Raw genomic sequence first — 47,923 nt, 5'->3', positions numbered from 1 at the left:
TCGTTCAAGCCGCAAATTCACCAAGTTTTTTTAGCGAATGGCAGAAATGTCCGCGAAACTGCCTTTGGTAGTATGGGGGCAGGCTGCCGCATGTTAGCAACAACTAAACAAACGAGGGTCAATTTCCTATTCGTTCGCAATGTGGCGCCGACGTCTCTCAGTCCTCGACAGTGACATCTTTTAGGATCACCCGTGAGCGCATCTCTCGTGTCGGGTGCTGGCCGACAGCGTGGTATTCGCGCCCGGATACCTTCTCATCGCTCACCACAAAGTGCGCCAGCCCGCCCGAAGGGTGAAGCACCTCAGATCTTTGCCAATCGATCATCAGCTTCGGGTCTCGTGCTGCAAGGGCCTCTATCTTCTCGGGTATTGTGTAGGCGGACAAATACTAACAGGGCACTAGAACCTTTTGGCCACTCGATATCTGGTCGACAATTTCTGAATTCTTCATTTCTGCCTCCACCTGGTTCGGGAGGAAGTCTCAAATCAGATTGTCGATTAACCGATGCACAGCACAGACGCGATATGGGATTGCACCCAACACTTATCTGGTTGTTTGAGATCAAGCGAGCGATTAACAATCTAAATAATAATTTTTTTGGAGGCGCGCGAGTGTGGGAGTGGACACTGCATCTGATCGCGCGAATTTTTGCCCCACCCCCCAAAAAAAACGACCCCCCTGGATACACCATGTGGGGGCAGTTTCTGGTGACTAAGCTCACTCAAATACTTGAATTGCAGATCTAACCGTTTACGAGCCTTGGGCCGTCCTTTGCGGCATTGGACCAATCGACTGACATGTCGAGAGATTCGATTTGGTCAACAAGCGTATCCGTTGTTCTACGGAGCGACTTTGCTATTCCATCGAAAGCTCGTCGTGTTTCCCGATGCAGCCCTGTCAAACCAACGTTGTCGAAGAAGAGAGCGTTATCCATGGCTACAGCCAAGCCCGCTGCTTCCATGGCCAAGCCCAGTATTTCGTCACAGATGTCTTTGGGGGGTTTCGTTCTTCATCTCGTTCCCTTTCCAAATTGGTGTTTGAGGAACCAAGTGGTGGGAAAAACGGCGGGACAATCAGAAGAATACCAAAGATTAGATCGTAAAAACAATAACTTAGCTTTTGTGATTTGGTAGCGGAGGAGGGACTTGAACCCCCGACACGCGGATTATGATTCCGCTGCTCTAACCAACTGAGCTACTCCGCCACGAGTGAAAGGCGATTTACGGGAGGGGGGCGGAGGGGTCAAGAGGGAAAACACGCGCATTCCGCTATTCTTTACTTGCTCAGATGTTTGACACGGCTCAGGCAGAAGAGTGTGCTAGCTCGATTGCTCTGCAACCTCGCGTATAAAGCGGGCGCAGTCGTCGGGTGCGGTGATCAGGATCATATGTCCGCGCCCCTCAAGCGCTTCAAACCTCAGTCCGAATTGGGTCATTGGCGGCCCGTGCATCTCGGATGGCAACACGGGATCATCGGTACCAAACAGGATGCCCCCAGGCACGCTAAGGTCGACATAGCGTCGATTCAGTGCCGCGATGCTTCGCTCAACCCCAAGCACGTCTTGTGACGCAGTTATGAATGCCGAAGGGCGCAGGCCAAGTGCACCCCCGGCGCGGTCCAGAAAGTCAGCAGGCGCAGGTTCTGGGGCGAAGACGTCCTTCAAAACTAAAGGGGCTGTTTTGCGCGCCAGCGGTACGGCGAGTGTATTGCCGATAAAGGTGCGTAGCCAGCCAGTGCGGATCTCAAGAGGTTTGAACACTGCTGGGGTCTCGGGCATTTGTTGCGTCAATGGCGCCAACAGGGCCAGTGCTGTAGTGTTTTCCGGGTAATCCAATGCCATAGCCAAAGATACGGCCCCGCCCAGTGAATGACCTACAAGAATCGCCCGATCGACACCCTTTGCCTGAAGAAAGGCCTGTATCATCCGCGCCTGTTCGGGCAGATCAGCCAAGTCAGCGCTCTCGCGCGTGGAATAGCCACAGCCGGGGCGATCCACAGCCAATATGTGATAATCGTCCGAAAGTTCATCGACCAGCGCATAGGTGAAATGCTGCAGCTGACCGGACAGGCCATGGATCATCACAAGGGTCGGTTTTGACGGGTCACCGCGTTCAACATAGTGGATCGTACCGCCCGGTACTTCAACGATCTGGCCCAGTTGCGGAACAATCGCACGGCCCTGGCGGGTCAACACCCTTGTCCATATGTGCATCGCGACAAAAAAGGCCGCGATCAGGGCAAATGTGGTGAGAAGAATCGTCATCGTGGTCAAGCTCGCAATCTTGAAACTATTCAGTGGAATTCAGCAGGTCGGGCGACGGGTGGTCCAATGTGTCAAGCAGATCGAAGACCGCCGCGCGGCATTCGGGGCCGACCCAGTCGGGCGGAAAGAATCCGTCGGGCAGATCGGGCTGACGCAGAACGATACGCCGCCATCGATGCACCAACAGGGTTCTGAGCGTTGCCGTTTGCGACGGGCTCAAAGCGTGTTTTGAGGGCCGTGATTTCGATGCGGTTTGCACGGCCTCCAGCAGGGCTTGGCAAGCGAGACACAGATCCTTGGGGCAAAGGCGATCCTGCAGCCATTTGGGGACGTGTTGTGCTGTGATGGTCACCGACAGTAGCGCGTCGTCCAAATCGGGCGCAGGGCCAGAGCCCAAAGCAATATTCCGCCCGATCGACGCGTATTCCCGGCTGAGAAGGACATCGTCCAGCAATTGCGTTCCAACGCCATCTTCGGCTATCAGCAGATGCCAGTTTTGGCTGTCATTGCCGGTGCGCGCGTAGATGCGCGGGGTGACAGCAGCAGATTGCGCGCGTCCGAATTCGGTCAGGTAATGGTGCGAGACACGTCCGATCCGGTCGCTTTCGATCCAGCCATCTTTGCGCAGCCGGTGAAGGGCCACGCGAACGGCTTCGGGTTTGATCCCCATGGGTTCGATCACCCGGGTGAGCGCACCGCCCGAGATCTGCGCGCCCGGATCCTGGGCCAGATCTCCAAAAAGCGAAACAATAATGGACCACACCCGCTGATCACGCGTGTCCGTCAGCGCGGTGACGGCTTTCTCGAACCACGAACTCTGGCTGGTCATGAAGGCACAGTAACCTGCGCGCACTCATAAGAAAATCGGTTTCCTTGCGTGCTGCGATCAGCGGGCGCACATGGTCAGCAATTCGTATTCTGCCACCGGTTCGTTATCCTGATTGGTCAGGGTGACATGCCAACGGACCTCGCCATACTCCTCGTTGCGCTTGGTCTTTTGTTTGACCGTCAGGCGTACTTTGATCGCATCGCCGGGCACGACGGGCTTCATGAAACGTAACCCGTCCAGACCGGTGTTTGCGAGCACCGGGCCTTCGTTGGGTTCCACAAACAGACCGGCGGCAAAGCTCAGCAGCAGATAGCCATGGGCCACGCGACCGGGGAAGAACGGATTTCGCGCGGCCGCGGCCTCATCCATATGGGCATAAAAAGTGTCACCGGTGAATCTGGCGAAATGTTCGATGTCATCCAATGTGACGACGCGCGGCGCGGTGTGCAAAGTCTCACCAATTTCCAGCGCATCAAAGCTGCGGGTGAATGGATGCGCGGGGGTGGTGATCTCGCGCGCGCCGGGCACCCATTTGCCGCCAATCGTGGCCAGCATCCGGGGGGAGCCCTGCACAGCTGTGCGCTGCATGTAATGCATCACACCGCGCACACCGCCCATCTCTTCGCCGCCGCCTGCGCGCCCCGGCCCGCCATGAACCATATGAGGTAGAGGTGACCCGTGACCGGTGGATTCGGCCAGGGAGTCGCGGTCGTTGATATAAATCCGCCCGTTATAAGCTCCGGCCTTCAGCACCACATCACGGGCGACCTGCGGGTCATGGGTGATGAGCGAAGTCACCAGCGAGCCTTGCCCGCGATTGGCAATCTCGACTGCGTGGTTCAGATCGCGATAGCCCATAAGGGTTGAGACGGGACCAAAAGCCTCGGTGTCGTGGACGCGCTGGGCAGCGTCGGGGTCGGTACAGTGAAACAGCATCGGCGGCACAAAGGCACCGTTTGGGTCGCCGTTCAACTCGAACGCGTCGGGGTCGCCGAACACGCGTTTGGCCTCTTGCCCGATCAACGCTGCTTTGGCCAACACGTCTGCTTTCTGGGCGCTGGATACCAAAGCGCCCATGCGGGTGTCATCGGCACGGGGATCGCCGATGCTGACTTTGGTCAGGCGGGCAGAGACCTCGTCAATTACGTTTTGAACCTGCGTTTCGGGCACAATAATCCGGCGGATCGCGGTGCACTTCTGCCCGGCCTTTGTGGTCATCTCGCGCGCGACTTCTTTGACAAACAGGTCAAACTCGGGCGCATCCGGTGTCACATCCGGCCCCAGAATGGACGCGTTCAGACTGTCTTGTTCCGCCACGAACCGAACCGAGTTCTGCAGTATGGCAGGCGTCTGCCGCAGTTTCAGCGCGGTATCGGCCGAGCCTGTAAAACTGACCACATCCTGACATTCCAGCCGATCCAGCATGTCGCCAAGCCCGCCGGATACCAGTTGCAGGCTGCCATCGGGCAGCAAGCCGCTCTCCAACATGATCCGCGTCGCCAGCTCGGTTACATAACAGCTGTTGGTGGCAGGTTTCACGATGGCCGGTACGCCAGCCAGTAGGGTAGGGGCGAGTTTTTCCAGCATGCCCCAGACGGGGAAGTTGAAGGCGTTGATATGGATCGCCACGCCTTGCAGCGGTGTGCATACGTGCTGGCCCAGAAATGTGCCATGGCGCGACAGTTGTTCAACGTCACCGTCCAGGTACACATGCGCATCCGGCATCTCTCGCCGCCCTTTCGAGGCGAAAACGAACATCGTGCCAATGCCGCCATCGATATCGATCAGGTGGTCTTTTTGCGTCGCACCGGTTTCGAAACTCAGATCATAGAGCGCCTGTTTCTGCTCAGAAAGCACCTGGGCCAGCGCCTTGAGCATCTTGGCGCGCTGGTGGAAGGTCAGGGCGCGCAAAGCCGGGCCGCCGGTGTCGCGGGCGTGGTCCAACATCGCCTGCACATCAAGATCGGTGTTGCCAGCGCTGGCAAACGGCGCACCGGTGATAGCCGATGCAATCGTGCGCGCGCCGGGACCAGGCGAAACCCACGCGCCATTTGCGAAACTGGATATTTGGTGCAGGGACATGAGGGCTCTCCTGTTCGTTTCGTCAAGCCGCGGCGTTCAAGGCGCGTGCTTGTCAAAGGTTTGGAATTTATTGACCAACCGTTCGGTTTATGCAAGAAATTTGTGAAACCAGCGCAAAAGTGAGCCGGCATGTCGGATACGATTGTAACGCAAGATCACGGCCAATGGGTCGAAATCACCTTGAACCGCCCGGACCGGCTGAACAGTTTCACTGATGAGATGCATTATGCCCTGCGCGCGGCTTTGGAAGACGCCCGAGATCAGCGAAAGCGGGCCATATTGCTGACAGGGGCCGGGCGCGGCTTTTGTGCCGGACAGGATCTTGGGGACAGGAATCCCGCCAAAATGGATGGCCCGCCGGATCTGGGCGAAACGGTACGCACTTTCTATGCGCCGTTGGTACGCTTGATCCGGTCGCTTAACGTTCCCGTCATCTGTGCTGTCAACGGGGTTGCTGCTGGGGCAGGGGCCAACCTGGCGCTGGCCTGCGATGTGGTTCTGGCCGCCGAGTCCGCCAAGTTCAATCAGTCGTTTTCCAAGGTCGGTCTGATCCCCGACACAGGCGGCAGCTGGCACTTGCCGCGTTTGCTGGGCGAGGCGCGGGCCAAGGGGCTGGCGCTGACGGGTCAGCCCTTGCCAGCACAACAAGCTGCAGACTGGGGGTTGATCTGGAAGGCTCTGCCGGATGCAGAACTGATGCCAGAGGCGCGCGCCATGGCCCAGCAGTTTGCCAATGGGCCCACGCTTGGGCTGGGTCTGACCAAGCAGACCATTCAGGCGGCGGCCACCAATACGCTGACGGATCATCTTGAGCTTGAGGCCGACGCTATGCGGACCTGCGGCCGCAGCGCTGATTATGCCGAGGGAGTCACCGCCTTTCTGGAAAAACGCCCGCCGGTCTTCAAGGGAGAATAGGATGACGCCACAGGACCGCGCAGCAAAAGCAGCCGCCACGATGTGGGGGCGGGATCAAGCCTCGCAATGGGCGGGGATGGGCCTGAAACATGTGGATGAAGGCACTGCGACGCTGACGCTTGAGGTGCAGGCGCATCATTGCAATGGCCACGGGATTTGCCATGGCGGCGTGACCTTCATGCTGGCCGATAGCGCCTTTGCCTTTGCGTGCAACAGCCGAAACGCGGCGACCGTGGCACAGCACAACGTTATCAGTTTCATAGCCCCCGCCCGTCGCGGCGATCTGCTGACGGCGCGCGCCACCGAGCAGAACCTGGCAGGGCGCAGCGGTATCTATGACGTGACGGTGACCAATCAGGACAACGTCAAAATCGCCGAGTTTCGCGGGTTTTCCCGGGCCATTGGAGGAGTGGTTTTTGATGAAAGCTAGAACAGGGGGGATGGCATGAAAGATCTTACACCAAACCGCGCGGATCTTGACCCGATCGAGATCGCCTCGATCGACGAAATCCGCGCCCTGCAATTGGACCGGCTGAAATGGTCCCTGCGCCACGCCTATGACAATGTACCGATGTATCGTCAGCGGTTTGATGAGGCGGGCGTGCATCCGGACGACCTGCACAGCCTTAGCGATCTGGCGAAGTTTCCGTTTACCTACAAGAACGACCTGCGTGACAACTACCCGTTTGGTCTGTTCGCTGTTCCGCGTGAGCAGATTATCCGACTGCATGCGTCCTCGGGCACAACCGGCAAGCCGACTGTTGTGGGATACACTCAGCGCGATATCGACAATTGGGCTGATCTCGTCGCCCGCTCGCTGCGTGCCAGCGGGTTGCGCAAGGGCGATACCGTCCACAATGCCTATGGCTATGGGCTGTTCACCGGTGGCCTGGGCGCCCATTACGGCATCGAGAAACTGGGCGCGACGGTGGTGCCGATGGGGGGTGGGCAGACGACCAGGCAGGTTGATCTGATCACCGATTTCAAACCCGATGGGATCATGGTCACGCCGTCTTATATGCTCAACATTCTGGAGCAATTCCACAAGGTCGGCTTGGACCCGCGCGCATGCTCGCTCTCTGTCGGTATCTTTGGGGCCGAACCCTGGACGGATTCGATGCGGGCTGAGGTCGAGCAGGCTTTCGATATGCACGCGGTCGATATTTACGGTCTGTCCGAGATCATGGGGCCTGGGGTCGCCAATGAATGCGTGGAAACCAAAGACGGTCCGGTGATCTGGGAAGATCATTTCCTGCCCGAGATCATAGATCCCGAAACCGGCGACGTGCTGCCGGATGGTGAAATGGGTGAGTTGGTCTTTACCACCTTGACCAAAGAGGGCTTGCCGATGATCCGCTATCGCACGCGGGATCTGACGCGGCTGCTGCCGGGGACAGCGCGGTCGATGCGGCGGATGGAAAAGATCACCGGACGCTCGGACGACATGATCATCCTGCGGGGCGTCAACGTCTTTCCCAGCCAGATCGAAGAGCAGGTTCTGGCCACCGGAGGGCTGGCCCCTTATTACCAGATCGAGCTTTACCGCGCAGGCCATATGGACGCAATGCGGGTGCATGTCGAGGCGCTGCCGGATGCTGCGGACGAACTCAGCAAAACCGCTGCCGCCCGTATGCTGAGCAAACGCATCAAGGACGTCGTTGGCATTTCGACCGAGATCGATGTCGGCGACCCCGGCGCGGTGGAACGCAGCCAGGGCAAAGCACGCCGCGTGATCGACAATCGCAACAGCTGACCCAAAACCGGAGAACAACACTTGGCCCGAACGATTGCCAAAGATCACGACGACAAGCGCAGCCACATCCTGAAATCCGCCGCACGTGTCTTTGCGCGCGAGGGGTTTGACCGGGCCTCGATGTCGCAACTCGCCCGGGAATGCGGGATCTCGAAGGCCAATATCTACCACTATTACGACAGCAAAGACGCGATCCTGTTCGACATGCTGGAAACCTATCTGCATCAGCTGCGCGATGCGATCTGTGGGCTTGATCTGAAAGGGCTGGACGCACAGGCGCGATTGCGGCGTGTAGTGCAAGAGATCCTGGTGGCCTATCAGGGTGCCGACGACGAACACAGGGTGCAGTCGGCGGGGCTGTCTGCCCTACCGGACGAGCAACAGGTATTGCTGCGTGGCTATCAGCGTGAACTGGTTGTTTTCCTCAGTGATATTCTGGCAGAAAACGCGCCGGCATTGCGCGAAGACAAACGCAGGTTGCGGGCTACGACGATGTCCGTCTTTGGCATGTTGAACTGGTTTTATATGTGGAACACCGACGCGGATGAGGCCGCCCGCAAAGACTATGCCGCCCTGGTCAGCGATCTGACGCTGAACGGGCTGAAGGGTCTTTAGCGGTGACGTGATTTGGCAAATCCCGCGCGGTCTGTTTCAATACCCGCCACGGAGGACGGTCATGCACAAGCCAGAACGGTTCGAAAAGTTCTACTTTGCCAAGGTTGGCCTGGGCGAAGCGTGTGGCTGTGCGGAAAAGGTGATCGACGTCTACGAGTTCAATCGAAAAGGCGGATCACAGGCTACAGGCGCTGTGCAAAAAGCCAAGCCTCGACGCCGCTCCCTACGGTCTTTCGCGTTGAAATACGGGTTGATCAGCCGGGCCCGGCGCTAAGGCCCAGTTGGTTCAGAACCCGCGTCGTTTCGGCCTGCCATCTGGCTTTTAATTCGGACCCCGTCATGCGGCGCAATCCCATTGCCTGCAAGGTCTTGAACTTTTCTGCGTCACTGGCCCCAAAGCTGACGGCGACCCGAGGCCACCAATAGTCGACCGAGGCCTGAAGCTGCGCGTCATTCCCTTGTTCGACCAGTTTCACAACCCCTTCAAGCGCCAGTTCGCCATGATGGGCCTCGATCGGTGCGATCGAACGAAACGCCTCGGCCAGAGGTTGATACGAGACGGTTGAAAACTCGGCCAGTTGTTCGGCCACCGCGCGGCTCATCAGCAGGTTCATCACAACCGCATCAACCCAACCGGTCAGAGGGTAGTTGAAGACGGCCAGTCGCATGTCATGTTCGCTGCGGCTGGCACCGATATCGGCATCCCGGTCCAGACGCGCGGTCCAGGGGTGATGCGTGGCATAGCGCTGTGTATCCGCTCCAAACTCTCCCATGATCTTGAGAACACGATCTGCGTTATCGGTCTTTTCCAGCACGATTTTGGCTGCGGCAATGCGTTCCTTGATCCCCGGACCCTGATTTATGATGTCCGCAAAACCTGCGGCCCCGGCCAGTTCGCTGTCGACAAAAGTTGCCATCAACTTCATCAGCTCGGCCCGGTAGCGCGGAGGCACGTTGGTCGGGTTGGTCAGAACCCCGCCTGCGGCCAGATAGCTGTCGAGGTTCATGCTGTCTGTCATTGGGCCGTCTCCCTATTGGTCGTAATCCACAACAACGCGGTCCGTGACCGGATAGGCCTGGCAGCTTAGGACATATCCTTTTTCGACCTCGTAATCCTCAAGCGCATGATTAGCGAGCATCTCGACCTCGCCCTCGATGACCCGGCAGCGACAGGTCGAACAGACCCCGGCCTTGCACGCAAAGGGCGCGTCCATCGCGTTGTCCAAAGCTGCCTCGAGTATAGATTGATCCTTGGGCATCGTGATCGTTTGCGTTGACCCGTCCAGCGTGACCGAGGCGCTGGTCTGGTTGGCTTGCGACGCCGCATCGCCATTGGTGACTCTGCGTTTGGCCCGCCCGGGTTGCGCACTGGCAAACAGTTCGAACTTGATCTGCCCGTCCACTAGCCCATGGTCTTTCAGCGCGGCCGCAATGCCCAGCATCATTGGTTCGGGCCCGCAGATGAAGGCCGTATCGACAGTCTTGATGTCGATCCAATGCTCAAAAAGCTGGGCGCATTTCTCTTGCGTGACCAACCCCGTGAACAAGTCGATATCCTGCGCATCGGTTTCCAGAATATGGATGACGTTCAAACGCCCCATATGAAGGTTCTTGAGATCCTCAAGCTCTTCCCGAAACATGATCGTGTTCACGCCCTTATTGGCATAGACCAACGTGAAACGAGAATGGGGCTCTTGCGCCAGCGTGGTCTTCAGGATCGACAGGACCGGTGTGATCCCGGACCCACCGGCAAAACCCAGGTAGTGCTTTTCAGCAGTGGGATCGATCGCGGTGAAAAAGCTGCCCATGGGCGGCATCGCCTGAACCCTGTCACCTACCTGCAAATCGGTGTTGGCCCAGGTCGAAAACGCACCGCCCTCTACCCGTTTGATCCCCACCTGCAATACGCCCTCATCTTTACCTGCACAGATCGAGTAGGACCGACGCAGCTCCTCGCCGTCAAAATCGCGCCGAAAGGTCAGGTATTGCCCCTGCGTGAAGTCAAAAGCATCTGCCGCACCATTCACGGGCTTTAACGTCACCACCACGGCATCGCGGATAGTCTTGTGTATGTCGGTGACTTCCAGATCATGAAAGCGTGCCATCCGGTGATCCTCCGTCAGATGCACTTGAAATAGTCAAAAGGTTCCAGGCAGTCGGTGCAGCGCCAGTGGGCCTTGCATGGGGTCGATCCGAACTGACTGACCTTCTCAACGGCAGTGCTGCCGCAATGGGGACAGCGCTCGGGCCCACCTGCGGGTTGGGGTGGAGCGATGCCATAGGCCTCAAGCTTGGCGCGGCCCTTGTCGCTTAGCCAGTCGGTGGTCCAGGCCGGGGCAATGCTTGTCTTGATCCGCAGATTGTCGATCCCGTGGTCGCGCAGCGCTGTTTCGATGTCCATGCTGATCACCGATGTGGCCGGGCAGCCGGAATAGGTTGGCGTCACCGTCACCTGCAACATATCGCCTTGCCACTGCACATCGCGCACAATGCCCAGATCAACGACCGAGATTACCGGGATCTCGGGGTCGGGAACCGCGTCCAGCCAGTCCCAGACCTGATCGGTTGAGGCCCGCATGTGCCTACCACTTTGCGCCGGGATAGGCGCGTTGCAGCCATTGCATCTGTGTCAGCAGATGGCCCAGATGTTCGGTATGCATCCGCCCGTCGCGCCCACCTTTATGGGCAAACCGGCTTTCGGGGATCGTCAGAGTCGCGGTGCTCAAAACGCGTTCGACCAGAGTGTCATACTCAGCGCGCAGATCGGCAGAGTCAGGGGCAATCCCTGCGGCAACCATCTGCGCATCAACGTCATCGCTTGCAAACATCTCGCCCACGTAAGGCCAGAGATAGTCCAGCGCCTCTTGCATCCGGGCGTGGCTTTCTTCGGTGCCGTCGCCCAGCCCGACCACCGTGTCGCCCGAGCGTTCGAGGTGATAGGCGACCTCTTTACTGGCCTTGGCAGCAATCGCCGCGACCTGTTCGTCTGCGGATTTGATCAAACGCCCCAACATGATCGAGTGCCAGGCATCGAACAGAAACTGCCGCATCAGGGTGCGGCCGAAATCCGCGTTTGGAACCTCGACCAGCAGCACGTTGCGGAAATCCCAGGCGTCGCGCAGAAAGGCCAGATCATCGGCGCTTTTGCCACCGTCAATCTCTCCGGCAAGACCCAGCCACATCTGCGTCTGTCCGATCAGATCCAAAGCCGTATTGGCCAGCGCGATATCTTCCTCCAACACCGGTGCGACACCACACCATTCGCTGACGCGATGCCCTAGGATCAGGGTGTTGTCGCCCATGCGCAGCAGAAATTGCAGGAACGCCTCGTCACGGGTCATCACATCGCCCCCACTTCGTCGGGAATGTCGAAGAAGGTGGGGTGACGATATACCTTGCTTTCGCTGGGCTCATACATCGGCCCTTTGTCGCTGGGCGATGAGGCGGTGATCGCGTTGGCCTCGACGACCCAGATCGAGACCCCTTCATTACGTCGCGTATAGACATCGCGCGCGTTCTTGATCGCCATTTCCGCATCCGGCGCATGCAGCGAGCCGACATGGCGGTGGCTCATCCCATGCTGCCCGCGAATGAAGATTTCCCACAGGGGCCATTCGTTGTTCATGTGGTGCTCTCCCAAAGCTTTACTCTGCCGCCAGATCGCGTGCGCGTTTCTTGCGCGCGTGGGCCAGCAACCCGTCGCGCACCCATTGGCCGTCATCCCAGGCTTTGTTGCGGGCGGCCAGACGGTCCACGTTGCAGGGGCCGTTGCCTTTGATCACGTCAAAAAATTCGGACCAGTCCGGTTCCGAGAAATCATAGTGCCCCCGGTCCTCGTTCCACTTCAGATCAGGGTCGGGGATCGTCAGGCCCAGATATTCAGCCTGCGGCACTGTCTGGTCGACGAATTTCTGGCGCAGCTCGTCATTGGTATTGATCTTGATCTTCCAGGCCATGGATTGCGCGGAATGGACCGAGTCCTTGTCCGATGGTCCAAACATCATCAGCGACGGGAACCAGAACCGATTCAGCGCGTCCTGCGCCATCCTCTTCTGTTCCGGCGTGCCCTCGGCCATCTTGCGGATCGCGTCATAGCCCTGACGCTGGTGAAAGCTTTCTTCCTTGCAGATGCGGACCATGGCGCGGGCATACGGTCCGTAGGACGTCCGCTGCAGCGGAACCTGGTTCATGATCGCGGCCCCGTCGACCAGCCAACCAACCGCGCCGATATCGGCCCAGTTCAGGGTCGGGTAATTGAAGATCGACGAATACTTCATGCGCCCGTCCAACAACATTTGCGTCAACTCGTCCCGGCTGACACCCAGTGTTTCGGCGGCACAATACAGATAGAGCCCATGCCCGGCCTCATCCTGTACCTTGGCCAGTAAGATCGCCTTGCGTTCCAGCGTGGGCGCTCGGGTGATCCAGTTGCCCTCGGGCAGTTGGCCGACAATCTCGGAATGGGCATGCTGACCGATCTGGCGGATCAGGGTCTTGCGGTAATCATCAGGCATCCAGTCTTTGGGTTCAATTTTGATATCCGCGTCGATCTTGTCTTGAAAGTCGCGTTCCTGCTCGGTCATCTCTTCACGGGATTTCAGGCCCGTACCTGCGGTCTTAACCATCTGAGCGTACATGTCGGGTCTCCTCCCTTACACGCGTTCAAGAATAAGTGCGGCACCCTGTCCGACACCCACACACATTGTACACAGCCCATAGCGCCCGCCCGTCCGGCGCAGGTGATAGGCGGCGGTCATCACCAGCCGCGCGCCGGACATACCCAGCGGGTGTCCAATCGCGATGGCCCCACCATTGGGGTTCACATGCGGTGCGTCATCCGCAAGGCCAAGCACGCGCAATGTCGCCAGTCCCTGCGAGGCAAAGGCCTCGTTCAACTCTATCACATCCATCTGTTCGATGCTTAGTCCTGCTCGGACCAACACTTTGCGCGTTGCCGGAACCGGGCCGATGCCCATCACCCGGGGCTCAACCCCGGCGACCGACATGCCCACCACGCGGGCGATGGGTGTTAGGCCGTTCTTCGCGGCTGCGGTCTCGTTCGCCAGCAAAATGGCTGCTGCACCGTCATTGACGCCCGAGGCATTGCCAGCGGTTACCGTCTTGTCCGGCCCGTTGATCCCTTTAAGACCGGCCAGCATATCCGCAGTTGTTCCGGGGCGCGGGTGCTCGTCGCTGTCGACTACGATGGGATCGCCTTTGCGCTGAGCGATTGTGACCGGGGTGATCTCCTCCTGAAACACCCCGGCCTGGTGCGCCTTCGCCCATCGGGCTTGGCTGCGTTCCGCAAACGCGTCTTGATCGACGCGGTTGATACCGTAATCTTCCGCTACGTTATCCGCTGTTTCGGGCATCGAGTCGATACCAAACTCACTTTGCATCTTCGGGTTCACAAAACGCCAGCCTATCGTGGTGTCATAGATCACAGCATTTCTGCTGAAGGCCGCGCCGGCTTTGGGCATCACAAACGGCGCCCGCGACATGCTTTCCACGCCACCCGCGATGGCCATGTCATAATCTCCGGCCCGGATCGCCCGAGCGGCCATGCCAACGGCATCCATGCCGCTGGCGCAAAGACGGTTGATTGTCGTGCCGGGCACATCCACAGGCAACCCGGCCAAAAGCGCCGCCATACGCGCCACGTTGCGGTTGCTTTCACCGGCCTGGTTGGCATCCCCAAAGATCACATCATCCAGCGCAGCCCAATCCACTTGCGGATTGCGCGCCATAAGCGCCGTGATCGGAACCGCTGCCAAATCATCCGGACGCACCTGGCTTAGGCTGCCACCATAGCGCCCGATGGGGGTGCGCTGTGCGTCGCAGATAAAAGCGTCCATTGGATGATCTCTCCGTATTTCAAATCCGCTAATAAGCGACCGATGGGTCGATTAATAAGTGCGTGCGCGATTCGAGGCAAGAGATATGTAACGTGATTTCGCGAATACTAATAATCTTGTAACGTTATTGTGCGACCGGTATACGAGGTGAAAAGATGCACATGATTGGTGCCAGCGGCGTGCAGGTACCAACAACAGGTGCGGCGATGCAGGCTTGTGAACGGCCAGACCGCAGGTCAGTCTTGGACAGACCACACAGCCGGCGCGCGGACGTACCAAGGAGGAGCGCAATGACTCATGCCATCCGATACGAAAAGCACGGGGATATAGCGGTACTCGCCGCACAAAACCCGCCAGTGAATGCATTGGGCGTAGATGTTCGACGTGGCTTGCTGGACGGGCTGGAACGCGCGGAAGCCGAAGGTGCAAAGGCTGTGCTGATCTATGGCGAGGGGCGCACCTATTTCGCGGGGGCTGACATTCGTGAGTTTGGCAAGCCGCTGCAAGAACCTGGGTTGCCCGCACTGTGTGACCGGATCGAAGCGTCGCCTTTGCTGATCGTGTCCGCCCTGCATGGTACCGCGCTGGGCGGCGGGCTCGAGGTGGCTTTGGCCAGCCATTATCGCATCGCCGTCCCAAACGCCAAGATCGGGTTGCCAGAGGTCAATCTGGGAATCCTCCCGGGGGCGGGTGGGACCCAACGCCTGCCGCGTGTTGCGGGGGTCGAGGCCGCGCTCGGCATGATCACCACCGGACGCCACGTACGAGCTGCCGAAGCATTGGATCTTGGCATCCTCGACCGCGTGCAAGACGGCGCGCCACGCGAAATTGGCCTGTCCTACGCGCAGGAACTGCTCGAAGAAGGGGCGCAACGTCGTCCGGTTTGCGACATGCCTGCACCCGACCCCATCGACTTTGATGCCGCTTATGACGCGGTGTTGAAGAAGGGCAGGGGCCAGCTTTCTCCTGCAGTGGCAGTACGCGCGGTTCAAGCCGCTTGTGAGGCCGAGAGTTTTGCAGCCGGCAAAGCCCGCGAGCGTGAACTGTTTCTGGACCTGATGGAAACAGACCAGCGAAAAGGTCTGATCCATGCGTTTTTCGCCGAGCGCGCGGTGGCCAAGCTGCCAGAGCTTGAGGACATAGAGCCGCGCGAATTGCACCATATCGGCATAGTGGGCGGCGGTACAATGGGGGCAGGCATTGCAACGGCGATGCTTTTGGCCGGGTTACAGGTCACTCTGCTTGAGATGTCCGCCGAAGCGGCACATGCAGCGAAAGAGCGTATCGCAACAAACCTGGCCGGAGCGGTCAAACGCGGCAAGCTTAGCCAGAGCGCGCATGATGACCTGCTGCGTAACCAACTTGCGCTGGCCACGGAATACGACGCATTGGCCACCGTGGACCTGGTGGTTGAGGCCGTGTTTGAAGATATGGAGGTCAAAAAACAGGTTTTTGCCCAATTGAACTCGGTCTCCAAGCCGGGCGCCGTGTTGGCGACCAATACATCCTATCTCGATATCAACCAGATTGCGGCGTCCACCAGCCGTGCTTCAGATGTGATCGGGCTGCACTTCTTTTCCCCCGCGCATGTGATGAAACTGCTCGAGGTCGTGGTGACCGACAAAACCGCGCCAGATGTCGTCGCGACAGGCTTTGCGTTGGGGCGGCGGTTGAAGAAGATCTCGGTGCGCGCCGGGGTTTGTGACGGCTTTATCGGCAATCGAATTTTGTCCCAATACCGGGCTTGCGCCGATCACATGGTGCTGGATGGGGCCAGCCCGTTTCAGATCGATAAGGCGCTGACTGGTTTTGGTTTTGCCATGGGGCCATTCGCAGTGTCCGATCTGGCGGGGCTCGATATCGGCTGGGCGACGCGGAAACGCAAACGGGCGCTGGGAATGGACCCGCGGGCGCGGGACAGCACCTTTGCTGATGCGCTGTGCGGAGCAGGGCATTTCGGTCAGAAAACAGGACGAGGCTTCTATGTCTATGAATCGGGTCAGCGCAGCGGCACACCGAACCCTGATGTCATGCCTCTGATCGAGGCGGATCGCGCGGCACAGGGCATCACATCGCGAGAATTTTCCGACGAAGAAATTGTTCAGCGCTATATGACGGCCATGGTCAACGAAGCGGCTAAGATTGTGGGCGAAGGTATCGCGCGCCGCCCGTTGGATGTGGATGTCACTTTGCTTTATGGCTACGGGTTTCCGAGGTTTTGGGGCGGGCCGATGAAATGGGCAGATCTGACGGGCTTGCCAGAGGTTCTGGGCAACATTCAAAACTGGGCCACGGAAGATGCTTATTTTTGGCACCCTGCGCCCTTGCTTGAGCAGTTGGTCGCCGAGGGCCGATCTTTTGACGACCTGAACGCATAGGTCGGACCGTAGAACCAAAAAAGGAAATGCTCCCGCGCCCGCGCAAAACTGGCTGTGCCAGTTCCGCGAACGGGCTTGGGCCGGGCATCGCGCGCAGCGCGATGCCCGGCCCAACAAGAGGAGATGTTCCGTTAGGAACGTCGACGATTGACGGGAGCCGTTCGGCTTAGATGCTAGCCGTTGGTGGACTCGGCCGCGGCCCGCACGGCGCGGATATTTGCACCATAGACCTCCGGTGTGTGCACGGATCCGCCTTTGAACACTGCCGATCCCGCAACCAGCACATCGGCCCCGGCTGCGGCCACCAGAGGAGCGGTTTGCGGATCGACGCCGCCGTCGATTTCGATATGGATCGGGCGGTCTCCGATCATCTGGCGCAGCTTGCGGACCTTGCCGGTCATGTCGATGAATTTCTGGCCGCCAAAGCCCGGGTTAACCGTCATGACACAAACCAGATCAGCCAGATCCAGCAGGTGTTCCACCGTCTCGGCCGGAGTTCCGGGGTTCAAGGCGACACCGGCTTTCATGCCAGCTGCCCGGATGGCTTGCAGCGTGCGATGGGGGTGCGCACCGGCCTCGACATGAGCGGTCAGGATGTCGGCGCCCGCGTCCGCATAGGCCTGAATATAAGGATCAACTGGCGCGATCATCAGGTGCACATCCATCACTGTTTTCACATGCGGGCGAAAGGCTTTCACAGCAGGCGGGCCAAAGGTCAGGTTGGGAACAAAATGCCCGTCCATGACATCGACATGCACCCAATCGGCGCCTTGTGCCTCGATAGCCTGAATCTCGGCGCCGAAATTGGCGAAATCGGCAGACAGGATCGACGGGGCGATCTTGATGGTGCGGTCAAAGCTCATGGAGGCCTCGTGTCAGCAAAGGAGTCGCGGACGCATATACCCGGGCCGTGGGGCAAAGGACAGCCCCAGCGCAATATGCGCCGTTACAAAACTTTCACCTCATTGACACACAGGTTTTGAACAGCCCCGATAGCAGACCGCCCAACAAGAACAGGGGGCATCGCGTGCTGCGTATCACGAAACTGACCAAACGCTTCGGCGATACCAAAGCCGTAGACGCGGCCTCGCTGGATGTCGACAAGCCCTGCATGATCGGGATCATCGGACGCTCGGGCGCTGGTAAATCGACCCTTCTGCGCATGGTCAACCGGCTGACGGATGCCACTGACGGTCAGATCCTGTTCGAAGATCGCGACGTCACGCAGCTGAAGGGCCGGGGTAAACGCGCCTGGCAGGCTGACTGCGCGATGATCTTTCAGCAGTTCAATCTGGTTCCCCGCATGGATGTGGTCTCGAACGTTTTGCATGGCACGCTGAACCGCCATTCGACGCTTGCGACGATGTTCAACCTGTTCCCGATGGCCGAGATCAACCGGGCCATTGATATCCTTGACCGTTTGGGCATTGCCGAGCATGCCCCGAAACGCGCTGAGGCGCTTTCCGGTGGTCAGCAGCAGCGCGTCGCCATCGCGCGTGCGTTGATGCAGGATCCCAAGATCATTCTGGCCGATGAACCGATTGCTTCGCTTGACCCGATGAACGCTCAGGTCGTGATGCAAGCGCTGCGCCGCATCCACGAAGAGGATGGCCGTACAGTTATCGCCAACCTGCACACTCTGGACACGGCGCGCCGCTATTGTGACCGCGTGGTCGGCATGCGCGACGGGCGCATCGTGTTTGACGGGTTGCCCGAACAACTGACGACCGGCGTCGCCCGCGAGATCTATGGCGCGGATGCCAGCTTCTCGGAAGAGGCGACCTCGACCGAGATCGAAACGCTCGACGCCAACCGCGCGGCCCTGATGGAAGCTGAGGCCACCATCTGAGCCACCCCAACCCTTTCATCGCCCGGCCCGATGAGAGGTCGGGGACATCAACCTGGAGAGAGACAGATGAAAAAACTATTGGCTGCCCTTGTTGCGACCACTGCCATGGCCGCGCCGGTTCTGGCTGACGATATCAGCGAGTTCCGCATCGGAATCCTGGGTGGTGAAAACGCCCAAGACCGTCTGAACAACAACGAATGCCTGCGTCAGTACACCGAAGAGACGCTGGGCGTTGAAACCAAGCTGTTTGCGCCTGCGGATTACAACGGTGTGATCCAGGGCCTTCTGGGCGGCACCATCGATATGGCCTGGCTGGGGGCCTCTGGCTATGCGAAAACCTATCTGTCTGATCCCGAAGCGGTTGAGCCGGTTCTGGTCAAAGTGAACCTGGATGGCGGTTTCGGCTATTATTCGATCGGTTTTGCTCGCAAAGACAGCGGCATCACCTCGCTGGAAGACATGCAGGGCAAGACCTTTGGCTTCGGTGATCCGAACTCGACCTCGGGCTATCTGATCCCGTCGATCGAAATCCCGCAGGCCACTGGCGCGACCATGGACTCGGGCGACTATTTTGGTGAAGTGAAATTCACCGGCGGCCACGAGCAGACCATTGTGGCGGTAAACAACGGTGACGTTGACGGCGGTGTGACCTGGGCTGATGGCCTCGGCAACTGGGAAGATGGCTTCAACTCGGGCGCCCTGCGTCGTGCCGTGGATGCCGGTCTGGTCGATATGAATGACATGGTCATGATTTGGCAGTCCAAGCCGATCCCGGAAGGCCCGGTTGTTCTGCGCACGGCGCTGCCTGCAGACGTCAAAGAAAAGATGACCGCCCTGATGGCAGGTCTTCACGAAAAAGACCGCGATTGTTTCTATGGTGTTGCGGCTGGTGAGGCCAAAGCGTTCGAGCCGATCACCCATGACGCCTACGAAGTCATCATCGAAGCCCGCAAGCTGAAGTCCAACTAAGTTTGCAGATCAAGTACTCGGGGTCTGGTGGTGCACCAGGCCCCGTTTTTCCTCGCAGGAGTACTCTATGGCAGACCTGACCGCAACGGCCGAAAGCGTCGATCAGATACGCGACGAATATACGGCAATGACACGGCGCAAGCGGGTCTATGGTGGTATCCTTCTGATCCTGTTTGTGGCGCTGATGGTGGCGGGATTCCGCACCGCTGACAACCGCAATGCAGGCAGTTTTGTCGATGGTTGGCACCGCATTCTGGATTACCCGGCCGAGGTTCTGTCGGAAGCTTGGGAGAAGATCGCGGAACTGCCAGCCAATCTGGTGACCTTCTTTCCGGCCCTGATCGAGACCATCAACATCGCGGCGGCCTCGACCCTGATCGGCACATTGGCGGGAACCTTTCTGGCGCTGATGTCCACGCGTGGTATGGCGCTGTGGCCCAGACTGATCCCTTTGTTCCGCCGCATCTCGGACGTGTTTCGTGCGATCCCCGAGATCGTGATCGCGCTGGTGCTGATCTTTATTCTGGGCGGTGGCCCGGTTCCGGCGATGATTGCCATTGCCATCCATACCGCTGGTGCGCTGGGCAAGTTGTTCTCGGAAGTGAACGAAAACGCCTCGCTCAAACCGGTGGAAGGCTTGCAATCGGTCGGAGCGAACTGGTCGCAGCGCATGTATCTGGGCGTGATCCCGCAGGTGGGGCCGAACTATGTGAGCTATGCGCTCTTGCGGTTCGAAATCAACATCCGCGCCTCGGCCATCCTGGGTTTTGTCGGCGCGGGCGGGCTGGGATACGAGCTGCGCAATGCGATGTCCTGGGGGCAGGGGCGCTATGATGAGGCTGGAGCAATCTTCCTGTTGCTCTTTATCACCATCGTGATTGTCGATCAGCTATCGGGTGCCCTGCGGGATCGCTTGACCCATGGTGCCGAAAAAGGAGCCACAGCATGAGCAGCCTGTCGACGGATCTGACAACACAAGCGCTCAAGGCCGATGCCGAGCGTCTGTTCAACCGCAAACGGATGGTGAATTTCGGATTGCCGGGGCTGGTGCTGGTCTATCTGATCTATGTTTTCTTCGCCTTTGACGTCCCGGGCCTGGCAGAGCGTGCCAATTGGGAAAACGGCAAAACGCTGGTGTCTGACAGCTATAGCTACAAAACCCATGTGGAGCGGGACAATCGCAATGGCGAGATCTCGGTGGCCATAGAAGGTGAGCGCAAAGGAGCCTATCCCGATGGCAGCGCGCCTGATTGGGTGGCGCTGGGCGACACGACGGTGATCGATCTGGAAGACGGTCACGTGGTGCGATTTGGCCCCGAGACCGTGGAATATGACATCCCCGGTTATGGCACTGTGCGTGCAACCCCCAGCCGGTCGGCAGGCGTGCAGGCCGAATTACCCGCCGGTGAGGTGCCAGATTGGATCAACGTCTCGAAAAACCGTCTGGCGGTGAAGACCGATGCGGGGCGTCTGACCGTCACGCGCAACCGCTCCGAAGTGTTTCGCTATTTCACCGGGTGGGAGCTGTTCTGGTTCACGCTCGACAGCCCGTATTATGGCAAGGCATTCCCAGAGCTCGCATCGCGGGCCGCCTCGGGTGAGGCCGGAGCAATTTTCAACGATTTCTGGACCAACAAGATGTGGCGGCATCAGGATGTGGCCTGGGCCATTTTCGAAACCATCCTGATGGCGTTTCTGGGCACATTGGGTGCTGGCATGATTGCGCTTCCGCTGGCCTTTTTGGCAACCCGGAACTTCAACCCGCTACGGTCGCTGCGCTTTGCGACACGCCGGGTTTTCGATTTCGTGCGCGGTGTCGACGCTTTGATCTGGACCGTGGTTCTGGCCCGCGCCTTTGGGCCGGGTCCTTTGACCGGAGCGCTGGCGATCTTGGTCACGGATACGGGTACGTTTGGTAAGATTTTCTCGGAAGCGCTTGAGAATGTGGATGAAAAGCAGATCGAGGGCGTACAGTCGACCGGTGCCAACGCGCCCCAGCGCTATCGGTTTGGCGTAATCCCGCAGATCACCCCGATCCTGCTGAGCCAGCTTTTGTATTTCCTGGAATCAAACACCCGCAGCGCGACCGTGATTGGCGCGATTACCGGCGGGGGGATCGGGCTGTTGCTGACCCAGGCGATTATTACGCAGAAAGACTGGGAAGAGGTCGCCTATTACATCGTCCTGATCATTCTTATGGTTATGCTGATGGATTGGTTCTCGGGCTGGCTGCGCAGGCGTCTGATCCAGGGCGACACCGGCAAGCCGCGAAAGCCTCGTGGCGTGAAAGTCTGAAGCGGGGGCACGAAAGCCATGGCCCGATTGCATCGCGACAAGCCCTTCATCCACCCCGATTGCCAGATCACCGACAGCCAGTTCGGCGAATATGTGGAAATCGGTGCCGGGTCGCGGATCGCGAACAGCACCTTCGGAGATTATTCCTATTGCGACCGCACCTGCGATATCGCCAATGCGCAGATCGGCAAATTCTCGAACATCGCCAGTTTCACCCGCATCGGCGCGACGGATCACCCGATGGAGAAAGCCTCGTTGCATCACTTCCATTACCGATCGGCGGATTATTGGGACGATGCCGAGCATGACGCGGATTGGTTTGCCCATCGTGCCAGTCGAATGGCTTTTGTCGGGCATGACACCTGGATCGGACATGGGGCCATCATCAAGCCAGAGGTGACAATAGGACATGGCGCGGTCGTGGCGTCCGGCGCAATCGTCACCAAGGACGTGGCGCCTTATACGATTGTGGCGGGCGTGACGGCACTGCCGATCCGGCGCAGGTTCTCGGAGCCGGTTGCGGAACGAATGATGGCGCTTGCCTGGTGGGACTGGGACAATGGCAAACTGCGCGCGGCCTTACCGGATTTCCGGGCGCTGTCTGCGGAAGCCTTTCTTGAGAAGTATTCCGGTTGAGCACTTGCGCGACCCGAAATGCTCCCGCACCCGCAGGTGCATCGGCTGCGCCGATCCCCCTTGGCGGCGCTGGGCCCAACGGGATGAGGCCTCCGACAGGAGGTCGAAGACGGGCGGGAGCCTTTGCGGGTCAGGTCTCGTTCAAGGTCAGTGTCAGGCGCTCACCAACGAAAAAGGTCTTGCCATATTCAACCGGGCGGCCATCAGGATCGGCGTTGATCCCCAGCGAATGCAACACCGGTGCACCTTCGGTCACTTGCAGATGCAGCGCTTGGGTTGCGCTTGCGGCACGGGCGGTCAGGCGGGTTGAGATACGCGTGTAATCGGCGACCCCACAGGATTGTAGCGCGTGGGTGACGGATGCGTTCTGCGACAAGCTTTCCAACAGGTCGGGAAAACGCTCTGCCGGGAAAACGCTTTGAAACAGCCCGATGGGTTGGCCATTGGCCAGTGACAGTCCGTCATAGACATGAACCGGATCGCCGGGATTGAGGCCAAGCGCCGCGGCTTCGGCCTCATCTGCCGCTCGAGTGTTCAAAGCCAACACCCGTTTCCCAGGGATTTTGCCGCTGGCAGATATACTCTGATGATAACGCACGCGTTTGCCGATGGGGTAATCCGTGGCATGGGCCGATACAAACACGCCCGCGCCGCGTCTGGCATGAACCAGCCCGCGTTCGGCCAGATCCGACAGCGCGCGCCGCACGGTGTGGCGGTTCACTCCGTGGGTCGCCGAAAGTTGCGCCTCGGTCGGCAGGCGATCACCGGCACGGTATCTGCCTTCGGCGATATCCGCAGTCAGGCTCAGCGCGATGGATTTCCAGATCGGTGTCTTGCTCATGTCATCAAAGTTTCACAGGAAGCGGGATTGCGATGGGTTCCGAGTAGGGGTATTATTTGTCTAGTTGTATAGTTGTTGTAGACAACCAAGACAAGAGGCCGCGATGACGGATCAACAGCATTCTGACACAGCCGCACGGCAGGAATGGATGGGCCTTATGGCACGTGCGCCCGAGCCGGCCGTCATGGAACTCTGGGATGCGGTCGCCGAGCGTCCTGCCTTTGACTGGTTGCGCAAGCCCGAGATCGGCGGTGTCATGGTGCGCGGGCGGACGGGTGCCACGGGTGCGCCCTTTAATCTGGGCGAAGTTACGGTCACTCGGTGTTCGGTTGTCTTGCAGGATGGGGCGGTTGGTCATGGTTATGTTCAGGGCCGCTCCAAAGCCAAGGCCGAGGTCGCGGCTCTGATTGATGCGATGATGCAGACCCCTGCGGCCGAGGTGATCCACGCAGCCATTATCGATCCGCTCAAGCGCCGGGAGCAAACGGCTCGCACTGCCCGCGCAGCCAAGGCGGCCGCCACGAAGGTCGAGTTCTTCACCATGGCACGGGGAGCGGATTGATGCAGGACCATCACCAATTTGCAGGCGGGTTCAACGATGCCCCACGCGACGCGGCCTATGCCTTTCGTGCGGCGATGACCGCTATGGCGCGTCCGGGTGATATACGAGAAATCGCGGGTGCCGAGCCGCCAGCACCTCTGTCTGTAGCAGCGGGTACTCTGCTGTTGACCCTTTGTGACCCGGACACAGGGATCTATCTGGCGGGTGACACTGACAACCCAGCGGTGCGCCAATGGCTGACCTTTCACACCGGCGCGCCGTTCGTGCGTGCAGCCGATGCCGATTTCGCCATTGGCCGGTGGGCGGATCTTATGCCACTGAATGCCTACCGCATCGGAACACCGGAATACCCGGACCGGTCTGCAACCTTGATCGTCGAATGTGACCAGCTGGAGCCGCGCGGCGCGGTGCTCAGCGGCCCCGGCATCCGGTCCACGGCGCATATGTCCCTGCCGGACATCGGAGCACTGCAGGGCAATGCGATGCTCTACCCGCTGGGATGCGATTTTTTCTTCACTGCCGGGGACAAAGTTGCAGCCCTGCCGCGCAGTACCCAGATCAGGGCGGAGGCATAAGCGATGTATGTAGCAGTAAAGGGCGGTGAAAAGGCCATCGACAACGCCCATGCCTGGCTGGCCGAAGAGCGGCGCGGCGATACAGATGTGGGCGAGCTGAGCTTCGCACAGATCCGCGAACAGTTAAGCTTGGCGGTGAACCGGGTCATGGCCGAGGGCTCTTTGTACGACCCTGATCTGGCGGCGCTGGCGATCAAACAGGCGCGCGGGGATCTGATCGAGGCGATCTTTCTGATCCGGGCCTATCGCACCACCTTGCCGCGCTTTGGCTATTCCAACCCGGTCGATACCGGCGCCATGCGGTGTGACCGCCGAATCTCGGCAACGTTCAAAGACGCACCGGGCGGGCAGGTTCTGGGGCCGACCTTCGACTATACGCACCGTCTTTTGGATTTCAAACTGGCCGCTGACGGCGACGCGCCCCATGCGCCGGTCGCAGCGCCTCGACAGGAAGACACGCCGCATATCACCGAGTTCCTCAAAGGCGAAGACATCATCCAGGATGAGGTGTTCAGCGACGACACCCCGGGTGATCTGACGCGCGAGCCGATGACCTTCCCTTCGAACCGTCCGCTGCGCCTGCAATCGCTGACCCGGGGTGATGAAGGCTTTGTTCTGGGCATGGCCTACTCGACCCAGCGCGGTTATGCGCGCAACCACGCTTTTGTGGGCGAACTGCGCATTGGCAAGGTTTCGGTGGAAATGGACATCCCCGAACTGGGCTTTGCCATTGATATCGGTGAGGTTGAGCTGACCGAATGTGAGACCGTGAACCAGTTTCAGGGATCAAAGACCGAACCGCCACAATTTACGCGCGGTTACGGCCTGGTCTTTGGTCAGTCCGAGCGCAAATCCATCGCCATGGCTCTGGTGGATCGCGCCTTGCGTTGGGAGGAACTGGGCGAGGATAATCTGGGGGCTCCGGCGCAGGATGAGGAATTTGTGCTGAGCCATGCCGACAACATTCAGGCCACGGGCTTTCTCGAACATATAAAACTGCCGCATTACGTGGATTTCCAGTCCGAGTTGGAACTGGTTCGCAAACTGCGCCGCGAGGCCGAAGCGCGTATGGCACCCAAGGAGGCCGCAGAATGAAGGCTGTTGTATTCGATATTGGTGGCGTTTTGGTCGATTGGAAACCGCATCTGGCCTGGGTCGAGGCGCTGGGTTCGGAAGAGGCGGCGCATGCGTTTATCGAACGTACAGGTTTCTTGGAAAAGAACGCGCGCGGAGACAATGGGGCCCTGTTTGCGGACATGGCGCTGGAACTGGAAGACCCTGAAGACCAACGCCTGTTTGCAGATTATGTACCGCTGTATTCCCGCACGGTTGAGGAGCCGATCCACGGCACCTGGGCCATTCTGGACCGGCTGAAGGCGCAGGGCACACCTGTGCACGCGATCACCAATTGGTCGGCTGAGACTTGGCCGGAGGGGCTGAAGGTGCAACCGCGTTTGGGCGAAGTGTTCGAAACACTCGTCGTGTCCGGACAAGAGGGCATCATGAAACCTGACGCGCGCATATTCCACCTGCTCTGCGAGCGGGCAGATATCGCGCCTGAACACTGCGTGTTCATCGATGACGGGCTGCACAATGTCAAAGGCGCACAGGCCGTTGGTATGGATGGCATCCACTTTACCTCTCCGCAGGCTTTGGAAGTTGCTTTGGCAGAACGGGGGTTCTTATGAGCGCGTATAATTTCGCCTATCTGGATGAACAAACCAAACGGATGATCCGCCGCGCCATTCTGAAAGGGCTGGCGGTGCCGGGCTATCAGGTGCCCTTTGCCAGCCGCGAGATGCCGATGCCCTATGGCTGGGGCACGGGCGGGGTGCAGGTTTCAGCCGCGACGCTCACGCCCGAGGATCGATTGAAGGTGATAGATCAGGGCGCGGATGACACCACCAATGCGGTTTCGATCCGTAAGTTCTTTGAAAACACCGCCGGGGTGGAAACCACCGAGGACACCTCGCAGGCGACGATCATCCAGACCCGCCACCGCATCCCTGAGGCCAAGCTGACCGAGGATCAGATCCTTGTCTATCAGGTGCCGATCCCCGAACCCCTGCGATTTCTGGAGCCGCGCGAGACGGAAACGCGCAAGATGCACAGTCTGGAAGAATACGGGCTGATGCATGTGAAGCTTTACGAAGACATCAGCCAGCATGGGGCGATTTCGACCTCATATGCCTATCCGGTCCGCGTATCGGGGCGCTATGTGATGGACCCGTCTCCGATCCCCAAGTTTGACAACCCAAAGCTTGAGATGGACGCGATCCAGCTGTTTGGGGCCGGGCGCGAACAGCGGATCTATGCAGTACCGCCGCACACCAAAGTGGTGAGCCTAGATTTCGAAGACTACCCGTTCGAAGCTACAAAGGCGGACCATTGCTGCGATCTGTGTGGGGCCGAAGACAGTTATCTGGACGAGGTGATCATGGATGACGCGGGCAATCGGATGTTTGTCTGCTCTGACACTGATTACTGCCGGTCGCGTCGTGAAGCAGGGCATATTGGGCCGATGGGTGCGGAGGACGCAGCATGACAGCGTTGTTGCAAGTCAAAGGGATCAAGAAGCATTACGGCATGCGCATCGGTTGCGCCGATGTGAGCTTTGACCTTTACCCTGGCGAGGTGATGGGGATCGTCGGCGAAAGCGGGTCGGGCAAATCGACCCTGTTGAACTGTCTGGCTGGTCATCTGCCACCAGATGCCGGGCAGGTCATCTTTGACACGCGGGTCGACGGTCCGGTGGATACGGTCACCATGTCCGAACCTGAACGCCGCATGCTGGGGCGCACCGATTGGGCCTTTGTGCATCAGCATGCGCGCGACGGGTTGCGCATGTCGGTCAGCGCTGGCGGCAATATCGGGGAACGTCTGATGGCCGTTGGCGACCGCCATTATGGCCAGATCCGCGATCGGGCCATTGACTGGCTGGGCCGGGTCGAAATTGATGAAAGCCGCGTCGATGACCGCCCGACCGCTTTTTCCGGTGGGATGCAGCAGCGGTTGCAGATTGCCCGCAATCTGGTCACTGGTCCTCGGCTGGTCTTTATGGATGAACCCACGGGCGGGCTGGATGTTTCGGTTCAGGCGCGGCTGCTGGACCTGCTGCGCGGGCTGGTCCGCGAAATGGGGCTGAGCGCCATCATCGTCACCCATGATCTGGCCGTGGTACGCCTGCTGGCAGACCGTTTGATGGTGATGAAAGACGGGTATGTGGTCGAGGGCGGGTTGACCGATCAGGTGCTGGACGATCCGCAGCATGCCTATACGCAATTGCTTGTGTCCAGCGTGTTGCAGGTTTGAGTATTTGGAAAAAGATGAAGCCATGATTGAACTGAGCGATGTCAGCAAGAGCTTTACCCTGCACAATCAGGGGGGCGCGGTGCTTCCGGTGATGGAAGGTGCGGCGCTAAAGGTTGCGCCCGGTGAATGCGTTGCCCTGACCGGCGCGTCGGGGGCGGGGAAATCCACGCTGATGCGGGTGATCTACGGCAATTATCTGGCGGCTTCGGGCCGGGTTCTGGTCGGCGGGTTGGATGTGGCGCAGGCCGAGCCCCGCCAAATCCTGGCTTTGCGGCGCGAGACCTTGGGATATGTCAGCCAGTTCCTGCGCGTGGTGCCCCGGGTGCCGACCCTGGATGTGGTGGCAGAGCCTTTGCTGGCCTTGGGCCGGGACAGGGCCGCATCGCTGGACAAAGCGGGCGCGCTGTTGCGGCGGCTGAACATCCCTGAACGCCTTTGGGGGCTCAGCCCTACGACCTTTTCTGGCGGTGAACAGCAACGGGTCAACATCGCGCGCGGCTTTGCGCATGATTATCCGGCGCTGTTGCTGGATGAACCGACCGCCTCGCTGGACGTGCAAAACCGCGAGACGGTATTGGCGCTGATTGAAGAGGCCAAGGCGCGCGGTGCGGCGATCATTGGTATTTTCCACGACACGGGCGCACGCAATCAGGTCTGTGATCGTGAGATCGACGTTTCTGGATTTACTCCGGGTCGGGCGGCGTGACACTGGCGCCTGTCATAGCGGTGGTAGGCCCCTCGGGTGTGGGCAAAGACACAGTGATGGACGGGATGGTTGCCCAATCTCCGGGGATCCACCGCCTGCGCCGGGTGATCACCCGCCCCGAAGGCGAAGACGGTGAAGATTTTGATCGGGTTTCGGACGCGCAGTTTCAGCGCATGGTCGATGACGGTGCCTTTGCCTTGCATTGGTCCGCCCACGGGCTGCGCTATGGCGTCCCCGCTACGATCGATGACAACCGTCGCAAGGCGGATGCCGTGCTGGTGAACCTGTCCCGTTCGGTTCTGTTGCAGGCGCAAGAGGCATTCACCGAGCTGATCGTGATTTCCCTGACGACTAAGCCGGAGGTTCTGGCCCAACGCCTGTCCGCTCGCGGGCGTGAGACGGTGGTGGAACAGACCAGGCGTTTGGGACGTGCGAAACTGCCGCTGCCAGAAGGCCTGAACCGGGTGATCGAGATCGACAATTCCGGCCCGTTGCAAGACACTCTGGCCACGATCCAGATGCGGCTTCAGGCTGAAAGGGCATAGCGTTGGATCAGGTGAAATCGTCCATCTTCTGCCTCACCCATCAGCGCCAGATCCTGGATCGTGAATGGCGTGGGCAGCAAAGGTACAAGCTGCTGCCCCAGCGCCGTTTCAACGCCTGTCAGAGTGGATTTGTCCAGCCTGCCGGTCAGCGTGATGTGAAATCGGAACTGGTCCAGCACGTAAGGATAACCCCATTGGAGCAGGTTGCTCTCTTGCGCCGGGGACAGGCCCGCAGCACGGCGGCGGGCCAGTTCGGCTTCGGCAGCCGGGGAGCGAAACGCGTCCAGATCCTGTACGCAGGCCGCCGCCAGATTGTTCAGCGCTTGGGTGTCGCCCAAAGGGCGCAGAGCCAGAAACCGACCCAGACGCGCAATTTCCAACCCATCCAGCACCACCGTCTTTTGGCGCGCGGCCAATTGCGCGCAGGCGGCTTGCAGCGCCTCGAAACTCTGTCCCTCAGCCAGGCGAAACGGGGGCTTCATCGTCCCGTGCAGCCCGTATTTGCGCGGTGTGTCCGTCACCGAGCGTACATCCACATCCGGGACTACGGGATGCGGCGTTTCGGCCCCGGTTTCCATGTCCCAACCCAGCCAGCGGGTTGCGAAAGCCGTCCACTCTGCCCCTGCTGGCGGAGCATAATAAAGCGCATATCGCGTGAATGTCACATTGGCCTCCTACTGCTTGGCCGTTCCTATAGCTCAAACCCTATGAAGTTCAGATGACAGAAGAATTGATCCTTGCCAATGCAACGCTCATCCTGCCCGATGAGATGGTGACCGGCAGCCTTCGTATTTCGGGCGAGACCATTGCAGAAGTGAACACAGGCGCTGCGGTGCCGCCCGATGCGGTGGATTGCGAGGGCGATTTCCTATGCCCCGGTCTGGTTGAGCTACACACGGACAATCTGGAGCGTCATATTCAACCGCGCCCGGGCGTCGATTGGCCTCATGCCTCGGCGATCATTGCTCATGACGCTGAACTGGCCAGCACCGGTATCACCACCGTGTTTGATGCAATGCGCGTAGGTTCCATTCCCTCTGGCGCGAGAAAATACCTGAAATACGCGCGCGGTCTGTCGCAAGAGCTTTGGCAACTGCGCGAGCAGGATGCGCTGAAGATCAGCCATTTCCTTCATCTTCGAGCCGAGGTCTGTTCGGAAACACTGATCGAAGAGTTGGAAGAGTTCGACCAACACGACCGGGTCGGGCTTGTCTCCATCATGGATCACACGCCGGGGCAGCGGCAATTCCGGGATTTGACCAAGCTCGAGGCCTATATGAAGGGCAAATATGCGATGGATGACGACACATTCATGCAGCATGTTGCCCAGTTGAAAACCTTGCGCGACCGGCATGGAGACGCACATGAGGTCGAAACCGTCAAAGCTGCTCGGCGCTTTGGCGCTGTTCTGGCCAGCCATGATGACACGACTGAAGATCAGGTGCGCGTGTCGGCAGGCCACGGCATTCGTCTGGCCGAATTTCCCACTACGGTCGAGGCCGCTAAGGCCTGCCACACCCATGGGATCAAAGTGATGATGGGCGCACCAAATGTGATCCGCGGCGGGTCACATTCGGGCAATGTCTCGGCCCGCGAATTGGCCGAGCTGGATCATCTGGATATCATGTCCTCCGACTACGTGCCCTCTGCGCTGCTGCTCTCGGCTGTCATGCTCGGACAGCTTTGGGGGGACATGCCGCGCGGGATCCGAACCGTGACCCAAACGCCAGCGCAAGCTGTGGGTCTCGAGGATCGCGGAGCTTTGCAGGCCGGAGCACGCGCCGATCTGTTGCGCTTCCGTCTGCGGTCGGATGTGCCAGCGCTCAGCGCGGTTTGGGCACGCGGCCAGCGCGTTGCCTGATCAGGCGCGGTAGAACAGATAGCGGTCCGGCGCGATTGTGTCCGGGCCTTTGATCTGTTCGAACCCCACCAGCGGCTGACCCGAAATCAGCAATCCGCCGGGTTTCATGATCGCCGCGATCATAGGGCTGAGCCGGGCTGCTTCGGCCACATCTTCCGATTTGATGCCGCGACCAAAATCGTAATGGGCCATGACAAAGCTTTGGCCGGTCTCGGCCAGCTTTTGCAGCACAGGTTCTGCATCACCTTGCAGGAAATCCTCGGCGGGTGGGGTGCTGTCGGGGTGACATTGCAACACCCGGTCCATCACCCAGATACGCCGCTCGGGCAGGATCTCGCGCAGGTGATGATAGGTGCGGCCATTGCCTAGCCCCATGTCTAGAACATCTCCGTCCAGGTCACGGATCTGTTCAGCAGCCCAGTTCAGACCATCACGCTGGGCGGTCAGTCGGCGCAGCATGGAATCGAGTCGGCTCATGCGGGGTCTCCTTGAAGTTCGGATGTGTCATGTGCGGTCCAGAGATGGCCGGGCCCCTCCAGAAGCTGCGTAATCAGATCGTGGGTAAAGGCCCAGATATCAGGGTCATGGACCAGATGGTGGGTCAGGATACCGAAAGGTTCGCTGTCGTCGCTGCGCCCGTTGCGGCGGTCTTGTAGCAAGCAAACGGTTTGTTCAATCAACGCACCGGGATGCTTCAGGCTACGTGTGCCACGCCAGTCGATCGGGTCCAGATGGGTGTTGACCTGGGCAAGCCCGTCGGCCGGATAGGCACTTTTGCGCGGGGTCGCAGTGGACAGAAACCGGTAACCCAGCTTGGGCAGTTCGGCGATCACCTCGCCGGCAATTCGGTTCCAAGGCGGCACAAACATCGGCGCGAGGCTTTGGCCGAACAGGTCCTGCAACCGGTTCAACCCGGCCTCGGCCTCGGTGCTAAGTGCCTCAAGCGGGCGGTGCAGGCGAAACTCGGCCTTTTTCTCGTCGGCTGGCGCGTGATTGGTATGGGCCCACCCATGGACTACGGGGATCAGCTGAGGATTAACTCTCAGAAAATCCGCCAAGTCAGTTTGGGCCGTCTGGGGGATAACCGCCAGATGAACCGGCAGGCCAAGCGTGTTCGACAACTCGGTAAGCTGTTCCAGTTGCGGGGTGACGGTGACAGCATCATCATCGCGCCACCAAAGCGGCAATGTCAGCCCAGCTTGCCGCCACAGCGCCAGTTCCGCGCGCAAAGGGGTCCAGTCGGGTTTCATCGTCGTGCCTCCACCAGGGTGGTCGCAATCTCGACCGTGCGCCGGGCCCCGTCAAACCCCTGCGCGGTGACGGGTCTGGAACCTTGCGTGATCACCCGGTCCAAAGCTGCGGCCAGCGTGTCACCGTTCAGCTGGGCGCTGGGAATGACCTCGAAGGCATCAAGTCGGGAAAGGTTCTGCGCACGCAAGCTTTGTTCAACCTCGTTGCCTGCATCAAAGGGAACAACAACAGCCGGACAACCGCTTTGGAGCAGATCCATCGCAGTGTTATAGCCGCACATGCTGACCGAAGCGGCTGCGTGGTTCAGCATGTGCCGGAAATCCGGGCGCAGCGGCTCGACGATTACGGGTGCGCCCCGTGCCAGCCCCGACAGTTCGGTGCGCCGTTCCGCGCCGTCCGTGCCACCAACCAACAGGCGCCAGCGCCTGATGGTCATCTTCCGGGCAGCCTCGATGGCGGCGCGGAAGATCGGCTGCCCCACCGCGCCGCCGCCTGCGCTGACTACTATCTCGCCTGCGCCGACCCGGTCGGGGTGCAGCTCAGCAGGGATCGGGGCAACAAAGCCGGTATAGTGCAGCTTGCGTGCCAATTCCGGTGAAACTGGCCAGCTGCTTTGCAAAGGGATGACCTCAGGATCCGAATGCACCAACACACCGTCATAGAACCGGGTGAGTACTGTATTTGCCTGTTCAACCTTCGCAGGTTTTGAAGGCGGGGCCAATATATCCCGGATCGAGCTCAGGACGACCGGTCGTCGCGTCAACCCTTCCGCGGTAGACAACAGCGCCAAAAACTCATCCGCAAGAACGCGGCGACCAAAAGGATAAAGCTCGGTGATCAGCAGATCGGGGGCAAAGCTGTGCAAGGCCTGAACAAGAGCAGTTTGGCGAGCGGTCAAATAGGTCTTGTCGACCTCACTGCCGCTTTGATCCAGCAGACGCGTGAAATTCACGCCGTCCGATTGCAACGGTGGCAGGTTGAGTATGCTCAACCCGTTGGTATCGAACTGAGGCGCCGGCATCCCACCTGAAATCACAAAAACCTCGTGCCCTGCTTCAGAAAAGGAACGACCCAAGGTCAAGGCACGGCTCAGATGTCCGGTGCCAAGCAAATGGGTCACCACGATCATCACCTTCATGACGTGGTCTCTTTTGGTAGCAGGCGAACCGGCTCGGACTCAGGTTCCATAGTGGCCAGATCGACGATGAACAGCCGGTTGCGTTTGATTTTGAACGGGGCAGGGCGGTCAAAGTTCCAACCCCAGGCCTTGGCCAGAATGACCCGCATGATCCCGATATGGCATACTGCCACGGCATCCTCCTCAAGTCCGCTCAGCCAGGGCTGAAGTCGCGCCCAGAGCTCGGCGGGGCTTTCCCCGTTCTCCGGGCGATAATCCCAGCCCCATTCTTCAATATGGCGATAGCCGCTTTCGGGATCGGCGATCAGGTCCGCGCCGCGCTGGCCCTCCCAATCGCCCCAATTCATCTCGGTCAGCGCGTCATCCTGCCGAGGATCCCGTCCCGAGATCAGCTTTGCCGTCTCGACTGCCCGTGCCAAGGGGCTGGACCAAAGCTGCGCGCTGTCCCAAGGAGGTGGCAGAGCATAGCCAGACAGTTCCGCCCGTGCGTCCTCGTCCAGCGGGATGTCGCTGCGTCCCTGAATACGACCGGCCCGATTCCAGGCGGTGTGACCGTGGCGTATCAGGGCCAGCCGCGTCATGCGCGTGCCTCAAGCATCGGGCGCAGAACCGACCAGATCGCTTGCGATGCGGCGGGCATCAGATGGCGGGTGCCGACATAGTCGCGCACCCGCGCACCTTCGCTACGGCGCAAGTCGGGCGCGTCCAACAGGGCCTGCATTCGGTGCGCTAGACCTTCGGGCCCGTCCTCAGGCCGTGGATAATTGGCTGGGGCCAGTACGTCACGCACTCCGGGTCGATCCTGTGCGACGACGGGCAAACCTGCGGCCTGCGCTTCCAGATAGACCATACCATAGGCTTCGTTCACGCCCGGCCACACAAATAGTGACGCAGACCCATAAGCGTTTTGCAGCGCATCGCGCTCCAACTGGCCTAGGAACCGGACCCTTGCGCCATGGGGTGCCATCAACCGCTCGACCTCGGCGCGCGCGGCGCCATCGCCTGCAATCTCAAGCGACCAGTCGCCGCGCAGATGGCGTAACGCATCTACAAGGATCCGGTATGAGGCCAGTTTGTCCCCGTGGCGCATCATGCCGACACTCAGCATCGGCCCGCTAAGGTCAGAGGCTCGGGGCAAGTGTCGGCTGGGTAGAAAAGGTGGAAGTTCGGCCAGGACCTGTGCCTCCCGCTTGTCCCGAGACAACGCAATCAGATCATTGGCCGTGTGATAAAAAATCACATCCGCTGCGTCGCAGGCGTCGTGGGCGGCGCGGGCAAAACGATCCCATTCTCCGTCCAGTCGCGACTGCGCCCTAGTGCTTTCCATCTGCACATAAGGAATGCCGCGCGCCGCGCACACCTTCGGCCCCAGCAGGTCAGGGGCTTTGTAATAGTTGTGATAGGTGACCCAGAGATCGGTTTCCGGGTTCAAATCGTGGATCAGCCTGTCTGCCTCAAGCTCGGCCTTTCCAAACAAATCATCCTGCAGACCGGCATCTCCGGATTTGTCGAAAACCCGCAGATCCGAGACAAGATCAACTTTATCCCCATACGCCCCGATGGCCGACATAAGGTTGCGCGCCATTTCCCGGTCACCCGACGGCTTTGCGCTGTGGGGTGGCTTCATCGGGGCATAGAACGCCACGCGTGCCATTATACGCCACCGCAACAAAGCGCATGCAGCCGCGCTGACAAACGCGCGATGCCCGGGCCCATGCGAAACTCGGCGAGCAAACGGTCGTGCGCAGCCTGGGCCATGGCGGTGGTCATTTCCGGTGTCGCAGCCAGGTCGGTAATGGCCTTGGCTAGAGCCTTGGGCTGATCCTCCGACAACATGCCATGGGTGCCGTTTTCGATGAATTCGGGGATGGCCGAAACCGGGGTCGACAGGATCGGCAGCAATTGCGAGGCTGCCTCCATCAGCACATTGGGCAGCCCGTCGCGGTCGCCGTCCGCTGCAATCCTGCTGGGCAGCACAAACAGATCCGACTGGCGCATATCCGCAATCACCTCGGGCTGATCACAGGCGCCTTTCCAGGTGATCCTCTCTGAGAGCCCCAAAGCATCTGCTTGCTGTTGCAACGCATCGGCCAGCGTACCACCACCAATATGTGTCCAGCGCCAGTTCAGGTCTTCGGGCAACAAAGCGAAAGCCTCAAGCAAACGGTCGAACCCCTTTTTCTCAACCAATCGACCAACGGACAGCATTTGAAACGGGTCAGTGGATCGGCGTATGGCTTTCCGAGGTGCGTCTGGAAAGCGGGACAGATCAAGCCCGTGATAGATCAGATCAATGCGTGCCGGATCATCCGCCAATGCGCGCAGATGTTGGGCCCCAATGGCGGTGCAGGTCGCGCCGAAGGTAGCGCCATAGGTAATGGAGTGCAGCTTTTCGCGCTTTTCCCAATCAGGCGAGGTCCAGATGTCCTTGGCGTGGGCAGAAAAGCTCCAGGGGATATCGCGCATGATGGCAGCATATCGCGCGACCGAAGAGGGCGTGTGCATGAAATGCGCATACAATGCCCTCGTGTCGTCGGGCAACTCAGTGGCCAGAACACAGGCCTGGCCAAAGCGGCGGATGCGGTTGTGTGACAGATCGCGGCGCAGGTCTTTGCGCCAGATGTCATAGGCGCGCGCATAGCCCGGCAAGCGGCGCGCGTAGGCGCGCGCGTGGATCAGGCGTTCAGGTTCATCATGCAGATATTCCGGCAGGTAATGCACCTTGCCCTGAAACCGGTCGTGCAAGGGATGACGTTTGGTATCCGTTGGGTGGCGCAGTGACCAGATATCGAAGTGGTGACCGGCCTCTTGCAGCGCCACCAGCTCTTGCGCGATGAACGTCTCGGACAGGCGCGGCCAGCCTTTGACCAGCACCGCCAGCTTAGGGCTTGTTGATGTCATCCTGCGGCGCGCTCTTTTTCCTGGCCCAGTAATGCGCCCACACGCCGCGAGACATAGTCCAACCCTTCCAGCAACCCGGCGCCGATGGCCTGAGACGGGACAGGCTGATTGGGCAGGTTTCGGATCGCGCGGATCATCGCGTCAGGCGTCAGCCCGTCACGAGTTTCGTCCAGCATCCGCACCAGCCCCAACTCTTCTGCGCGCGACGCCCGGATCCACTGTTCCAGCCGCGGTGTGGTTCTGGGCACGATCACGGCGGGTTTGTCGAAGGATAGAACTTCGCAGAATGTGTTGTATCCCCCCATGCAGACCACCCCCGAGGCACCCGCGAAAAGCGTTTCGATCTCGGATTCGAAGCCAACAGCGGTCACCCGCCCGTTCAGGGCCGCGACGCGGGTTTCGAACTCTTCGCGCAATTCGCCTGAAAGGAATGGACCATAGACCAGCACAGCGCGCGGCGACAGATCGGGGTCTTGCTCATAGGCCGAAAGCACAAGGTTGACCATTGCCTTGCCGTCGCCACCACCGCCGGGCGTGATCAGAATATAGGGCTGTTCAGGGGGCTCTCCGACCGGGCCCAGATCACGGCGCAGATACCCCGTCCAGTGGATCCGGTTTTGCGTGGCGGGGGACAACGGCAGGCCGATCGTCGGGTCATAAACCGAACGCAATCCATAGACCCAGATTTCGTGATAGAACCGCTCGGTGGCTGCTACCGCCTCTTTCCGGGCCCATTCGGCAGCCAGAACGTCCGGTTCGTCCAGAACATCGCGCAGCCCCAGAACCAGCTTGGTATCACAGGATCCTTCAAGGTATTCCAGAGTTTGTATCAGTTCGCCCCGAAATCCGGTGGGCTCTTTGTCGACGATCAGCACGTCTGGTTCGAACTGTTTGACCGAAGTCTTGATCAGGCTGGCGCGAAGCTCTGTGACCTCGTCAATGCTCATCCCCATAGTTTGTGCCGCGTAAGACCCGTCCGAACGCTTGGTTACACCAGGTAAGCGAACATGGTCCACGCGCCGTGGAAAGGTAAAGCGTCCGGCAACGGGTGACCCGGTCAGGATCAATGCCGATGATTTTGGGTTGGCCTTGGTGATCGAAGCCGCCAAGGCACGAGACCTGCGCAGATGGCCCAGACCGAACGTATCGTGGCTGTAGAACAGTATGCGCGGTGCGCGGCAGGGGTTTTCGTATTTCTTCTTTAGGCTCATGTTTTCGCCTGCTTCACTTCAACATGCAAAGTCCGCGCGTTTGCACCTGCTACCCTATATGGTTTGGCGCCGCTTGCCAAAAGGCCATTTTCGATCCGCAAAAGAGTGTTTGTTTGCTGAATGATCACAGTGTTGACGCGCATCGAACCATTATGGCCCGAGTTGCGGACCAGCCAGCCAGGCCAAAGCACCGCAAGCCGACCCTTTCCTGCGCGGTCATATTCAATTTCCCTTAGTTTGAAAACACTTTATCCGGTCGATCAGCATTGGCGCGCCAAGGCAACAGGTTCAGGCCGCCCAGACCGGGCAGATTTGAACAGATGCCGTGGCTTATGTAGTCTGGCCGCTATCTGCGAACTGGGTGATATCGGACAATGAGCAAAGACGTTTTTTCAGGGCTTTTCTTGACCCTTTGGCTGGCCTGTTTTGCGGCTTTGTCCGGTGCAAATGCTCAGGTTCCGCTGATACCGGGCTATTCGACGGGCGTGTCCGAAACTGAGGAACCTGAAAGCGATCTTGCAGGCGCAATCCGATCCGCAACCGAGGCAGGGGCCAGCGTCATCGTCATCGACAGCGCGGGACAGATCGTCAGCACGTCAGGCACAGCGACCGCTGCAGCCAGCGAGACCGAGACCAATCCGATAGAGGAGGGGTCTCAGCTGATGCGGGCGCAGAAGCGCTTTTCGACATTCCGGGATTCGCTCAACTCGCGATTAGAGGCGTTGCCCTATTCGAAATTCGAGGTCGAATACGTTTTGCGACAGACCAGCCCGGATGGCCGCATTCTAACCTATGTCGAGGTTCTGGGCTGGAACATTCTGTTCCTCTTGGTCGGGCGCTGGCTGTCTATTGAAATCTACGGGAAGCGGATCGCACGCCGGTGGGTTGTCGGAAAAATAAAAGAAAACCCGCAAGGTTATCGTGAGAAGATGCCCTTCCTGGTGTTCCGGTTCGTGATGGGTGTTGGCGGTACAATCTTTGCCATGGTGATGGCATTGATCGTAGGCTTTTTGTTCTTTGGTGAAGCAGAAGACATTTCGATCCAGTTCACAGTGACCGCCATATTCACGGCTTTCTTTTTATCACGAACGGTCTCTGACCTGTGGCGCATGGTTCTTTCGCCTTATCTTAGCCAGTACCGTTTGCCCCCATTCTCTGATCGCGACGCAAAGCGATTGTATATTTGGGCATCCGCCCTGGCGACCTATGATATCTCGGCAGTGATGTTCTCGACTTGGGTCGCGGATTTCGGGTTGAACTACAACATCTATGCACTGGTTTATGGCGGACTGACCTTGATCGGAATGGTCGGTAACGTGCTGATGATCCTGTTCAACGCCAGAGCCATTTCGAACGCGATCCGCGGTGGCCGCGCGGCGGCTCAAGTGTCTTGGATTTTACGTTTCATCTCATATGCCTGGGCGCCTGTATTGATGCTTTACATGATTTTCAGCTGGTTCAAACTGGCGGTGGATCTGGTGCTGGAAGTCGAAGACTCGCTGCCGATTGTGGCCAGCAGCTATGCCATCTTCATGTCGGTTGTCGTGGCCTATGGGGCAATGAACTACCTGTTGGAGCGCTATTTCGACCGCAATCGAAAAATGGCCGAACTGAGCGCGTCTGACGTTCAGGTTCAGGCTGACCCTGAGGACAACGCACAAGCAACGCCTCAGGCGGAAATGCGACGCCATGCGATTGTGACCTACGAAGACCTGGCGCGTCGCGTCGCAGGCATTTTGGCCTTTGTCGTCGGTCTCTACGCACTGGTGGTCATCTGGTACCCGCAGGCAAGTTGGAGCGAGGATCTGCCGATTGAGCGGGCGCTGGATGTGATGGTGATCCTGTTCATCGGCTATATTCTCTTTCATTTCTTCCGGATCTGGATCGACAGCAAGATCGCCGAAGAGGCCGAAGATAATGCCGCCGAGACCGAATTGGGCGATGAGGGTGGCGAAGGTGGACAGAGCCGTCTGGCCACGTTGCTGCCACTGTTCCGGGGTGCGATCCTGGCGGTGGTAGTCGTCACCATTGCGCTGATTGCTCTGATGGAGTTGGGCATCAATGTCAGCCCGCTTTTTGCGGGTGCCGGTGTCGTGGGTCTGGCGGTTGGCTTTGGCTCGCAAACACTGGTGCGCGATATCTTTTCGGGTGCGTTTTTCCTGATGGATGATGCGTTCCGCAAAGGCGAATATATCGACATTGGCGATGTGAAAGGGACGGTCGAAAAGATCTCGGTCCGGTCTTTCCAGCTGCGGCACCACCTGGGGGCGCTGAACACCATTCCCTTTGGTGAGATCAAGGTGCTGACCAACTATTCCCGCGACTGGGTGATCATGAAGCTGCCCTTGCGGGTGACGTATGACACCGATGTCGAGAAAGTGCGCAAGCTGATCAAGAAGCTGGGGCAGGAGCTGCTGAGCGATCCGGTGATCGGCGAAAACTTTATCCAACCGCTGAAATCACAGGGTGTGATCGAGATGCAGGATTCGGCGATGATCATTCGGGTGAAGTTCATGACCAAACCGGGGGATCAGTGGCTGGTGCGCAAGAAGGTCTATCAGGAAATCCGCGAGTTATTTGCCCGTGAAGGCATTCGCTTTGCCCACCGTGAGGTCACCGTGCGGTTGGCGGATGACAAAGAGGCAGAGGATCTGACCCCAAAACAGCGCGAGGCGGTGACGGGCGCTGTTCAGGCGGCCATTGATGAAGATTATCTGGACGATATCGGCCCCGGCGGGGATGACCGGTAACGGGTGCTCCCGCCCCTTTGACCTGCATCTCTGAAGAGATGCCGTCCAAAGCGTTGGGCCGGGCCGCGCGTACCTCGCGGCGGGCGGGTTACGCGGCCAACATGGGCCAGTTGGCGGGCGCGGTGCCGAGCTTTGGCGCTGGCAGGTCCCAGACCATCTTTGCGGTGCCAACTGTCAGGGCCGAAGCCAGCCTGTGTCCGGGACCCCAGCCCGAGGCCTCGGTTTCAGGCGCGTAGTCTGACGCAGTGGCCGAAATTTTCGGACCTTCCGCCCCTTTGGACAAGGTGGCCAACAATTCTGCCGTGCGCGCCAGAGACAGCTGGGCGTCCATGACCGACTGATCCGAGGCCGCCGCAGACAGAGCGGATAGCACAGCGGCGGCCAAGAGATAGCCTGTGGCATGGTCCAGCGCCTGAACCGGCAGGGGAGTGGGTTTGTCGGCATTGGCCCAAACGCGCCCGGCATCCGCGATGCCGGCACTCATCTGCACAAGGCTGTCAAAGCCACGACGCCCGGCCCAGGGCCCTTGCCACCCATAGGCATCCAACGTGACTTCGATCCGGTCGGGTGCCAACTCGTCGCGTTTGGCCTTGGTCAGGCCCAAAGCGTCCAGCGCTCCGGGGCGATACCCATGCACAAACACATCCGCCTCGCGCAGCAAATCGTGCAGCTTTTGCATGCCTGCTTCGGTTTTGAGATCCAGATAGGCGCAGGTTTTGCCCAGAGAAATGTCCGGGATCACTCCGGGCTCGTCCCAACCCGCGGGGTCTATCCGTAGAACGTCGGCTCCGAACCCCGCAAGCGTACGGGTCGAGACCGGACCGGCCAGAATGCGCGTCATGTCCAACACGCGCAACCCGGCAAGCGGACGCGACTGTGTGGCCTGAGGGCGGTCGCGCAGATGGACCTTGCGTGGGCTGTTCCATCCGATCAGCGGCTCGCGCGCCACGGCTCGGCCCTGCGGATGGTCTTGCCAGTCTGACCGGCTGCGCATAGTGGCAGCCGCTCCACCCTGAGCAACGATGGCAGCCTCCAACGCGCTGGCGTTCCAGGTTTTGAGCGCCTCGGCCACACGATCACGTTCCGGCGCGACCTCAAGGACTTTCAATGCGGCAGCGCGGTGGTGATCCAGATTGGTATGCAGCCGAATCCAACCATCGGCGGTTCTGTAATCCCCGGCAATCGCATCCCACAGGCTGGGCATTTCCCATCCCTCGGGCTTGAATGAAAAACCAAACCACAAAGAAGCAAGCCGATGGTCTACGGAGACCTCCGGCGTCTGAGCCGTAAGATTTAGCGATGTGGTCAACCAGGCAAGCTCTTGCCCTACGGCGGCAAAGCTGGCTGTCGCCAGTTCGGACACCGCAAAGGCGCTGGGCAAACATCCCTCACCGGTGACAGTATAGGCGTCAGGCGCGGGTAGGGAGGACAGCAGTGTCATTGCTGATAGGGGTCCAGACTGTCGCGCAGCCCGTCGCCCAGGAAGTTGAAAGCCAGAACAATCACAATGATCGGAAGCATCGGGATCGCCGTCCAGGGATAGATTTCGATCGAGGCGAGGTTCTGGGCGTCGTTCAGCATCACGCCCCAACTAACCGCCGGTGCGCGCAGGCCCAGCCCAAGGAAGCTGAGTGCGGTCTCGCCGAGGATCATGGCAGGGATCGATAGCGTGGCCGAGGCAATGAGGTGCGACATGAAGTTTGGCAACAGGTGCTTGCGGATCACACGACCGGAACTGGCCCCCATCATCTCGGCAGCGCGTACGTATTCTTCTTCGCGCAAAGACAGGAATTTGGCGCGGACGGATCGCGCCAGACCGGGCCAATCGAGGATGCCCAGAATGATCGAGATGATGAAGAAGACCGCCACGGGGCTCCAATTTGAAGGGACAGCAGCAGATAGGGCCAGCCAGAGGGGCAGTTCGGGCAAGGACCGCAGGATTTCGATCACTCGGTTGATCACCCAGTCAATCCTGCCCCCAAAATACCCGGCAATCGAACCGAAGAGGATGCCGAGGAAGAACGAGACCGAAATGCCGATCAAGCCCACTGTCAATGAAAGCTGTGCCCCGTACAGGATACGGCTGAACACGTCGCGTCCCAGCCTGTCAGAGCCCCACAGGAACAGTGTCGCGCCTTCGGGCGGGCAGAACAGATGTGTGTCTGAGGTGATCAAACCTGCCAGCTTGTATTCGGTGCCTTCACAGAAAAACTTGATCTTACGCGGGTCCTCAAGATCGGGCGTGAATGTCCATTGAAAGGTCTCAAGATCTGCTTCGGCCACAATCGGATAGACATGCGGGCCGATGAATTCTCCGTCATGGAACCAGTGGATCGATTGCGGCGGTGCATAAAGATGCTCGCCATTGCGCTCGTTTGGTCCATAGGGTGCGATGAAGCCGGCAAAGGGCAGCATCAGATAGCACAGCAGCAGGAAAACACCCGAAATCAAACCCAGTTTGTGGGTTTTGAACTTGCGCCAGACCAGCACCCAATTGGGCGCGTCCAGGTCTGCGCGCTCGACCTGTTGCAGTGAGGCATCGGGATCAAAAGGCGCATCGTCGACATAGCGACCGTCGGGGCGTTTGGTCATGCTTCACGCCCCTCATATCGAATGCGCGGGTCGAGCATGACCAGCAGAATGTCAGAAATCATGGTGCCGATCAGGGTCAGCAGCGCGACAAACATCAGGATGAAAGCCGACAGGAACTGATCTTGCGTCTTGAGCGCGGTCAGCAGTGTCGGGCCGATGGTTTGAAGCCCCAGCACAACCGAAACCAGAACCGAGCCGGAGACCATCGATGGCAACAGGTTGCCGATGTCGGCCACAAAAGGGTTAAAGGCGATGCGCAGGGGGTATTTCGTCAACATGCGCGACGGCGCCATGCCTTTGGCCACAGCGGTTTCCACGTAAGGTTTACCCAGCTCGTCCAGCATGTTGGCCCGAAGGCGTTGCATCATCGCCGACGCGCCCGAGGTGCCGATCACAAAGGTGGGCACGATCAGGTGCAGTAGGATGGATTTCATCTTGTCCCAGCTCATCGGCTGGCCTTCGTAGATCGGGTCCATGAGGCCACCGATTGGCAGGTTGAAATATTGATGGCCATAGTAAAACAGGATCAACGCCAGCAAGAAGTTCGGCGTGGCCAGGCCCAGATAACCGACAAAGGCCGAGGTGTAGTCGATCCATGTGCGCGACTTGGCGGCTGCCAGCACGCCTAAGGGAAGGGCCACCGCGTAAACAAACAGGATCGCGGCTAGATTGACCACCGCGGTCAGCCACAGCGAGTCACCCACGATCTCGGCCACCGGGCGGTCAAATTCGAAGGACCATCCGTAATTGCCCTGGATCAGCCCGTCAAACCCGTTTGGCCCGGACCAGAACCCCATCCAGATCAGGTATTGTTCCCACAAGGGACGGTCCAGCGCATATTCCTGACGCAGAAATTCAGCTTTCGCCACACCTGCGGACTGGCCCGAGGCCTGAAGCTCGGTGATCTGGTTGCTGAGGTAATCGCCGGGCGGCAGGTTGATGATGATGAAGATCAGCACCGACACCACCAGCAGTGTCAGCAGCATCGTGAAAAAGCGATACACCGCATAGCGCAGCATGACCATTTTGTGGCTCCTGCTCAGTCGGCGAAGAAGAATTCGTCCGGCCGATGGATGCCGAAATGCGCGCCAGGCTCCCAGGCCCACATGGCTTGCTCGGGTACATTGCGCAGGCGATTCGAAACCACAATCGGCTGCGGTGCGCCGTTCAGAATGCCGATGCCATAAAGCTGGTCGGCATGAATTTTCAACATCTCGGTCCAGACGGCCTTACGCTCTTCATCCGAGGTCGCGACTTCCCAATCATGCGCAAGCGCCATCAGACGTTCTGCCTCGGGCATGTCGGGTGCTTCGCCTGCGCTGCCGCCGGTTTGATAGAACTGACCCCATTTCGGCCAGGCGAGAAACACCTGGTCGGTCGGCGCCAGATAGGCCGGTGATGTGTGCATTTGCGGGATGCCGTCATCCCAGCCGAACCAGACAGAGGCCATCGTGGTGCCCGCAAAGACTCGATTGCGAAGGATGTCCCGATCCAGCGGGCGCATGACCAACTTGACGCCAATGTCGCGCCAATTGTCGGTGACGATCTGCAAAGCGTTTTCAACCTCTTGCCGTTCACCGGCGGTTTCGACGATCAATTCCATCGGGCGGCCATCTGGCAGCAGCCGAATGCCGCTGCCATCACGCTCGGTTAGCCCCGCCTCGTCCAGAAGGGCATTGGCCTGATCCATATCGTACTGTGCCCAGGCCTGCGCATTGGCTTCGTCATAGAAGGGCGAAGCGGGCAGAACAGACATTGCCCCCGGTTTTGCCAGCTTGAAATACAGCGCCTGATTGATCGTCTTGCGATCGATTGCCAGCGACAGGGCGCGGCGCACACGCACGTCACGCAACACGTCACGCCAGACCTCATCTTCATAGTTCAGGTTCGGATAGATCGCGACCTGAGACGCCACACCGGTTTTCCAGAGCAGCGTCTTGTAATCCCCTTGTGCTTCGCCCTTTTTCAGGATCGAGGCATCCCTGAATGACAAGCCACGGCCCTGAAGATCGCTTTCACCAGCGTTGGTCTTGGCGGCCACCAGACCGGGGGCCACAATCTCCATCTCAACCACGTCGATATAGGGCAGTTGAACACCGTTGGTATCGACTCGGTGGTAGAAGGGATTGCGTACGAAATTATGCCGGATCTTCTTGCCCGAGCTGGCGTTCAGCCAGGGCTGCAGCGTTGGCAATTCGTGATTGTCGAACTTATAGAGGTTATCCAGCTTGTTGTGCAGTGCGGCCCAACTGGTCACACGCGCGTCTTCGACCTCGAACTCCAGATCCTCGGTATTGGCATAGTTTTCGTGGTACTTCTTCAGAAACGCCGATGGCCGGTAGATGAAAGGTGGCCGGGCTTGCGCCAGAGATTGCAGAAAGTTCGGGTTTGGATCGTCCCACTCGAAAACAACGGTTGTTTCATCGGGGAAGGTGACAGTGGGTGGTTTGCCTTCAACCAGCAAAAAGTCTGGCGGGCCCGAGGGGCTGAGTGCCTCGTGATTGGCGACATCTTCCCACCAATAGCGGAAATCTTCAGAGGTAAACGGCGACCCGTCCGACCATTTGTGGCCTTCGCGCAGGTTCAGAGTGAACTTACGATTGTTCTCGTTCTCAAACGACTCCAGAATATCTGGTGCCAGTTCATAGTTTTGGTCAAAACCTACAAGCCGCGCATAGCCATAAACGACCATCTGCCGGACGTCCTTGTTGCGCGTCACCATCGTGCGCAGCGTTCCACCCGGTTTGCCAATCTCGCGCCCTTTTGCCGCCAAGTCTACGATCAGCGGCTCTGCTGGGATACGTTCGGCCACGGGCGGTAGATTGCCAGCGGCGACTTCGCTTTGCCAGAACTGGCTTTCCTGCAGGTCAGGCGGGGACGCAGCCCAGCCAGGCAATACTCCGGCCAGGGCCAGGGTCAGGCCCAAAAGTGATGTGCGAGTGGTCTTAAACATGGCAGCGTACCTTATGACCGGGCTCCAATTCTACCAATGAAGGTACCACGGAGTCCGTGAAACGGAAGGCTTCTTCCCAACTGTCCGGCGAACCCGCCCCCAATGCAACCATTTCCAGGTTGATTGGGCGGTTGATATCGGGTTCTGGCTGGGCAGCGATCAATGCCTTGGTGTACGGATGACGGGGGTTGTAGAAAAGAGTTTCGGGGGGCGCCTGTTCGACAACCATCCCCCGCCGCATGACCGCCACTTCGTCAGCGATCCGGGCGACAACCGCAAGATCGTGAGAAATGAACAGGTAGGACAGGTTCAACTCGGTCTGTAGTTTCTCTAGCAGCGTCAGGATCTGTTCCTGCACCGAGACGTCCAGCGCCGATGTGGGTTCATCACAAACGATCAGGGTCGGGTCCAGCATCAGCGCGCGGGCGATCGACAAACGCTGTCTTTGCCCTCCGGAAAACGCATGTGGATAGCGTTTCAACATATCCGGGTTCATACCGACCCAGCGCAACATCTCGGCCGCTTTTTCACGGTGTTCGGCGGCTGAGCCCAGTCTGTGGATTTCCAGCGGTTCTGTCAGCGCGTCCTGAATGCGCATACGAGGGCTGAGCGAGCTGTAGGGGTCTTGAAATACCATTTGCGCTTTGCGCTGAAACGCGGTGCGCTCGGCTTTGGTCATTTGGTGAACCGTGATCGGCTCGGCTTCGGCGGTTGTTCGGAAAAGAACTTGACCACCGGGATCGGGCAGCTCTGCCCCAAGTGCGATCCGGGCAGCCGTGGTCTTGCCCGAGCCACTTTCCCCGACGATTGCCAGAGTTTTCCCACGCCCCAACTTAAGATCCACACCACGACAGGCATGTATCAACCGGTCTGCTTTCCAGCCCTTCGTTGCACGCATCTGATAGGTTTTGCTGACATCTTTCATTTCGAGGATAAGATCCTCGTGTGGCATTGGCGTTGCGCCTTCATTGTGTTCCGGAATCTCCGGTGCCGCATCGAAAAGCTGCCTTGTGTAGGGATGCGCGGGATCCGACAGGATCAACTCGGCGGGACCGGATTCCATGATCCGGCCCTTGTGCATCACCACGACCTTTTCGGCCATGTTGGCGACGACACCCAGATCGTGGGTCACAAGGATCAATGCCATACCGGTCTCACGCTGCAATTCCTTGATCAGGCCCAGAACCTGAGCTTGCGTCGTGACGTCCAATGCCGTTGTCGGTTCATCCGCAATCAGCAGATCAGGCTTGGCCACCATCGCCATCGCGATCATAGCACGTTGTCGCATGCCGCCGGACAGCTCAAACGGGTACGAGTCAAAGGCCCGTTCGGGATCGGGAAACCCAACCCGTTCAAACTGAGTCAGAACCTTTTTGCGGGCTTCGGCTTCGGATATTTTTCCGTGCAGCCAAAGCACTTCGCTTACCTGATTGCCGATCTTGTGCAGGGGCGAAAGCGAGCGCATAGGCTCCTGAAAGATCATTGATACGCGATTGCCTCGAATATCGCGCATCTCGCGTTCACTGATCTTTGTCAAATCCGCTTGCCCATACGAGTCATTCAGCGTAATCGACCCGGACCGGATCTGGGCAGTACGTGGCAGAATACGCAACGCCGCACGGCACGAGATGGTCTTCCCCGAGCCGGATTCACCAACCAAAGCAAGCGTTTGGCCGGGGTCCACTTCAAAACTGACATCTTGGACAACATCAGCGCCCGCGCCGAACCCGATGCTCAGGTTCTTTACGGACAGCAATGCCGTCATGCGGGCGTCCCACCCGTTTGGCCGTGTTTTCCCATCGGCTGATTGTTCTCCCTGACTTTTTTCACCAGTTTCGCGCGGTTAGGGCAGACTAGTCAAACACCTTCTTTAGCAGAATTGTCGCGGTTTCGTGAAATCAAGGCAGATTGCCTACACAAGTTGTTTATTTTTTGCCATCTAGGCGCAGTCTGACACCAAATTGGTGTCGGTTACTCAAGCAAGAGGGTTATTCGTGTCCGATCATCAAAGCCGCCTTGATCTTTTTATCGACCGTATGGTGTCGCAACGCGCGTGTCTTGATTTTGCGATTGCTCAGACTGCGAACATGACGGGCCCGGTCTTTGAGCTGGGATTGGGGAACGGGCGCACCTATCATCACATGGTTCGCCACATTCAAGGACGGCCGATCTATGTGTTCGAGCGTGCTGTAGCTTCACATCCTGATTCGACACCACCCGAGGATCTGGTGATCCTTGGTGACGTGCGCGACACGCTGCCAGCGTCTGTTGCGCGTTTCGGTGCG

48 protein-coding genes and 1 tRNA gene (1 of these 49 cut by a window edge) are annotated in these 47,923 nt (G+C 59.1%); 22 read left to right on the top strand and 27 right to left on the bottom strand.

The features are described 5' to 3' along the window. Positions 1 to 157: 157 nt before the first annotated feature. The 5 genes from GOV38_RS15580 to paaZ form a co-directional block, all read right to left on the bottom strand. On the bottom strand, positions 158 to 325 hold the full coding sequence (locus GOV38_RS15580) for a hypothetical protein (protein WP_171209381.1): 168 nt from the start codon (positions 323 to 325) through the stop codon (positions 158 to 160). Positions 326 to 1,128: 803 nt separating this feature from the next. Beyond that, positions 1,129 to 1,205 (bottom strand) — tRNA-Met (locus GOV38_RS15575). A gap of 114 nt (positions 1,206 to 1,319) precedes the next feature. Further along, positions 1,320 to 2,264: an alpha/beta fold hydrolase gene (locus GOV38_RS15570; protein ID WP_171209382.1), complete on the bottom strand. Its 945-nt coding sequence runs from the start codon at positions 2,262 to 2,264 to the stop codon at positions 1,320 to 1,322. Positions 2,265 to 2,289: 25 nt separating this feature from the next. Next, on the bottom strand, positions 2,290 to 3,093 hold the full coding sequence (locus GOV38_RS15565; protein ID WP_171209383.1) for a PaaX family transcriptional regulator C-terminal domain-containing protein: 804 nt from the start codon (positions 3,091 to 3,093) through the stop codon (positions 2,290 to 2,292). Between the two features lie 57 nt (positions 3,094 to 3,150). Beyond that, positions 3,151 to 5,175, bottom strand: coding sequence for a phenylacetic acid degradation bifunctional protein PaaZ (paaZ, locus tag GOV38_RS15560; RefSeq protein WP_171209384.1), 2,025 nt, complete (start codon positions 5,173 to 5,175; stop codon positions 3,151 to 3,153). Positions 5,176 to 5,304: 129 nt separating this feature from the next. On the opposite strand from paaZ, the gene paaG reads away from it, so the two are divergent. The 5 genes from paaG (at position 5,305) to GOV38_RS15535 (ending at position 8,732) form a co-directional block, all read left to right on the top strand. Continuing rightward, the gene (gene paaG, locus GOV38_RS15555) at positions 5,305 to 6,090 is read left to right on the top strand and encodes a 2-(1,2-epoxy-1,2-dihydrophenyl)acetyl-CoA isomerase PaaG (RefSeq protein WP_171209385.1); all 786 of its coding nucleotides are present in this window, start codon (positions 5,305 to 5,307) and stop codon (positions 6,088 to 6,090) included. A 1-nt stretch (position 6,091) separates the two neighbouring features. Then, positions 6,092 to 6,520, top strand: a complete 429-nt coding sequence (gene paaI / locus GOV38_RS15550) for a hydroxyphenylacetyl-CoA thioesterase PaaI (protein WP_171209386.1) — start codon at positions 6,092 to 6,094, stop codon at positions 6,518 to 6,520. 15 nt (positions 6,521 to 6,535) lie between these two features. Beyond that, a complete protein-coding gene (paaK, locus tag GOV38_RS15545; RefSeq protein WP_171209387.1) occupies positions 6,536 to 7,843 on the top strand; it encodes a phenylacetate--CoA ligase PaaK in 1,308 nt (435 codons plus the stop codon). A 21-nt stretch (positions 7,844 to 7,864) separates the two neighbouring features. After that, complete coding sequence (locus GOV38_RS15540; RefSeq protein ID WP_171209388.1) at positions 7,865 to 8,458, top strand: TetR/AcrR family transcriptional regulator; 594 nt, start codon at positions 7,865 to 7,867, stop codon at positions 8,456 to 8,458. 61 nt (positions 8,459 to 8,519) lie between these two features. After that, positions 8,520 to 8,732 (top strand): hypothetical protein, encoded by a 213-nt coding sequence (locus GOV38_RS15535; RefSeq protein ID WP_171100681.1) that lies wholly within the window; start codon positions 8,520 to 8,522, stop codon positions 8,730 to 8,732. Here GOV38_RS15535 and GOV38_RS15530 read toward each other — a convergent pair. The 7 genes from GOV38_RS15530 to pcaF are packed head-to-tail and all read right to left on the bottom strand — an operon-like array spanning position 8,713 to position 14,313. Continuing rightward, the gene (locus GOV38_RS15530; protein ID WP_171209389.1) at positions 8,713 to 9,477 is read right to left on the bottom strand and encodes a Phenylacetic acid catabolic protein; all 765 of its coding nucleotides are present in this window, start codon (positions 9,475 to 9,477) and stop codon (positions 8,713 to 8,715) included. The two genes, GOV38_RS15535 and GOV38_RS15530, sit on opposite strands and share 20 nt — an antisense overlap. 12 nt (positions 9,478 to 9,489) lie before the next feature. After that, complete coding sequence (locus tag GOV38_RS15525; protein WP_171209390.1) at positions 9,490 to 10,563, bottom strand: 2Fe-2S iron-sulfur cluster-binding protein; 1,074 nt, start codon at positions 10,561 to 10,563, stop codon at positions 9,490 to 9,492. A 14-nt stretch (positions 10,564 to 10,577) separates the two neighbouring features. Next, the gene (paaD, locus tag GOV38_RS15520) at positions 10,578 to 11,036 is read right to left on the bottom strand and encodes a 1,2-phenylacetyl-CoA epoxidase subunit PaaD (protein WP_171209391.1); all 459 of its coding nucleotides are present in this window, start codon (positions 11,034 to 11,036) and stop codon (positions 10,578 to 10,580) included. Positions 11,037 to 11,040: 4 nt separating this feature from the next. Beyond that, on the bottom strand, positions 11,041 to 11,799 hold the full coding sequence (paaC, locus tag GOV38_RS15515) for a 1,2-phenylacetyl-CoA epoxidase subunit PaaC (RefSeq protein WP_171209392.1): 759 nt from the start codon (positions 11,797 to 11,799) through the stop codon (positions 11,041 to 11,043). Next, a complete protein-coding gene (paaB, locus tag GOV38_RS15510) occupies positions 11,799 to 12,083 on the bottom strand; it encodes a 1,2-phenylacetyl-CoA epoxidase subunit PaaB (protein WP_171100670.1) in 285 nt (94 codons plus the stop codon). Before paaB ends, paaC begins: the two co-directional genes overlap by 1 nt. A gap of 19 nt (positions 12,084 to 12,102) precedes the next feature. Then, on the bottom strand, positions 12,103 to 13,095 hold the full coding sequence (paaA, locus tag GOV38_RS15505) for a 1,2-phenylacetyl-CoA epoxidase subunit PaaA (RefSeq protein WP_171100668.1): 993 nt from the start codon (positions 13,093 to 13,095) through the stop codon (positions 12,103 to 12,105). Positions 13,096 to 13,110: 15 nt separating this feature from the next. Continuing rightward, positions 13,111 to 14,313, bottom strand: a complete 1,203-nt coding sequence (gene pcaF / locus GOV38_RS15500; RefSeq protein ID WP_171209393.1) for a 3-oxoadipyl-CoA thiolase — start codon at positions 14,311 to 14,313, stop codon at positions 13,111 to 13,113. Between the two features lie 290 nt (positions 14,314 to 14,603). Between pcaF and GOV38_RS15495 the strand changes: the two genes are divergently transcribed. Beyond that, the gene (locus tag GOV38_RS15495) at positions 14,604 to 16,691 is read left to right on the top strand and encodes a 3-hydroxyacyl-CoA dehydrogenase NAD-binding domain-containing protein (RefSeq protein ID WP_171209394.1); all 2,088 of its coding nucleotides are present in this window, start codon (positions 14,604 to 14,606) and stop codon (positions 16,689 to 16,691) included. A gap of 173 nt (positions 16,692 to 16,864) precedes the next feature. On the opposite strand, the gene rpe is transcribed toward GOV38_RS15495, so the two are convergent. After that, entirely contained in the window at positions 16,865 to 17,554 is a 690-nt protein-coding gene (rpe, locus tag GOV38_RS15490) for a ribulose-phosphate 3-epimerase (protein ID WP_171209395.1), read from the bottom strand. A 164-nt stretch (positions 17,555 to 17,718) separates the two neighbouring features. Here rpe and phnC point away from each other — a divergent pair, with 164 nt between their 5' ends. From phnC to GOV38_RS15465, 5 genes are all read left to right on the top strand, one after another. Continuing rightward, entirely contained in the window at positions 17,719 to 18,540 is an 822-nt protein-coding gene (phnC, locus tag GOV38_RS15485) for a phosphonate ABC transporter ATP-binding protein (RefSeq protein WP_171209396.1), read from the top strand. A 66-nt stretch (positions 18,541 to 18,606) separates the two neighbouring features. Then, positions 18,607 to 19,509 carry a phosphonate ABC transporter substrate-binding protein gene (phnD, locus tag GOV38_RS15480; RefSeq protein ID WP_171209397.1) on the top strand — a complete coding sequence of 301 codons (903 nt, stop codon included), beginning with the start codon at positions 18,607 to 18,609 and terminating at the stop codon, positions 19,507 to 19,509. Positions 19,510 to 19,576: 67 nt separating this feature from the next. Then, positions 19,577 to 20,458, top strand: coding sequence for a phosphonate ABC transporter, permease protein PhnE (phnE, locus tag GOV38_RS15475; RefSeq protein ID WP_171209398.1), 882 nt, complete (start codon positions 19,577 to 19,579; stop codon positions 20,456 to 20,458). Then, on the top strand, positions 20,455 to 21,804 hold the full coding sequence (phnE, locus tag GOV38_RS15470) for a phosphonate ABC transporter, permease protein PhnE (protein WP_171209399.1): 1,350 nt from the start codon (positions 20,455 to 20,457) through the stop codon (positions 21,802 to 21,804). Before phnE (GOV38_RS15475) ends, phnE (GOV38_RS15470) begins: the two co-directional genes overlap by 4 nt. Positions 21,805 to 21,822: 18 nt before the next feature. Further along, entirely contained in the window at positions 21,823 to 22,440 is a 618-nt protein-coding gene (locus tag GOV38_RS15465) for a chloramphenicol acetyltransferase (protein WP_171209400.1), read from the top strand. Between the two features lie 130 nt (positions 22,441 to 22,570). Here the strand turns inward: GOV38_RS15465 and phnF are convergent, their stop codons facing one another. Continuing rightward, the gene (gene phnF, locus GOV38_RS15460) at positions 22,571 to 23,281 is read right to left on the bottom strand and encodes a phosphonate metabolism transcriptional regulator PhnF (protein ID WP_171209401.1); all 711 of its coding nucleotides are present in this window, start codon (positions 23,279 to 23,281) and stop codon (positions 22,571 to 22,573) included. 103 nt (positions 23,282 to 23,384) lie between these two features. Here phnF and phnG point away from each other — a divergent pair, with 103 nt between their 5' ends. The 8 genes from phnG to phnN are packed head-to-tail and all read left to right on the top strand — an operon-like array spanning position 23,385 to position 28,981. Continuing rightward, positions 23,385 to 23,843, top strand: coding sequence for a phosphonate C-P lyase system protein PhnG (phnG, locus tag GOV38_RS15455; RefSeq protein ID WP_171209402.1), 459 nt, complete (start codon positions 23,385 to 23,387; stop codon positions 23,841 to 23,843). Then, positions 23,843 to 24,418, top strand: a complete 576-nt coding sequence (phnH, locus tag GOV38_RS15450) for a phosphonate C-P lyase system protein PhnH (RefSeq protein WP_171209403.1) — start codon at positions 23,843 to 23,845, stop codon at positions 24,416 to 24,418. The genes phnG and phnH overlap by 1 nt, the downstream gene beginning before the upstream one ends. A 3-nt stretch (positions 24,419 to 24,421) precedes the next feature. After that, positions 24,422 to 25,513, top strand: a complete 1,092-nt coding sequence (locus GOV38_RS15445; RefSeq protein ID WP_171209404.1) for a carbon-phosphorus lyase complex subunit PhnI — start codon at positions 24,422 to 24,424, stop codon at positions 25,511 to 25,513. Continuing rightward, complete coding sequence (locus GOV38_RS15440; RefSeq protein ID WP_171100644.1) at positions 25,510 to 26,106, top strand: HAD family phosphatase; 597 nt, start codon at positions 25,510 to 25,512, stop codon at positions 26,104 to 26,106. The genes GOV38_RS15445 and GOV38_RS15440 overlap by 4 nt, the downstream gene beginning before the upstream one ends. Then, entirely contained in the window at positions 26,103 to 26,963 is an 861-nt protein-coding gene (locus GOV38_RS15435) for an alpha-D-ribose 1-methylphosphonate 5-phosphate C-P-lyase PhnJ (RefSeq protein ID WP_171131695.1), read from the top strand. The genes GOV38_RS15440 and GOV38_RS15435 overlap by 4 nt, the downstream gene beginning before the upstream one ends. Then, on the top strand, positions 26,960 to 27,730 hold the full coding sequence (gene phnK, locus GOV38_RS15430) for a phosphonate C-P lyase system protein PhnK (protein ID WP_171209405.1): 771 nt from the start codon (positions 26,960 to 26,962) through the stop codon (positions 27,728 to 27,730). Before GOV38_RS15435 ends, phnK begins: the two co-directional genes overlap by 4 nt. Positions 27,731 to 27,752: 22 nt before the next feature. Beyond that, the gene (phnL, locus tag GOV38_RS15425; RefSeq protein WP_171209406.1) at positions 27,753 to 28,436 is read left to right on the top strand and encodes a phosphonate C-P lyase system protein PhnL; all 684 of its coding nucleotides are present in this window, start codon (positions 27,753 to 27,755) and stop codon (positions 28,434 to 28,436) included. Then, entirely contained in the window at positions 28,433 to 28,981 is a 549-nt protein-coding gene (gene phnN / locus GOV38_RS15420) for a phosphonate metabolism protein/1,5-bisphosphokinase (PRPP-forming) PhnN (protein ID WP_171209407.1), read from the top strand. The genes phnL and phnN overlap by 4 nt, the downstream gene beginning before the upstream one ends. On the opposite strand, the gene GOV38_RS15415 is transcribed toward phnN, so the two are convergent. Beyond that, positions 28,963 to 29,646: a DUF1045 domain-containing protein gene (locus GOV38_RS15415; RefSeq protein WP_171209408.1), complete on the bottom strand. Its 684-nt coding sequence runs from the start codon at positions 29,644 to 29,646 to the stop codon at positions 28,963 to 28,965. The two genes, phnN and GOV38_RS15415, sit on opposite strands and share 19 nt — an antisense overlap. Positions 29,647 to 29,699: 53 nt before the next feature. Between GOV38_RS15415 and GOV38_RS15410 the strand changes: the two genes are divergently transcribed. Then, on the top strand, positions 29,700 to 30,842 hold the full coding sequence (locus GOV38_RS15410; RefSeq protein WP_171209409.1) for an alpha-D-ribose 1-methylphosphonate 5-triphosphate diphosphatase: 1,143 nt from the start codon (positions 29,700 to 29,702) through the stop codon (positions 30,840 to 30,842). Here the strand turns inward: GOV38_RS15410 and GOV38_RS15405 are convergent, their stop codons facing one another. The 7 genes from GOV38_RS15405 to GOV38_RS15375 are packed head-to-tail and all read right to left on the bottom strand — an operon-like array spanning position 30,843 to position 37,343. After that, complete coding sequence (locus GOV38_RS15405) at positions 30,843 to 31,319, bottom strand: class I SAM-dependent methyltransferase (RefSeq protein ID WP_171209410.1); 477 nt, start codon at positions 31,317 to 31,319, stop codon at positions 30,843 to 30,845. Continuing rightward, complete coding sequence (locus GOV38_RS15400) at positions 31,316 to 32,092, bottom strand: polysaccharide deacetylase family protein (protein ID WP_171209411.1); 777 nt, start codon at positions 32,090 to 32,092, stop codon at positions 31,316 to 31,318. Before GOV38_RS15400 ends, GOV38_RS15405 begins: the two co-directional genes overlap by 4 nt. Next, positions 32,089 to 33,231 carry a glycosyltransferase family protein gene (locus tag GOV38_RS15395; protein WP_171209412.1) on the bottom strand — a complete coding sequence of 381 codons (1,143 nt, stop codon included), beginning with the start codon at positions 33,229 to 33,231 and terminating at the stop codon, positions 32,089 to 32,091. Before GOV38_RS15395 ends, GOV38_RS15400 begins: the two co-directional genes overlap by 4 nt. Then, on the bottom strand, positions 33,228 to 33,812 hold the full coding sequence (locus GOV38_RS15390) for a histidine phosphatase family protein (RefSeq protein ID WP_171209413.1): 585 nt from the start codon (positions 33,810 to 33,812) through the stop codon (positions 33,228 to 33,230). Before GOV38_RS15390 ends, GOV38_RS15395 begins: the two co-directional genes overlap by 4 nt. Further along, the gene (locus GOV38_RS15385) at positions 33,809 to 34,885 is read right to left on the bottom strand and encodes a glycosyltransferase family 4 protein (protein WP_171209414.1); all 1,077 of its coding nucleotides are present in this window, start codon (positions 34,883 to 34,885) and stop codon (positions 33,809 to 33,811) included. The genes GOV38_RS15390 and GOV38_RS15385 overlap by 4 nt, the downstream gene beginning before the upstream one ends. Then, on the bottom strand, positions 34,885 to 36,132 hold the full coding sequence (locus GOV38_RS15380) for a glycosyltransferase family 4 protein (protein ID WP_171209415.1): 1,248 nt from the start codon (positions 36,130 to 36,132) through the stop codon (positions 34,885 to 34,887). The genes GOV38_RS15385 and GOV38_RS15380 overlap by 1 nt, the downstream gene beginning before the upstream one ends. Beyond that, complete coding sequence (locus GOV38_RS15375; protein ID WP_171131672.1) at positions 36,129 to 37,343, bottom strand: glycosyltransferase family protein; 1,215 nt, start codon at positions 37,341 to 37,343, stop codon at positions 36,129 to 36,131. Before GOV38_RS15375 ends, GOV38_RS15380 begins: the two co-directional genes overlap by 4 nt. Positions 37,344 to 37,717: 374 nt before the next feature. Between GOV38_RS15375 and GOV38_RS15370 the strand changes: the two genes are divergently transcribed. Further along, positions 37,718 to 40,093, top strand: a complete 2,376-nt coding sequence (locus tag GOV38_RS15370; protein ID WP_171209416.1) for a mechanosensitive ion channel family protein — start codon at positions 37,718 to 37,720, stop codon at positions 40,091 to 40,093. Between the two features lie 88 nt (positions 40,094 to 40,181). Here the strand turns inward: GOV38_RS15370 and GOV38_RS15365 are convergent, their stop codons facing one another. The 5 genes from GOV38_RS15365 to GOV38_RS15345 are packed head-to-tail and all read right to left on the bottom strand — an operon-like array spanning position 40,182 to position 47,403. Further along, positions 40,182 to 41,534, bottom strand: a complete 1,353-nt coding sequence (locus GOV38_RS15365; RefSeq protein ID WP_171209417.1) for a CoA transferase — start codon at positions 41,532 to 41,534, stop codon at positions 40,182 to 40,184. Further along, the gene (locus tag GOV38_RS15360) at positions 41,531 to 42,685 is read right to left on the bottom strand and encodes an ABC transporter permease (protein ID WP_171209418.1); all 1,155 of its coding nucleotides are present in this window, start codon (positions 42,683 to 42,685) and stop codon (positions 41,531 to 41,533) included. Before GOV38_RS15360 ends, GOV38_RS15365 begins: the two co-directional genes overlap by 4 nt. Next, positions 42,682 to 43,710 carry an ABC transporter permease gene (locus GOV38_RS15355; RefSeq protein ID WP_171100612.1) on the bottom strand — a complete coding sequence of 343 codons (1,029 nt, stop codon included), beginning with the start codon at positions 43,708 to 43,710 and terminating at the stop codon, positions 42,682 to 42,684. Before GOV38_RS15355 ends, GOV38_RS15360 begins: the two co-directional genes overlap by 4 nt. A 14-nt stretch (positions 43,711 to 43,724) precedes the next feature. Continuing rightward, complete coding sequence (locus GOV38_RS15350; protein WP_171209419.1) at positions 43,725 to 45,638, bottom strand: ABC transporter substrate-binding protein; 1,914 nt, start codon at positions 45,636 to 45,638, stop codon at positions 43,725 to 43,727. Then, positions 45,631 to 47,403, bottom strand: a complete 1,773-nt coding sequence (locus GOV38_RS15345; RefSeq protein WP_171209420.1) for an ABC transporter ATP-binding protein — start codon at positions 47,401 to 47,403, stop codon at positions 45,631 to 45,633. Before GOV38_RS15345 ends, GOV38_RS15350 begins: the two co-directional genes overlap by 8 nt. Before the next feature lie 229 nt (positions 47,404 to 47,632). Between GOV38_RS15345 and GOV38_RS15340 the strand changes: the two genes are divergently transcribed. Next, positions 47,633 to 47,923 carry the 5' portion of a class I SAM-dependent methyltransferase gene (locus GOV38_RS15340; RefSeq protein ID WP_171131662.1) on the top strand. It continues 207 nt past the right edge of the window, so 291 of the gene's 498 nt are visible here — the first part of the coding sequence; its start codon is at positions 47,633 to 47,635; the stop codon falls past the right edge of the window.

This window comes from Ruegeria sp. HKCCA5839 (genome assembly GCF_013035585.1).
GTDB lineage: Bacteria > Pseudomonadota > Alphaproteobacteria > Rhodobacterales > Rhodobacteraceae > Ruegeria.
This window is presented reverse-complemented; position numbering and strand designations above follow the sequence as displayed.

Excerpts from the sequence above, each read along its gene's own strand:
- paaZ (WP_171209384.1), bottom strand. The coding sequence starts at position 5,175 with ATGTCCCTGCACCAAATATCCAGTTTCGCAAATGGCGCGTGGGTTTCG.
- GOV38_RS15375 (WP_171131672.1), bottom strand. The coding sequence starts at position 37,343 with ATGAGCCTAAAGAAGAAATACGAAAACCCCTGCCGCGCACCGCGCATA.
- GOV38_RS15400 (WP_171209411.1), bottom strand. The coding sequence starts at position 32,092 with ATGAAACCCGACTGGACCCCTTTGCGCGCGGAACTGGCGCTGTGGCGG.
- paaA (WP_171100668.1), bottom strand. The coding sequence starts at position 13,095 with ATGTACGCTCAGATGGTTAAGACCGCAGGTACGGGCCTGAAATCCCGT.
- phnF (WP_171209401.1), bottom strand. The coding sequence starts at position 23,281 with ATGAGCAAGACACCGATCTGGAAATCCATCGCGCTGAGCCTGACTGCG.
- GOV38_RS15570 (WP_171209382.1), bottom strand. The coding sequence starts at position 2,264 with ATGACGATTCTTCTCACCACATTTGCCCTGATCGCGGCCTTTTTTGTC.
- GOV38_RS15445 (WP_171209404.1), top strand. The coding sequence starts at position 24,422 with ATGTATGTAGCAGTAAAGGGCGGTGAAAAGGCCATCGACAACGCCCAT.
- GOV38_RS15380 (WP_171209415.1), bottom strand. The coding sequence starts at position 36,132 with ATGACATCAACAAGCCCTAAGCTGGCGGTGCTGGTCAAAGGCTGGCCG.
- phnE (WP_171209398.1), top strand. The coding sequence starts at position 19,577 with ATGGCAGACCTGACCGCAACGGCCGAAAGCGTCGATCAGATACGCGAC.
- paaD (WP_171209391.1), bottom strand. The coding sequence starts at position 11,036 with ATGCGGGCCTCAACCGATCAGGTCTGGGACTGGCTGGACGCGGTTCCC.
- pcaF (WP_171209393.1), bottom strand. The coding sequence starts at position 14,313 with ATGGACGCTTTTATCTGCGACGCACAGCGCACCCCCATCGGGCGCTAT.
- paaI (WP_171209386.1), top strand. The coding sequence starts at position 6,092 with ATGACGCCACAGGACCGCGCAGCAAAAGCAGCCGCCACGATGTGGGGG.
- phnD (WP_171209397.1), top strand. The coding sequence starts at position 18,607 with ATGAAAAAACTATTGGCTGCCCTTGTTGCGACCACTGCCATGGCCGCG.
- GOV38_RS15530 (WP_171209389.1), bottom strand. The coding sequence starts at position 9,477 with ATGACAGACAGCATGAACCTCGACAGCTATCTGGCCGCAGGCGGGGTT.
- GOV38_RS15565 (WP_171209383.1), bottom strand. The coding sequence starts at position 3,093 with ATGACCAGCCAGAGTTCGTGGTTCGAGAAAGCCGTCACCGCGCTGACG.
- paaK (WP_171209387.1), top strand. The coding sequence starts at position 6,536 with ATGAAAGATCTTACACCAAACCGCGCGGATCTTGACCCGATCGAGATC.
- GOV38_RS15395 (WP_171209412.1), bottom strand. The coding sequence starts at position 33,231 with ATGAAGGTGATGATCGTGGTGACCCATTTGCTTGGCACCGGACATCTG.
- GOV38_RS15405 (WP_171209410.1), bottom strand. The coding sequence starts at position 31,319 with ATGAGCCGACTCGATTCCATGCTGCGCCGACTGACCGCCCAGCGTGAT.
- GOV38_RS15410 (WP_171209409.1), top strand. The coding sequence starts at position 29,700 with ATGACAGAAGAATTGATCCTTGCCAATGCAACGCTCATCCTGCCCGAT.
- phnH (WP_171209403.1), top strand. The coding sequence starts at position 23,843 with ATGCAGGACCATCACCAATTTGCAGGCGGGTTCAACGATGCCCCACGC.
- GOV38_RS15495 (WP_171209394.1), top strand. The coding sequence starts at position 14,604 with ATGACTCATGCCATCCGATACGAAAAGCACGGGGATATAGCGGTACTC.
- paaC (WP_171209392.1), bottom strand. The coding sequence starts at position 11,799 with ATGACCCGTGACGAGGCGTTCCTGCAATTTCTGCTGCGCATGGGCGAC.
- GOV38_RS15385 (WP_171209414.1), bottom strand. The coding sequence starts at position 34,885 with ATGGCACGCGTGGCGTTCTATGCCCCGATGAAGCCACCCCACAGCGCA.
- phnK (WP_171209405.1), top strand. The coding sequence starts at position 26,960 with ATGACAGCGTTGTTGCAAGTCAAAGGGATCAAGAAGCATTACGGCATG.
- GOV38_RS15440 (WP_171100644.1), top strand. The coding sequence starts at position 25,510 with ATGAAGGCTGTTGTATTCGATATTGGTGGCGTTTTGGTCGATTGGAAA.
- GOV38_RS15390 (WP_171209413.1), bottom strand. The coding sequence starts at position 33,812 with ATGACGCGGCTGGCCCTGATACGCCACGGTCACACCGCCTGGAATCGG.
- paaB (WP_171100670.1), bottom strand. The coding sequence starts at position 12,083 with ATGAACAACGAATGGCCCCTGTGGGAAATCTTCATTCGCGGGCAGCAT.
- phnL (WP_171209406.1), top strand. The coding sequence starts at position 27,753 with ATGATTGAACTGAGCGATGTCAGCAAGAGCTTTACCCTGCACAATCAG.
- GOV38_RS15355 (WP_171100612.1), bottom strand. The coding sequence starts at position 43,710 with ATGGTCATGCTGCGCTATGCGGTGTATCGCTTTTTCACGATGCTGCTG.
- GOV38_RS15370 (WP_171209416.1), top strand. The coding sequence starts at position 37,718 with ATGAGCAAAGACGTTTTTTCAGGGCTTTTCTTGACCCTTTGGCTGGCC.
- GOV38_RS15535 (WP_171100681.1), top strand. The coding sequence starts at position 8,520 with ATGCACAAGCCAGAACGGTTCGAAAAGTTCTACTTTGCCAAGGTTGGC.
- GOV38_RS15580 (WP_171209381.1), bottom strand. The coding sequence starts at position 325 with ATGATCGATTGGCAAAGATCTGAGGTGCTTCACCCTTCGGGCGGGCTG.
- GOV38_RS15345 (WP_171209420.1), bottom strand. The coding sequence starts at position 47,403 with ATGACGGCATTGCTGTCCGTAAAGAACCTGAGCATCGGGTTCGGCGCG.
- phnG (WP_171209402.1), top strand. The coding sequence starts at position 23,385 with ATGACGGATCAACAGCATTCTGACACAGCCGCACGGCAGGAATGGATG.
- GOV38_RS15350 (WP_171209419.1), bottom strand. The coding sequence starts at position 45,638 with ATGTTTAAGACCACTCGCACATCACTTTTGGGCCTGACCCTGGCCCTG.
- GOV38_RS15360 (WP_171209418.1), bottom strand. The coding sequence starts at position 42,685 with ATGACCAAACGCCCCGACGGTCGCTATGTCGACGATGCGCCTTTTGAT.
- GOV38_RS15365 (WP_171209417.1), bottom strand. The coding sequence starts at position 41,534 with ATGACACTGCTGTCCTCCCTACCCGCGCCTGACGCCTATACTGTCACC.
- GOV38_RS15435 (WP_171131695.1), top strand. The coding sequence starts at position 26,103 with ATGAGCGCGTATAATTTCGCCTATCTGGATGAACAAACCAAACGGATG.
- phnE (WP_171209399.1), top strand. The coding sequence starts at position 20,455 with ATGAGCAGCCTGTCGACGGATCTGACAACACAAGCGCTCAAGGCCGAT.
- paaG (WP_171209385.1), top strand. The coding sequence starts at position 5,305 with ATGTCGGATACGATTGTAACGCAAGATCACGGCCAATGGGTCGAAATC.
- rpe (WP_171209395.1), bottom strand. The coding sequence starts at position 17,554 with ATGAGCTTTGACCGCACCATCAAGATCGCCCCGTCGATCCTGTCTGCC.
- GOV38_RS15525 (WP_171209390.1), bottom strand. The coding sequence starts at position 10,563 with ATGGCACGCTTTCATGATCTGGAAGTCACCGACATACACAAGACTATC.
- GOV38_RS15465 (WP_171209400.1), top strand. The coding sequence starts at position 21,823 with ATGGCCCGATTGCATCGCGACAAGCCCTTCATCCACCCCGATTGCCAG.